The sequence below is a fragment of the Kribbella sp. CWNU-51 genome (assembly GCF_054073265.1).
This window is the reverse complement of record NZ_JBSXMZ010000022.1, coordinates 169,893-218,581: the sequence shown is the minus strand read 5'-3', so window position 1 is coordinate 218,581 and position 48,689 is coordinate 169,893. Positions and strand designations below refer to the sequence as shown.

At 69.0% G+C, this 48,689-nt stretch carries 41 protein-coding genes (1 of these 41 only partly in view); 23 read left to right on the top strand and 18 right to left on the bottom strand.

Annotated elements, in window-relative coordinates:
- Window positions 1-506: 506 nt before the first annotated feature.
- The 3 genes from ACXC9Q_RS23790 to cofD form a co-directional block, all read right to left on the bottom strand.
- Window positions 507-1,187, bottom strand: a complete 681-nt coding sequence (locus tag ACXC9Q_RS23790; RefSeq protein WP_457058849.1) for a DUF3105 domain-containing protein — start codon at window positions 1,185-1,187, stop codon at window positions 507-509.
- A gap of 125 nt (window positions 1,188-1,312) precedes the next feature.
- Window positions 1,313-2,287, bottom strand: a complete 975-nt coding sequence (locus ACXC9Q_RS23785) for a coenzyme F420-0:L-glutamate ligase (RefSeq protein ID WP_457058848.1) — start codon at window positions 2,285-2,287, stop codon at window positions 1,313-1,315.
- Window positions 2,284-3,261, bottom strand: coding sequence for a 2-phospho-L-lactate transferase (gene cofD, locus ACXC9Q_RS23780; protein WP_457058847.1), 978 nt, complete (start codon window positions 3,259-3,261; stop codon window positions 2,284-2,286). Before cofD ends, ACXC9Q_RS23785 begins: the two co-directional genes overlap by 4 nt.
- Before the next feature lie 115 nt (window positions 3,262-3,376).
- Between cofD and ACXC9Q_RS23775 the strand changes: the two genes are divergently transcribed.
- The 4 genes from ACXC9Q_RS23775 (at window position 3,377) to ACXC9Q_RS23760 (ending at window position 9,777) form a co-directional block, all read left to right on the top strand.
- Window positions 3,377-4,606: a hypothetical protein gene (locus tag ACXC9Q_RS23775; RefSeq protein WP_457058846.1), complete on the top strand. Its 1,230-nt coding sequence runs from the start codon at window positions 3,377-3,379 to the stop codon at window positions 4,604-4,606.
- Window positions 4,607-4,920: 314 nt separating this feature from the next.
- Window positions 4,921-5,172: a WhiB family transcriptional regulator gene (locus ACXC9Q_RS23770; RefSeq protein WP_020389877.1), complete on the top strand. Its 252-nt coding sequence runs from the start codon at window positions 4,921-4,923 to the stop codon at window positions 5,170-5,172.
- Between the two features lie 217 nt (window positions 5,173-5,389).
- The gene (locus tag ACXC9Q_RS23765; RefSeq protein WP_457058845.1) at window positions 5,390-8,302 is read left to right on the top strand and encodes a glycosyltransferase; all 2,913 of its coding nucleotides are present in this window, start codon (window positions 5,390-5,392) and stop codon (window positions 8,300-8,302) included.
- Window positions 8,299-9,777, top strand: coding sequence for a DUF5719 family protein (locus ACXC9Q_RS23760; RefSeq protein WP_457058844.1), 1,479 nt, complete (start codon window positions 8,299-8,301; stop codon window positions 9,775-9,777). Before ACXC9Q_RS23765 ends, ACXC9Q_RS23760 begins: the two co-directional genes overlap by 4 nt.
- Here ACXC9Q_RS23760 and ACXC9Q_RS23755 read toward each other — a convergent pair whose 3' ends face one another.
- Window positions 9,778-10,161: a DUF3499 domain-containing protein gene (locus ACXC9Q_RS23755; RefSeq protein WP_328523656.1), complete on the bottom strand. Its 384-nt coding sequence runs from the start codon at window positions 10,159-10,161 to the stop codon at window positions 9,778-9,780.
- 31 nt (window positions 10,162-10,192) lie between these two features.
- Here ACXC9Q_RS23755 and ACXC9Q_RS23750 point away from each other — a divergent pair, with 31 nt between their 5' ends.
- The 8 genes from ACXC9Q_RS23750 to ACXC9Q_RS23715 all read left to right on the top strand — a co-directional run bounded on the left by ACXC9Q_RS23750 (window position 10,193) and on the right by ACXC9Q_RS23715 (window position 17,436).
- Window positions 10,193-10,639 carry a metallopeptidase family protein gene (locus tag ACXC9Q_RS23750; RefSeq protein WP_457058843.1) on the top strand — a complete coding sequence of 149 codons (447 nt, stop codon included), beginning with the start codon at window positions 10,193-10,195 and terminating at the stop codon, window positions 10,637-10,639.
- 119 nt (window positions 10,640-10,758) lie between these two features.
- Window positions 10,759-11,847 carry a Gfo/Idh/MocA family protein gene (locus ACXC9Q_RS23745; protein ID WP_457058842.1) on the top strand — a complete coding sequence of 363 codons (1,089 nt, stop codon included), beginning with the start codon at window positions 10,759-10,761 and terminating at the stop codon, window positions 11,845-11,847.
- Window positions 11,840-12,583: a ThuA domain-containing protein gene (locus ACXC9Q_RS23740; RefSeq protein WP_405071441.1), complete on the top strand. Its 744-nt coding sequence runs from the start codon at window positions 11,840-11,842 to the stop codon at window positions 12,581-12,583. Before ACXC9Q_RS23745 ends, ACXC9Q_RS23740 begins: the two co-directional genes overlap by 8 nt.
- Before the next feature lie 37 nt (window positions 12,584-12,620).
- Entirely contained in the window at window positions 12,621-14,006 is a 1,386-nt protein-coding gene (locus ACXC9Q_RS23735) for a phosphomannomutase/phosphoglucomutase (protein WP_405071442.1), read from the top strand.
- Window positions 14,007-14,216 carry a Trm112 family protein gene (locus ACXC9Q_RS23730; protein ID WP_328523651.1) on the top strand — a complete coding sequence of 70 codons (210 nt, stop codon included), beginning with the start codon at window positions 14,007-14,009 and terminating at the stop codon, window positions 14,214-14,216.
- Complete coding sequence (locus ACXC9Q_RS23725; protein ID WP_457058841.1) at window positions 14,216-15,292, top strand: SIS domain-containing protein; 1,077 nt, start codon at window positions 14,216-14,218, stop codon at window positions 15,290-15,292. The genes ACXC9Q_RS23730 and ACXC9Q_RS23725 overlap by 1 nt, the downstream gene beginning before the upstream one ends.
- Window positions 15,286-16,452 carry a mannose-6-phosphate isomerase, class I gene (gene manA, locus ACXC9Q_RS23720; protein WP_457058840.1) on the top strand — a complete coding sequence of 389 codons (1,167 nt, stop codon included), beginning with the start codon at window positions 15,286-15,288 and terminating at the stop codon, window positions 16,450-16,452. The genes ACXC9Q_RS23725 and manA overlap by 7 nt, the downstream gene beginning before the upstream one ends.
- Before the next feature lie 24 nt (window positions 16,453-16,476).
- Window positions 16,477-17,436 (top strand): cation diffusion facilitator family transporter, encoded by a 960-nt coding sequence (locus ACXC9Q_RS23715; RefSeq protein WP_457058839.1) that lies wholly within the window; start codon window positions 16,477-16,479, stop codon window positions 17,434-17,436.
- Between the two features lie 3 nt (window positions 17,437-17,439).
- Here ACXC9Q_RS23715 and ACXC9Q_RS23710 read toward each other — a convergent pair whose 3' ends face one another.
- Together ACXC9Q_RS23710 and ACXC9Q_RS23705 are read right to left on the bottom strand one after the other, a co-directional pair.
- On the bottom strand, window positions 17,440-18,372 hold the full coding sequence (locus ACXC9Q_RS23710; RefSeq protein WP_457058837.1) for an acyl-CoA desaturase: 933 nt from the start codon (window positions 18,370-18,372) through the stop codon (window positions 17,440-17,442).
- A gap of 103 nt (window positions 18,373-18,475) precedes the next feature.
- On the bottom strand, window positions 18,476-18,835 hold the full coding sequence (locus ACXC9Q_RS23705; RefSeq protein WP_457058836.1) for a MerR family transcriptional regulator: 360 nt from the start codon (window positions 18,833-18,835) through the stop codon (window positions 18,476-18,478).
- Between the two features lie 120 nt (window positions 18,836-18,955).
- Here ACXC9Q_RS23705 and ahcY point away from each other — a divergent pair, with 120 nt between their 5' ends.
- A complete protein-coding gene (gene ahcY / locus ACXC9Q_RS23700) occupies window positions 18,956-20,392 on the top strand; it encodes an adenosylhomocysteinase (RefSeq protein WP_328523645.1) in 1,437 nt (478 codons plus the stop codon).
- 46 nt (window positions 20,393-20,438) lie between these two features.
- On the opposite strand, the gene ACXC9Q_RS23695 is transcribed toward ahcY, so the two are convergent.
- Window positions 20,439-21,383 carry an RDD family protein gene (locus ACXC9Q_RS23695; protein ID WP_457058835.1) on the bottom strand — a complete coding sequence of 315 codons (945 nt, stop codon included), beginning with the start codon at window positions 21,381-21,383 and terminating at the stop codon, window positions 20,439-20,441.
- Between the two features lie 81 nt (window positions 21,384-21,464).
- Between ACXC9Q_RS23695 and ACXC9Q_RS23690 the strand changes: the two genes are divergently transcribed.
- Together ACXC9Q_RS23690 and ACXC9Q_RS23685 are read left to right on the top strand one after the other, a co-directional pair.
- On the top strand, window positions 21,465-22,460 hold the full coding sequence (locus ACXC9Q_RS23690; RefSeq protein ID WP_457058834.1) for a stage II sporulation protein M: 996 nt from the start codon (window positions 21,465-21,467) through the stop codon (window positions 22,458-22,460).
- A 29-nt stretch (window positions 22,461-22,489) separates the two neighbouring features.
- Window positions 22,490-23,269: a DUF1206 domain-containing protein gene (locus tag ACXC9Q_RS23685; RefSeq protein ID WP_457058833.1), complete on the top strand. Its 780-nt coding sequence runs from the start codon at window positions 22,490-22,492 to the stop codon at window positions 23,267-23,269.
- On the opposite strand, the gene ACXC9Q_RS23680 is transcribed toward ACXC9Q_RS23685, so the two are convergent.
- Genes ACXC9Q_RS23680 through ACXC9Q_RS23670 form a run of 3 tightly spaced genes read right to left on the bottom strand, consistent with a single transcriptional unit; the run spans window position 23,266 to window position 26,362 of the window.
- Window positions 23,266-24,855: an ABC transporter permease gene (locus tag ACXC9Q_RS23680; protein ID WP_457058832.1), complete on the bottom strand. Its 1,590-nt coding sequence runs from the start codon at window positions 24,853-24,855 to the stop codon at window positions 23,266-23,268. The two genes, ACXC9Q_RS23685 and ACXC9Q_RS23680, sit on opposite strands and share 4 nt — an antisense overlap.
- Window positions 24,852-25,751, bottom strand: a complete 900-nt coding sequence (locus tag ACXC9Q_RS23675; RefSeq protein WP_457058831.1) for an ABC transporter ATP-binding protein — start codon at window positions 25,749-25,751, stop codon at window positions 24,852-24,854. The genes ACXC9Q_RS23680 and ACXC9Q_RS23675 overlap by 4 nt, the downstream gene beginning before the upstream one ends.
- Window positions 25,752-25,753: 2 nt before the next feature.
- Window positions 25,754-26,362, bottom strand: coding sequence for a TetR/AcrR family transcriptional regulator (locus ACXC9Q_RS23670; RefSeq protein ID WP_457058830.1), 609 nt, complete (start codon window positions 26,360-26,362; stop codon window positions 25,754-25,756).
- A gap of 242 nt (window positions 26,363-26,604) precedes the next feature.
- On the opposite strand from ACXC9Q_RS23670, the gene ACXC9Q_RS23665 reads away from it, so the two are divergent.
- On the top strand, window positions 26,605-27,279 hold the full coding sequence (locus ACXC9Q_RS23665; protein WP_457058829.1) for a response regulator transcription factor: 675 nt from the start codon (window positions 26,605-26,607) through the stop codon (window positions 27,277-27,279).
- Window positions 27,251-28,345: a sensor histidine kinase gene (locus ACXC9Q_RS23660; RefSeq protein ID WP_457058828.1), complete on the top strand. Its 1,095-nt coding sequence runs from the start codon at window positions 27,251-27,253 to the stop codon at window positions 28,343-28,345. Before ACXC9Q_RS23665 ends, ACXC9Q_RS23660 begins: the two co-directional genes overlap by 29 nt.
- Window positions 28,346-28,348: 3 nt before the next feature.
- Here the strand turns inward: ACXC9Q_RS23660 and ACXC9Q_RS23655 are convergent, their stop codons facing one another.
- The 5 genes from ACXC9Q_RS23655 to ACXC9Q_RS23635 are packed head-to-tail and all read right to left on the bottom strand — an operon-like array spanning window position 28,349 to window position 38,345.
- On the bottom strand, window positions 28,349-28,831 hold the full coding sequence (locus ACXC9Q_RS23655) for a hypothetical protein (RefSeq protein WP_457058827.1): 483 nt from the start codon (window positions 28,829-28,831) through the stop codon (window positions 28,349-28,351).
- Window positions 28,828-29,799 carry a multicopper oxidase domain-containing protein gene (locus ACXC9Q_RS23650; protein ID WP_457058826.1) on the bottom strand — a complete coding sequence of 324 codons (972 nt, stop codon included), beginning with the start codon at window positions 29,797-29,799 and terminating at the stop codon, window positions 28,828-28,830. The genes ACXC9Q_RS23655 and ACXC9Q_RS23650 overlap by 4 nt, the downstream gene beginning before the upstream one ends.
- 29 nt (window positions 29,800-29,828) lie before the next feature.
- Entirely contained in the window at window positions 29,829-31,823 is a 1,995-nt protein-coding gene (locus ACXC9Q_RS23645) for a multicopper oxidase domain-containing protein (protein ID WP_457058825.1), read from the bottom strand.
- 13 nt (window positions 31,824-31,836) lie between these two features.
- On the bottom strand, window positions 31,837-33,153 hold the full coding sequence (locus tag ACXC9Q_RS23640; RefSeq protein WP_457058824.1) for a multicopper oxidase domain-containing protein: 1,317 nt from the start codon (window positions 33,151-33,153) through the stop codon (window positions 31,837-31,839).
- Complete coding sequence (locus tag ACXC9Q_RS23635) at window positions 33,150-38,345, bottom strand: hypothetical protein (protein ID WP_457058823.1); 5,196 nt, start codon at window positions 38,343-38,345, stop codon at window positions 33,150-33,152. The genes ACXC9Q_RS23640 and ACXC9Q_RS23635 overlap by 4 nt, the downstream gene beginning before the upstream one ends.
- A 287-nt stretch (window positions 38,346-38,632) precedes the next feature.
- Between ACXC9Q_RS23635 and ACXC9Q_RS23630 the strand changes: the two genes are divergently transcribed.
- The 6 genes from ACXC9Q_RS23630 to ACXC9Q_RS23605 all read left to right on the top strand — a co-directional run bounded on the left by ACXC9Q_RS23630 (window position 38,633) and on the right by ACXC9Q_RS23605 (window position 45,017).
- On the top strand, window positions 38,633-40,231 hold the full coding sequence (locus ACXC9Q_RS23630) for a copper resistance CopC/CopD family protein (RefSeq protein ID WP_457058822.1): 1,599 nt from the start codon (window positions 38,633-38,635) through the stop codon (window positions 40,229-40,231).
- A complete protein-coding gene (locus ACXC9Q_RS23625) occupies window positions 40,228-42,414 on the top strand; it encodes a S8 family serine peptidase (RefSeq protein ID WP_457058821.1) in 2,187 nt (728 codons plus the stop codon). The genes ACXC9Q_RS23630 and ACXC9Q_RS23625 overlap by 4 nt, the downstream gene beginning before the upstream one ends.
- A 274-nt stretch (window positions 42,415-42,688) precedes the next feature.
- Window positions 42,689-43,024 (top strand): ArsR/SmtB family transcription factor, encoded by a 336-nt coding sequence (locus ACXC9Q_RS23620; RefSeq protein WP_457058820.1) that lies wholly within the window; start codon window positions 42,689-42,691, stop codon window positions 43,022-43,024.
- Complete coding sequence (locus ACXC9Q_RS23615; protein ID WP_457058819.1) at window positions 43,021-43,821, top strand: VOC family protein; 801 nt, start codon at window positions 43,021-43,023, stop codon at window positions 43,819-43,821. Before ACXC9Q_RS23620 ends, ACXC9Q_RS23615 begins: the two co-directional genes overlap by 4 nt.
- On the top strand, window positions 43,818-44,525 hold the full coding sequence (locus ACXC9Q_RS23610; protein ID WP_457058818.1) for an aminoglycoside phosphotransferase family protein: 708 nt from the start codon (window positions 43,818-43,820) through the stop codon (window positions 44,523-44,525). The genes ACXC9Q_RS23615 and ACXC9Q_RS23610 overlap by 4 nt, the downstream gene beginning before the upstream one ends.
- A 141-nt stretch (window positions 44,526-44,666) precedes the next feature.
- Window positions 44,667-45,017: a hypothetical protein gene (locus ACXC9Q_RS23605; RefSeq protein ID WP_457058817.1), complete on the top strand. Its 351-nt coding sequence runs from the start codon at window positions 44,667-44,669 to the stop codon at window positions 45,015-45,017.
- A gap of 552 nt (window positions 45,018-45,569) precedes the next feature.
- On the opposite strand, the gene ACXC9Q_RS23600 is transcribed toward ACXC9Q_RS23605, so the two are convergent.
- The 3 genes in view from ACXC9Q_RS23600 to ACXC9Q_RS23590 are tightly spaced (each overlapping or abutting the next) and all read right to left on the bottom strand, a layout consistent with a single transcriptional unit that may run on beyond the window.
- Window positions 45,570-46,862 carry a DUF58 domain-containing protein gene (locus tag ACXC9Q_RS23600; RefSeq protein WP_457058816.1) on the bottom strand — a complete coding sequence of 431 codons (1,293 nt, stop codon included), beginning with the start codon at window positions 46,860-46,862 and terminating at the stop codon, window positions 45,570-45,572.
- Window positions 46,862-47,833, bottom strand: coding sequence for an AAA family ATPase (locus ACXC9Q_RS23595; protein WP_457058815.1), 972 nt, complete (start codon window positions 47,831-47,833; stop codon window positions 46,862-46,864). The genes ACXC9Q_RS23600 and ACXC9Q_RS23595 overlap by 1 nt, the downstream gene beginning before the upstream one ends.
- Window positions 47,830-48,689: the 3' portion of a DUF4350 domain-containing protein gene (locus ACXC9Q_RS23590; RefSeq protein WP_457058814.1), read on the bottom strand. It continues 283 nt past the right edge of the window; 860 of the gene's 1,143 nt are visible here — the last part of the coding sequence; its start codon lies beyond the right edge, outside the window; its stop codon occupies window positions 47,830-47,832. The genes ACXC9Q_RS23595 and ACXC9Q_RS23590 overlap by 4 nt, the downstream gene beginning before the upstream one ends.

The window sequence follows — 48,689 nt, the reverse complement described above, 5'->3', positions numbered from 1 at the left end:
TACCACACCCCCCGCGAAATGTTCGCTACCCTCCTCATCGACGACCTACACCGCGTTGCGACCACCCCCTGATCTCGCCGTGGGGGATCCTCCCCAGCCTGACCCGGGCTCCCCGCCTACGGGATCTCGGGCTTGGCGGACGTGGGGCACTCACTAACCCGGTCCGTCAGCCGGCGAGTGCTCGCGGCCGAGCGGGGCATCGCCGGCATCGCGCCGCTTGTGAGTGGTGCAGGTCCGGTCACCGGCGCGGCTTCGCTAAACCCGCCACCGCCGCGCGGCCGGGGTATGGCGGACTTGCAGGCCATCACAATCGCCGAGACGCTGCGGTCGTCCGTCGGAGGCCTTCGTCCTCGCATCGTTGTGATGGCCTGGCGATCCGGTCGACGGCACGGGAAACACCCACGGAACCGACCGGAGTGGCGGATGTCCCCTCGAGTGGTCGTGTACGACGAACGCCCCCGCGGAAGCAGTTCCGCGGGGGCGTTCGACGTACACGAGCTGGGAAATCAGCCGCCGGCGGGCTCCTGGGCGTCGGTGGACGGGTACTTGTCCATGAACTGCTTGAGGGCGTCGCCGCTGACGGAGCCGCAGAACTGGCGGTGGCCGAAGGCCTTGTCCTGGCCCTGGGCGTTGCCGCTCCAGTGCGAGAAGGCGATGCTCTTCCCGTCCGGCCACGGCTTGCCGTCGGTCTCCCGGAACGGCGCCGCGATGAACTTGCCCGACGAGCTGTCCGGCAGCTTCGCCTTGGAGATCTTCTCGATCTGGTCGATCTGGTCCTTCGGCAGCGATTCCTTGTACCAGAGGATCGTGTACCCGTGCTCCAGGTTGTGCACCAGGTTCGGGATCGGGGGCCGGTCGTCGAGGGTGTAGAACCTCTTGTTGAACGGCGCCCAGACCGCGTAGTGCGAGCCGGACGACGGCGGCGACACCGAGTAGTTGATCACCGTGCCGTCGGGCTTGTGGTCCTGGGTGCCGCCGGCCTCATCGTTGGTCGGCGTGTCACAAGACGCCGCGGACGCGGCCACCCCGAGCTCGGTGACGGCCTGGTTCTTGGTCCGGGAGTCCTGGATCAGCGCGATCCCCGCGAAGGCGATCATGGCCAGGCCGACCACGATCGCCGCCCCCACGATGAGGATGGTCCGGTTCCGGTCCGTGCGGGCCTGGTCCCGTTGCATCTTCTCGATCATCTCGCGACGCGACTGCTTCTGCGACGACGCTTTACCCACAGTGTTGGTCTTCCCGGATCAGGGCGGCCACCGCGCCGCCGTGCGGGAGCAGTGTACGAGGTGACCCTGAGAGGTTGCCTAGAAAACTACCTGGACCGTGAGCCGAACGTGACAGTCGCCTCACTGCCCGGTCCGGTCCGGACGGTGACGCCGTACCCCTCGGCATGCAGCAGTACGGCGAGCCGCTCGGCGATCACGCCGACCGTGACCGGCTCGTCGCCGAAGACCGCGACAGCGTTGTCCAGCAGCTCGAGGTGGATGTCCTCGACCTCGTCCAGCAGCCCGGCCCACAGCGCCGGGTCGACCTCACGCGGACCGGTCGGCGCCAGACGCTCGAGCACGGCGGCCCGCGCCGCCTCACGAGTCCCGAGACTGAACATGTCCTGCTCGGCGTCCCGCACCAGCGCCCGCGCCCCGGGCCCGTGCTCCCCAGTCGGGAGTACGGCGTCCTGCAGCCCGCGCAGCACCGCGACAGGGACGCCGTCCGCCTTGCCCTTGACCAACTCGCTCGCACTGGCGATCTCGTCGGCCAGAGCCGGCTCTGTCACCGCGAGGACGTTGCCGTGGCTGTCCGTCGTACCGCGAAGGTCTTCCACCACGCGGACTCCGGCCGCACCGATGGCCAAGTCGGTCTGGCCGTTGCGCCACGGGCGGCCCAACGTGTCAGTGATCACGATGGCGACGTTGACGTCGTACCGCTGCTTCAGGGCGGTCCGCAGCTGCCGGGCCGACTCGTCGGGGTCGACCGGTAGCAGCAGGACCGTGCCGGGGGCGGTGTTGGACGTATCGGTGCCGGCCGCGGCCATGACCAGGCCGTGCCGGGTCTGGACGATCCGGGTCTCGCCGCGCTGGGCCACGACCCGCACGAGCTCGGCGTCGATCGCCTCCTGCCGGGTGCCGTGGGTCAGGCGTCCCTCGGCCTTGCTGACGATCTTGGACGTGACGGAGACGACATCGCCGTCCCGCAGGTCCGACCCGTCGCCGATCAGTGCCGCCAGGTCGTCCCCGGCCGCCACCTCGGGCAGTCCGGTCACCGGGAAGACTTCCAGGTGCTTCCTCATCGCCGTACGGCCTCCGCGAGGTTCAGCGCCGCATCGGCCATCGCGGCGGTGGTGGACTCGTCCGTCATCCACAACGGCACCGCCTGGACGTGAATTCCAGCTCCGGCGATCGAATCCGCCTGGATCGCGTCCGACGTGTCGATCAGCCAGCCGTCCAGTACGCCGCCGGACGCGCGCGAACCGTAGTACCGGGCCACGGCCGAGGCGGTCGAGGCCACGCCGACGGTGGCCAGCACCTTGTCGGCCATCCCGCGGACCGGGCCGGTGCCGATGATCGGCGACAGCCCGATGACCGGCGCGGCGGTCTCCCGGACCGCGTCCCGGATCCCCGGTACGCCGAGGATCGTGCCGACCGAGACGACGGGGTTGGACGGCGGCACGATCAGGACGTCGCAGTCCGCGATGGCCTCCAGCACACCGGGCGCGGGCTTGGCCTTCTCCTGGCCGACCGCGACGATCTGGTGCGCGGGGATCTCGGCCTGCCAGCGGACCCAGTACTCCTGGAAGTGGATCGCCTTGCGCCGCCCGGGCTGCTCCGGGTCGTCCACCACCACATGGGTCTCGACCCGGTCGTCGCTCATCGGGAGCAGCCGGACCGGGAGCTTCCAGCGTGCGCACAGCGCCTCGGTGACCGCGGTCAGGCCGTAGCCGGCGTCGAGCATCTGGGTCCGGACCAGGTGGGTCGCCACGTCCCGGTCGCCGAGGCCGAACCAGGTCGGCTCGACGCCGTACGCCGCGAGCTCCTCCTTGATCACCCAGGTCTCGTCCTCCCGGCCCCAGCCGCGTTCGGCCGAGATGCCGCCACCGAGCGTGTACATCACCGTGTCGAGGTCCGGACACACCCGCAGCCCGAACAGGGTGATGTCGTCCGCGGTGTTCCCCACCACGGTGATCTCGGCGTCCGGGCGGGCCTTCAGCAGCCCGCGCAGGAAGGTGGATCCGCCGATGCCACCGCTGAGCACTGTCAATCGCATGGGAAGAGTCTGCACGAGTCGTCAATCGGTCGGACCACCGCACGACTATGCTGCGGTGGGTCCGAACCATCCGCACAGCTCAGTTGTACGGCCCCCAACATCCCGAGGAGCCCTCGTGGTCACCGACGCAACCAAGAAGCTCAGAGAGCCGGTCGCGTACATCCTGCTCGCATTCGCCGGCCTGATCGCCCTGGCCTCGCTGATCCGGCTGTTCGTCGGCGGCGCCGGCTTCACTGCCGCCGCCGGAGGCGTGCAAGGCATTCTCACCCCGCCATCCTTCGGCGCAGTGCTGCTCCTGCTCGCGCTGGTGGGATCGGTCTGGCTGGTGAACGAGGCGGGTGAGCGGACGCCGAACGCCCGCACCGTGGCACTGGTCGCGCTGGTGATCACCGGTGTGGCCGCGCTGATCGGCCTGATCACGGCGTTCGCCGGCTTCAACGAGACCAGCAGCGCCGGCCTCAAGGTCGTCGGGTTCATCTACGCGCTCGGTGGCCTGGCTCTGTACGGCGCCGCCGGTCTCTACATCCTCAAGACCTACCGGGCCCTGCCGGCGCCGGTCCGTGCGCCGAAGCCGGGTCAGTTCGCGCCCCAGGGCCAGGCGCCGTACGGCCAGCAGCAGTACGGCCAGCAGGCGCCGTACGGCCAGCAGGGTGGCTACGGCCAGCCGCAGGGCCAGCAGGGTCAATACGGTCAGTACGACCAGAGCCAGGGCCAGTACGGCGGCTATGGCGCCGCGGCCGGTGCGGCCGGGGCTGCCGGTGGTTACGCGGCGGCTCAGGGCGAGCAGCAGCAGTGGCCGCAGGAGCAGAGCTGGAACCAGGGCGAGCAGCAGGCCTGGTCCGCCGGCGATGCCGAGGCTCAGCAGCACGGCGAGCAGCCGCAGCAGCCGGCCGAGCAGGCCTGGTCCGCCGAAGGCCAGGGCGTCGAGCCGACGCAGGCGTGGAGCGCCGAAGGCCAGCAGCAGTGGAGCGGCCAGGACCAGGGCCAGCAGTGGCCGCAGGAGCAGCAGCAGTGGAGCGGCGGCGACGCCGGTCAGCAGCAGCAGTGGAGCGGCCAGGAGTACGGCCAGCAGGGTCAGCAGGAGTGGGCCGGCCAGGGCGAGCACGCCGCCCGCGAGGAAGGCTCACCCGAACAGCCCGAGGCTCAGCAGGCGTGGCAGCAGGAGCAGGCCTGGCAGGCGGAGGAGACTCCGGCCGCCGAGCCGCAGCCGAGCGCACAGCCGGAGCAGCCCGAGCCCGAGGCCGCTGACGAGACCCGGGTCGACCCGCGCGTGACCGAGCCGGAGAAGAACGACCAGAACCAGCAGGGTCAGGGACAGCAGGGTTGGTGGTCGCAGCCTTCCTGACAAGGCAGCAAGCCTTTGCCGAAGTCGCCGCGAAACTCTTTCGCGGCACTTCGGCAGGGAGTAGATCGGTGCGAGAGGCCTGTGCACGCAGGCCTCTCGTTCTTTTGCAGCCGTGTTGCGGATAGTGCCAATAGCAGACCACGGCTTGACTTTCGTGGATTGCAGGAATGTAATTTCAACCGTGTCGTTCGTTGGACACTCGGTATCGGGGACCGTTGCAGAGCGCAGGACGGACGAGGTCAGGCATGTGGACCGCAAACCCACATGTACAGGGGAACGAACAGGGTCGAGGAGGTCGTACCGTGACAGAGCTGATGGCGATTGTCGACGGTGAAGCGATCGAGGAGGAGCCGAACTGGCAGGAACGGGCACTGTGCGCCCAGACCGACCCAGAGGCTTTCTTCCCGGAGAAAGGCGGATCCACCCGCGAGGCGAAGAAGGTGTGCCTCGGTTGTGACGTGCGGGGCGAGTGCCTCGAGTACGCACTGCAGAACGACGAACGCTTCGGAATCTGGGGCGGCCTGTCGGAGCGGGAACGCCGCAAGCTGAAGAAGAAGGCCGTCTGACGGTCAGAACCGGCACACAACTTCATCCAGGACTTTCCGCGAGGCCCCGCCGACGAACACGTCGCCGGGGCCCGCGGCTGTCCTGGGAGAGCGGAGTACGTCCTCCGCCTGTGGGTGAGTGGGTTGAGGCTCAGGGTGACGCCTGTATGGTGAGTCCTCGCCGCGACTCTGGTTGCGGTGAGAACCGTCCGTAACCATCGAGGTGTCACAGCTCCGCATGGAACAAGAAGCTCCGGCCGGCTGGGAATTCTTCGACTCCGTCGACTTCCCGACCGATCACATCGACGACCCGATGGGTCGCCCGCGGGTCCGGCATGTCGTCACCGCGGTGGTGGTCGGCCATGAAGGCGCCGCCTGGCTGCCCCGGCTGTCCGAGGCGCTGTGGGCCCTCAACCCACGGCCCGACCGGCTGATCGCGGTCGACACCGGATCCACCGACGAGACGGCCGAACTGCTGGCCGCGATGCCCGGCGTCGAACCCGTCGTCAGCGTCTCCGCCCGCACCGGTTTCGGCGTGGCCGTGGCCCGCGGTCTCGAGGCGGTCGGGTTCGCCCCGATCCCCTCGGCCGTAGGCCCGTACGGCGACGACGGCCACATGCCTGTGGTCGAGTGGTTGTGGCTGCTGCACGACGACTGCGCCCCGGCCCCGAAGGCCCTGGAGAAATTGTTGCTCCAGGCCACGATCTCGCCGGCCACCGGCGTCTGGGGCCCGAAGCTGCGGCTCTGGCCGCGGGACCGCGAACTGCTCGAGGTCGGCGTCAGCACCTCGCTCGGCGGCCGCCGCGACACCGGCATCGAGATCGGTGAGCTCGACCAGGGCCAGCACGACCAGCCGCGGAACGTCCTCGCGGTCAGCTCGGCCGGCATGCTGGTCCGCCGCGACGTCTGGGAGGCCTTGCACGGCTTCGATCCGCGGTTGCCGATGTTCCGCGACGACATCGACTTCGGCTGGCGGGCGAGCCGCGCCGGGTTCCACGTCGGCGTCGCACCGGATGCGGTCGTCTACCACGCGCAAGCCGCGGCGACCGGTGAGCGCGCACTGGCCGGCACCCGTCGGCACGCGTACCAGCTCGACCGGGCACACGCCTACTACACCGTTCTCGCGAATGCGCCCGGCAGGCTGCTGCCGCTACTGATCCTGCGCTTCCTGTTCGGCACCGTGCTGCGATCGGTGTGGTTCCTTCTCGGCAAGACACCATCCGGTGCGGTCGACGAGTGGACCGCATTGCTCGGCACGCTGCTGGCCGGCGGCTGGACCCAGGCCCGCAAGAACCGCCGCAACCTCGATCGGGTCGCGTACGACGACATCAAGGGACTCTTCTCCCGGTCGGTGAACGCACTGCGGCACAACCTGGAAGAGACGACCAGCACGATCTCCGAGCGGATCCGCGAAGCCTGGGCGGACGAGCCGGAAGAGCAGGTCGTCACGACAGCACGCCGAGCCAAGTCCACGGCCAGGGTCGCCGTCGATCAGCCGCGCTGGCGTCGTCAGCTGATCCGCCGCCCGTTCCTGGTCGCGTGGGTCGTCCTGGCAATCGGTGCGCTGGTCGCAGGCCGCAGTCTGATCGGTGGCGGCGTCCTCCGGTCCAACCTCTTGCTGCCGGCGCACGAGAGCCTCGGTGCGCTCTGGCATGCGGCCGCTTCCGCTCCGCCCGGTGTGACGCCGCCTGCCTGGCTGGCGCAGTTCTGGGCGTTCTCGACGGTGATGTTCGGCCCGTCCGGTGCGGCGAACCTGTTGTTGCTCGGCGCTGTTCCGCTGGCCGCTCTGTCGGCATGGGCGTTGCTGCGCTCGTTCGTCGTCGACCGTGTCGCGCGAGCCTGGGGTGCGGCGGCGTACGGGATCGCCGTGTTCACGAACGGCGCGATCACGCAGGGCCGGATCGGGACGTGCGTGGCCGCGATCGTGCTGCCGCTGCTCGGTGCTGCCGTGCACACCATCGCCCGGCGGCGTCGTGTGGTCATCCAAGGCAGTTGGCGGGCCGCTTGGTTCGCCGGAATCTGCCAGGCCGTGCTCTTCGCGTTCACCCCGGCACTGGGACTGCTGGTCAGCGTTCTCCTGGTCCTCGGTGCGGTGATCGGACTCGGTTGGCGCCGGCAGAGCCGCCAGCTGGTCTTCTCCGTCGTCCTGGGTCTGTTGCTCGTGTTGCCGTGGACGATCCAGCTTGTGCTGCATCCGTCGCGGCTGGGGCAGGAGGCCGGCGGGCCGCCGACCGCCGCGGTCGGTCCCGGCGACAGCCTGCCGCATCTGCTGACCGGTACGCCGATCGGAGCGCCGGCACCGTGGTGGTTCGCCCTACCGCTGATTCTGGTCGCGATGATCAGTCTGCTGCGTTCGTCGCGGCAGCGGTACGAGTTGCTCGGATGGTTCGCCGCACTGGCCGGTCTGGCCGCGACGCTGGTCGCGAGCCGGCTGGGTGGTGGCAGTGGGCCGCTGATGTTCCTGATGACGGCCGGATGGATCATCGCGGTCGCAGTCGCCTGGGACTCGGTCGGCAAGTCCACCGAGATCATCGTGCAGGGCGTGCTCGGGCTCGTGCTGGTGACGACGATCGTGACGGCCGGCTTCTGGCTTGTCCGCGGGATGGACGGTCCGCTGTGGCGCGGTCCCGCGCAGGACCTGCCGGCGTACCTGATGTCCTCGCAGGATCCGCCGGACAACGCGTCGATCCTGGTCGTGCGCAAGGCGCCCGGTGGCGAGATGCGGTTCTCGCTGGTGAAGAACGGCGGCCCGCGGATGGGGGCGCTGGAGGCCGCGCCGACCGCGGAGCAGACCAAGCCGATCGGTGACGTCCTGGCGACCCTCGGTGGCGGTGGCACCGGTGAGGAAGGGCGGCAGTTGGCCGGACTGGCGGTCGACTACGTCTACCTGCCCGCACCGTTGGATCCGACGCTGCAGTCGACCCTCGACTCGCTGCCCGGTCTGACCCGGGCCAGCGCGGAGGACGGTGACGCGTCCTGGCTGGTGGACCGGACGAAGATCGAAGGCACGTCGCCGTTGCAAGACCAGACCCACACGCTGTGGCGGCTGCTCGGCATCATCGGCTGGATCATCGCGCTGGTCTTCTGCCTGCCGACGGTTCGCCGTACTGTCGCCGTCCCGCACGGCACCCACGCGAGGAGGGACCGGTGATCCGGTTGCTGTCGGACGCGCGCGTCCGGCTCGGAGCCGTTGTGCTGGCCATGGCCGTGATCGGCGGGCTCGCGGTGGTGACGCACCCGAAGGAGCCGGTGACGAGTCCGGAGGCCGCAGTCGCCCCCGCGCCCGCGGTGGTGAACCGTACGGCGTTGTCCTGCCCGGTGCTCGCCAGCGGCGGGAAGCTGACGAGTGTGGTGAACGCGGTGTCGCCGACGCTGCCCGAAGGCACGCCGACCGCGTCCGGCACCGAGACGCCGCTGTCGATCACCCCACTGGCGGCCAAGGCCAACCCGGTCGGCTCGCTGCTGGTGCGCGGCAAGATCAGTTCGACCGCTCCGGTGACGAAGCCGGAGCCGCTGTCGATCCAGGGCACCGGGCCGCTCGCCGCCGGCACGGTCGGCACGAGTACGACGACCGCGACCGAGGGCGTGAACCAGGGCATGGCGAGCGTGCCGTGCCAGGCGCCCGGTTCGGACTTCTGGTTCGTCGGAGCGTCCGGAGCGAGTGGCCGCCGCGACGTGCTGGTGCTGACGAACCTGGACAGCGTCAACGCCGAGGTGAACGTGACCATGTATGCGCGGAACGGTCAGCAGGACCTGCCGGCTGCGCGGGGGATCGTCGTCCGGGCGCGGCAGACGACCGAGCTGTTCCTCGGTCAGGTCGCGACCAACCTGCAGGACGTCGCGCTGCACGTCGAGTCCACTGGTGGCCGGGTCTCGCCGGCGCTGCGGGACAACGCGAGCAACGGCACCAAGTCGGCCGGCGTGGACTGGCTGAACCCGTCGGCCCCGCCCGCGACCAAGGTGTTCGTGCCGGCCGTGGCGCCGGGTGCCGGAGGGCGGATCCTGTCGATCGCGAACCCCTCGGACCTGCAGGCGACGGCCAGCCTGACCGTGCACGGGCCGAACGGCCCGTTCAAGCCGGCCGGTCTGGAGACTGTGCAGGTGGACGCCGGCTCGGTGAAGACGGTCGTGCTGGGCCCGGTGCTGAATCGTGATCCCAGCGCGATCACCGTGACCTCGGACCAGCCGGTGACCGCGTCGATGCGGATGTCGGACGCGAGTGGGACGGACTTCGCTTCGCTCGGGTCGGCCGAGGCGCTCACGGGACCGGCGTACCTGGTTCTACCGGCGCATCAGCAGCCGGCCGTCCTGGAGGTCACCGCACCGGGTAAGACGGGCAGTGTGAAGTTCGAGCTGCGCGACCTGGCGGGGCGGGCGCTGCAGACCCGAGCGCTCGACATCATCGGCGGCGCGACCACCGCGATCCCGTTGCCGGCGCAGCGGCGGCCGACGTACCTGATGGTCCAGCAGACGCGGGGCACGGTCGTGGCTGGGGTCACGTTGATGCCGGCGGCCAAGGCGGACAAGGAAGACGTGGCTCAGGTCGCCGCATGGCCGCTGAGCACGTCGCTGGTGTTCCAGGCCCAGCTGGGCGCGCAGCCGGACGTGCGGGCCGCGCTGAGGTAGTCAGCCCTCGGAGGTGTTCGCGCCGGGGTCCTGGAGCATGCGCAGGTGGCGCCGGCGGGCGATCTCGACCGGTGCGCCCGGACTGCCGGCGCCGGGCTCCTGGCGGGGCAGCGGGCGAGCTGCCTCGCGGACCGCGTTGGCCAGGGCTTCCAGATCGTCCGACGACGGTCCGGCGGCGGCCGGGTCCGGAGCGAGCCGGATCACTTCCCAGCCGTTCGGTGCGGTCAGCCGGTCGGCGTGATCGGCACACAGGTCGTAGCAGTGCGGTTCGGCGTACGTCGCCAACGGGCCGAGCACACAGGTGGAGTCGGCGTACACATACGTGAGCGTCGACACCGCCGACTTATGACAGGCGGCGCGCGAACAGATCCTGGCGATGCTCACGACCAGACGTTACCCCCACTAGGCTGAGCGCGTGACCGAGGCTCGCCGTCATCGCAGGCACATCGACCGCCACGGCCGCGGAATGCTCGGGCCGATCAGCCGGCCGAGCAAGTTCGCGCCGCGCGGTCTGCCGCTGCAGCGATCGGCCGCGGCCCAGTTCGACGAGGTGGTCGCGATCGAGGTGACCCGGCTGGAGAAACGGCTGCCGCAGGTCGTCGCCCGGGTCGAGTTCGCCATCGAGGACGTGCCGAACCTGGAGTTCGACGCGACCGAGATCCCGCTCACCCACTCCACCGGCGGCACCTCGCACGAGCCGTACCGGATCGTGGTCTTCCGCCGCCCGATCGAGCTCCGCGCCGAGCGCTCCGCCACCGGCCTGGCCTGGCTGGTCCGGTCCGCGCTGGTCCTCGAGCTGGCCGACGTACTCGCGCTCTCCCCGGAGCAGATCGACCCCGACTTCGACGTCGACGACGAGTGAGTTAGGAAGCTGCCGGCGGACACGCCCGCTGCGACACTCTCCTCGCAAGTGTTCGAACGTGTTCCGTAGTGTGGGAAGGGGTTTGTGACCTTCGTTGTCATTGCGAGAGGATCGTGGGTGTGAACGATCAAAAACTGCGGATCGGGGTTGTCGGGCTGGGCTTCGCCGGGCGGACGGCGCTGGAGGCGTTCTCCGAGTTGCCGGACGTCGAGGTGGTGGCGCTGGCCGGGCTGGAGAAGGATCTCCTGACCAGCCTCGGTGAGAAGCACGGCGTACCGCATCTGTACGAGAAGTGGGAGGACCTGCTCGAGACCGAGGGACTGGAAGCGGTCAGCATCGGTACGCCGACGCAGCTGCACGCCCCGATCGCGCTGAAGGCGCTGGAGATGGGCCTGCACGTGCTGTCCGAGAAGCCGCTGGCCCGGACGGTGGCCGAGGGCGCCGCGATGGTCGAGGCCTCGAAGCAGGCCGGCCGGGTGCTCAAAGTGGTCTTCAACCACCGTGAGCGTGGCGACGTCGCGGCGCTGAAGCACCAGATCGACGAGGGCCAGCTGGGCCGGATCTACTACGCGAAGGCGCACTGGATGCGCCGCAACGGCATTCCGGGCATGGGCGGCTGGTTCACCAACCGCGAGCTGTCCGGCGGCGGCCCGCTGATCGACCTGGGTGTGCACATCCTCGATCTCGCGCTGCATCTGCTGGGCGAGCCGCAGGTGACCACGGTGTCCGCGAACACGTTCGCCGAGCTCGGTCCGCGGGGCAAGGGCAGTGTGAGCAGCCTGGAGCGGCCGACGGTCGACACGCTCGGTTCGAAGTTCGAGGTCGAGGACCTGGCCACGGCGTACCTGCGGCTGCAGGGCGGCGGGGCGCTGCAGCTGGAGACGAGCTGGGCCACCTTCCGGGCGCCGGGCGACAACTTCGGCATCGAGCTGTTCGGCACCGAGGGCGGCGCCAAGATCGAGGTGCAGAACTACACCACCGTCGACACGCTGCGGATCTTCACCGACGTCGCCGGCGTACCGGCCGAGGTGAAACCGGCCACCGGGCCGGGGCTCGGCCACCGCGCGGTGGTGCGGGAGTTCGTCAAGATCGTCCGGAGCGGCGACTGGGCCGCTCACAACGGGTCCGAGGCGCTGCTGCGGACCGAGGTCATCGACGCCTGCTACGCCTCGGCGAAGGCGGGACGAGAGGTTGTGCTGCATGACTGATCCGATTCGCGTCACCGTCTGGGGCGAGAACGTGCACGAGGGCCGCGACGAGTCCGTGCGCAAGATCTACCCCGACACGATGCACGAGACGATCGCCGCGGCGCTGCGCGCCAAGCTCGGCGAGGACGTGGCCGTCCGGACGGCCTGGCTGCAGCAGCCCGAGCACGGTCTCACCGAGGAGGTGCTCGCCGAGACCGACGTGCTCACCTGGTGGGGCCACGCGGCGCACGGCGACGTCGACGACGCGATCGTCGAGCGGGTGCAGCGGCACGTGCTGTCCGGGATGGGCCTGATCGCGCTGCACTCGGCGCACTTCAGCAAGATCTTCATCCGGCTGATGGGCACCACCTGCTCGCTGGACTGGCGGGCCGAGAACGACCGCGAGCTGATCTGGACGGTCGCGGCCGGGCACCCGATCGCGCAGGGCATCCCGCACCCGCTGGTGATCGAGCGGGAGGAGATGTACGGCGAGCTGTTCGACATCCCGCAGCCCGACGAGCTGGTGTTCGTCAGCTCGTTCACCGGTGGCGAGGTGTTCCGCTCCGGCTGCTGCTACCGCCGCGGCCAGGGCCGGGTCTTCTACTTCCGGCCGGGTGACCAGGAGTTCCCGACCTACCATCAGCCGGAGGTCCAGCAGATCATCGCCAACGCGGCCAGGTGGGCGGCCCCGAGCAGCCCGCGCCAGCTGCCCCAGGTCCACCACCGCAAGGACATCGGCTGGTTCCAGAAGGCCTGAAATACACCTTTGCGCTGGGGCCGGATAGGGTCCACGCATGGCTGACGTTGCGGCGATCTTCAAGGCGTACGACGTGCGAGGCGTCGTCCCGGACCAGTTGGACGAGTCGGTGGCCCGGGCGGCCGGCGCGGCGTTCGTCGAGGTGCTGGATGTTCTCGGTGGCCCGGGGGCGGTCGTGGTCGGCTACGACATGCGGCCGTCCAGCCCGGGACTGGCGGCCGCGTTCGCCGAAGGCGTGACCAGCACCGGCGCGGACGTGATCGACATCGGCCTTGCCTCGACCGACCTGCTGTACTTCGCCTCCGGCCGGCTCGACCTGCCCGGCGCCATGTTCACGGCCAGCCACAACCCGGCGCAGTACAACGGCATCAAGATGTGCCGGGCCGGCGCCGCGCCGGTCGGCTCGGACTCGGGCTTGCGCGACATCGCCGACCTGGTCGCCAAGACACTGACCGAGGGCCCGGCGACCGTCGCCACTCCGGGCCACGTCCGGCAGAAGGACCTGCTCACCGCGTACGCCGACCACCTGCACGACCTCGTCGACCTGAGCGGGATCCGCCCGCTCACCGTGGTCGTCGACGCCGGCAACGGCATGGGCGGCCACACCGTCCCGGCCGTGTTCGCCACTGGCCCGGTCACGATCGTCCCGCTGTACTTCGAGCTGGACGGCAACTTCCCGAACCACGAGGCCAACCCGCTGGACCCGAAGAACCTGGTCGACCTGCAGGCCAAGGTGCGTGAAGTCGGCGCCGACCTCGGCCTGGCCTTCGACGGCGACGCGGACCGCTGCTTCGTGATCGACGAGTTGGGCGACCCGATCTCGCCGAGTGCGATCACCGGCGCGGTCGCGGTTCGCGAACTGGCCAAGCACCCCGGCTCGGCCGTCATCCACAACCTGATCACCTCCAAGGCCGTGCCTGAGCTGATCACTGAGCACGGCGGGACGCCGATCCGCTCCCGGGTCGGGCACTCGTACATCAAGCAGAAGATGGCCGAGACCGACGCGGTGTTCGGCGGCGAGCACTCCGCGCACTACTACTTCCGGGACTTCTGGCGGGCCGACACCGGCATGCTGGCCGCACTGCACGTGCTGGCCGCGCTCGGTGAGCAGGACAAGCCGGCCAGCGAGCTGTTCGCCGAGTACGAGCGGTACGTCGCGTCCGGCGAGCTGAACAACAAGGTCGACGACGCCGCGGCCACGGTTGCGGCCATTGAAGATACATATGCTGATGTCGACGGCATGACCGTTGACCATCTGGACGGCCTGACCGTGTCGGCGGGACAGTGGTGGTTCAACGTCCGTGCGTCGAACACGGAACCGCTGCTGCGGCTGAACGTCGAGGCCGCGGACCGCGCCACGATGGAACGCGTCCGCGATGAAGTACTGGCCCTGATCACCGGTGCATCGGTGGAGGAGAACTGAATGGCAGTCAATCTGGACCCGGACCTGCTGAGCATCCTGGTCTGCCCGAAGTGCCGATCGGAGTTCCGCGTGGACGACGAGGCGAATGAGCTGGTCTGCACCAACACGGCCTGCGCGTTGGCTTACCCGGTCCGCGACGACATCCCGGTGCTGCTGATCGACGAGGCGCGGGACACCCGGGCAGAGCAGTCCGAGACCGCGGACAACTGATGAGCGTCTTCGACGACACGCGGCTGGACGACCCGGCCTCGCTCCGGGCGGCCGACCACCTGCTCCGCCGGCTGGCGATGGCCGGGGCGCGGGTCCGGGCCGAGCTGGAAGCGGCCGCGGACGTGCTGTCCAAGCTGGAGTCCGACGGCTTCCGCCCGCGGGCCGTCGTTGCCGCCGGCCGCGACGCCCGCCTGGTCCGGGCCGTCCTCGAGCCCGTGTGCCCGGTGCCGTTCCTCGCCTGGCCTGGTCCCGGTCTGCCCGGGTGGGCCGGTCCGCTGGACCTGGTGATCGTCCTGAGTGGCGTCTCCGAGGACTCGGACGCGGTGTCGGCCGCCGGCGAGGCAGCACGACGGGGTTGCGGCCTGATGGTGGCCACGCCCGCGGATTCGCCGGTGGCGATCGCATCGGCCGGTCTACGGCACGCCATCCGGTTGCCGTCCCAGTCCGATGACCAGTTGGCCTCGGCTGTCGCCGTACTCCAGGCCCTGCATCAGATGGACCTCGGTCCGGAGGTGGACCACAAGTCGGTCGCGGCACTGCTGGACGAGGTAGCGATCGAGTGCTCGCCCAACAACGACGTGGCGTCCAACCCGGCCAAGGACTTGGCGCTGGTGCTGGCGGACGCTTTGCCGCTGGTGTGGGGTGGCTCTGTCCTCGCCGCGCGTGCTGCCCGGCGTGTGGTCGAGGCCTTCCGGCTGGCGAGTGGCCGGCCCGCTCTGGCCGCCGACGCCGGTCACCTGCTGCCGGTGCTCAACCAGCCGCCGCGAGACCTGTTCGCGGACCCCTTCGACAAGCCGGCGGAGCTGCGGCCGGCACTGGTCATCCTGGACGACGGTGTGGACGACCCAGGCGTCGCCGAGCACCGCCGCAAGCTGGAGTCCAAGGCGGAGGCTCACGACGTGCGGGTGAACGTTGTGACCCAGGCCGACGGCACCGACATCGCCCGGTACGCCGCTCTGACCCAGCACGGCCGCTATGCCGCGGCGTACCTGGGTCTCGGCCTCGGCCGCTACGGCGCCGCCGGCGACATGGACCCTGTCGAACTGGGGAATCCCTCGGAGGACCCAGCGTGGTAGTGCGGCTGCAGAACACCATCCGGGACTACGCCTGGGGGTCGCGGACCGCGATCCCCGAGCTGACCGGGGTGGAGCCGGACGGCCGGCCCCAGGCCGAGCTGTGGATGGGTGCGCACGAGTCCGCGCCGTCCGTGCTCCCGTCCGGCGACTCCCTGTACGAGGTGGTGTCCGCCGGACCCAGCGACGTCCTGGGGGAGGAGACGGCTGAGCGGTTCGAGGGCCGGTTCCCGTTCCTCGCCAAGTTGCTGGCGGCCGCGCAGCCGTTGTCGATCCAGGCGCACCCGTCGCGGGAGCAGGCGATCGACGGGTACGCACGGGACGAGGCGGACGGGATCCCGCGGGACGCGGCCGACCGGAACTACAAGGACGCGTGGCCGAAGCCGGAGATCCTGATCGCGCTCGAGCCGTTCGACGCGCTGGTCGGGTTCCGGCCGCTCGAGACGACCGTGGCGTTGCTGGACGCGCTGCAGCCGATCGGGTTCGAGGAGCTCACCGACCTGCTCCGGGACGGCAAGCTCCGCGAGGCGTTCACGCAGTTCATGAGCAGCGACCGGGATTCCATCCGCCCACTGGTCGCGGCCCTGGCGGAGGCCTGCACGAGTTATGCGGGCGAGGCGTTCGCGATGGAGCGGGAGACGATTACGCGACTGTGCGAGGACTTCCCGGACGATCCCGGCGTACTGGCGGCCCTGCTGCTGAACCGGGTGCGCCTGGAGCGCTTCGAGGCGGTGTACCTGCCGGCCGGGAACGTGCACGCGTATCTGCGCGGACTCGGGTTCGAGGTGATGGCGAACTCGGACAACGTCCTGCGGGGTGGGCTGACCAGCAAGCACGTCGACGTACCGGAGCTGGTGTCGGTGATCGACTTCGAGCCGCTCACCGATCCGGTGCTGACCGCGACGCCGGTGGCGGACGGGGTGTCGGCGTACGAGACCGGATGTGCGTACTTCGCCGTCCACCGGGTCGATCTGGACAATGACGAGCGGACCGTCGACGGCGTCGGGCCGCGGATCATCTGCTGCGTCGCCGGGACAGTCGATGCTCTGGGCAAAGAATCCGCTGTGACGTTGTCCGCCGGTCAGTCCGCGTTCGCCACGGGACCCGAAGGGCCCTGTATCTTGCGTGGTTCCGGTACGGCGTTCGTCGTGTCCGCGCGCTGATTTCGTACGGAGGACCTGGAGAACATGGCTGGTGGCGGTAACAGGGCCGTGGTGGCGGCATTGCTGGCGAACACCGGGATCGCCGTCACCAAGTTCGCCGCCTGGGCACTGACCCAGTCGGCCTCGATGCTGGCCGAGGCGATCCACTCCCTCGCCGACGCCGGCAACCAGGTGCTGCTGCTGGTCGGCAGCAAGCGGGCCCAGCGCGAAGCCGACGACCTGCACCAGTTCGGGTTCGGCCGGGAGCGGTACGTCTACTCGTTCATCGTGGCGATCGTGCTGTTCAGCGTCGGTGGTCTGTTCGCGCTGTACGAGGGCTACCACAAGGTGCACGACCCGCACGGGATCGACAACTGGAAGTGGGTCCCGATCGCGGTGCTGCTGATCGCGATCGTGATGGAGTCGCTGTCGTTCCGGACCGCGATCACGGAATCGAACAAGCTGCGCGGTCACGTGCCCTGGATCAGGTTCGTCCGCAACGCCCGGGCGCCGGAGCTGCCGGTGATCCTGCTGGAGGACTTCGCCGCGCTCACCGGTCTGGTGCTGGCGCTGATCGGCGTCGTCCTGACCCTTGTCACCGGCAACGGTGTGTTCGACGGCCTGGGCTCGATGGCGATCGGCGCGCTGCTGGTCTGTGTGGCGATCTTCCTCGCGATCGAGATGAAGTCGCTCCTGCTCGGCGAGTCCGCGACCCGGGAGGCTCAGCAGCGGATCGTCGACGCGATCGAGAACACTGCCGGTGTGCAGCGCCTGATCCACATCAAGACCCTGCACCTCGGCCCCGAGGAGGTGCTGATCGCGGCCAAGATCGGCGTCGCGCCGACCACCGACGCGGCCGTCGTCGCCGAGACCATCGATGCGGCCGAGCGCGCCATCCGCGCCGCCGAACCGATGTCGGTGCACATCTACCTCGAGCCGGACGTCTACCACGAGAACTACGTCGCCGACGAGCGCCCCGCGGTCCCCGAGGCGCCCTCGCACTGACCCTCAGCCCGAGAGCTTCTTCGCCAGGCGTGCCTGGTCCGGCCACCTGACGTCGTACGCCCAGCCGAACCGCTCGAACCACTTGATCAGCCAGGCGTTGATGTCGACCTGGCCTCTGAGAACGCCGTGGCGTGCGCACGTGGGGTCGGCGTGGTGGAGGTTGTGCCAGGACTCGCCCTGGCTCAGGATGGCGAGCCACCAGACGTTCCCCGACCTGTCACGGGCCTCGAAGGGCTTCTTGCCGGTGACATGGCAGATCGAGTTGATCGAGAACGTGACGTGGTGCATCAGGGCGATGCGGACCAGGGTGGCCCAGAAGAACGCGGTCGCGGCGCCGTGCCACGACCTGTCCCACAGCCCGCCGATGAGCGCGGGCGCCAGCAGGGAGATCGCCGCCAGTCCACGGAAGTGCCGCGAGATCGATGCCATGTCGCGGTCCTTCATCAGGTCTGGCGCGTACTGCTTGGGGTCGGCGCGATCCTCGCCCCAGAGCACCCACCCGGCGTGGGCGAACACGAACCCCTTGGTCACCGCCCAAGCGGTGGTGCCGTAGCGCCAGGGCGAGTGCGGATCTCCCTCGCGGTCGGAGAACTTGTGGTGTTTGCGGTGGTCGGCCACCCAGCGGATGACCGGTCCCTCGAGCGCCAGGCTGCCGGCGATCGCGAGTCCGATCTTGAGGCCACGCTTGCTCTTGAAGGAGCCGTGGGTGAACCCGCGGTGGTAGCCGGCGCCGATGCCGGTGGTCGTGATCACGTAGAACAGCACCAGGAGGACGATGTCGCGCCAGCTGACCCAGCCGCCCCAGGCGAAGAAGATCCCCGGCAGGAGCGCGAGGGTGGGCACGACGATGAACACCCAGATCATCCCGCGCTCGAGCCTGCCGCCAACGGCCTGGAATTCGCCTGGGGGCGAGTCGGAATCTGGTGCTGCGGTCATGGTCGACATCCCGGATGTTCACCGTTGGAGTGCGCCAGGGACTGGGGAGCACCGCTCACGAATCAGTGGAGCGTAGTCCGAACGATACCGCCGATGCGAGCGGTCAGCGCGGTTTCGGTGGGAGGACGCCGGAGCGGCCCAGCCAGCGCAACGCTCGGTCGCGGTCGATCTGGGACTGCGTGGGCGGTGCGGTGAGGCGGCCGGTGCGGTAGCCGAGGTTGCGGATGTCGGCGGCGACGGACGGTTCGGCCAGGGCTCTGAGTGCGAACGCCAGCGCGGCCGGCGTCACGTCGTACCGGCGTTCGAGGTCCAGGGCGAGCTGGACGGCGGCCAGGTCGCGGTCGTCGTACTGGCGTTGTGCGGTCTGCCCGGCGCGTGAGCGCGGCAGCAGGCCGAGGGCCTCCCGGTAGCGCAGCATGCGCGGGGTGGTGCCCAGTCGGCGCGCGGCCTCGGTGATGCGCATAGGGCAATCTTGACATTTCAGTGTCAAAATCACCTCCCCCGCGATCAAACCGCCTGGCTCGGCCCTCTAGGCTCTGGCAAGCAGGAAGCAATCACAGTCTTCAGGGGAGCGGGAACCGGTATGACGTTCGACTACAAGGTGGCGGACCTCGGCCTGGCCGAGTTCGGGCGCAAGGAGATCCGGCTGGCCGAGCACGAGATGCCCGGCCTGATGGCGATGCGGGCCCAGTACGGCGAGAGCAAGCCGCTGGCGGGCGCGAAGATCATGGGCTCGCTGCATATGACGATCCAGACCGCGGTGCTGATCGAGACGCTGGTGGCGCTCGGGGCCGACGTGCGCTGGGTGTCCTGCAACATCTTCTCCACCCAGGACCACGCCGCCGCCGCGGTCGTCGTCGGCCCGAACGGGTCGGCCGAGAACCCCGCCGGGGTGCCGGTCTTCGCCTGGAAGGGCGAGACGCTGGACGAGTACTGGTGGTGCACCGAGCAGGCGCTCAAGTGGCCTGGTGCCGACGGCCCGAACATGATCCTCGACGACGGTGGTGACGCCACCATGCTCGTCCACAAGGGCACCGAGTTCGAGAAGGCCGGTGTCGTGCCGGACCCGTCGACCGCGGACTCCGAGGAGTACGGCGTCGTCCTGAAGCTGCTGACCCGCACGCTGCGGGAGGACCCGCAGCTGTGGACGACCATCGGCCAGGGCATCAAGGGTGTCACCGAGGAGACCACGACCGGCGTGCACCGGCTGTACGAGATGCACAAGGCCGGCGCGCTGCTGTTCCCGGCGATCAACGTGAACGACTCGGTGACCAAGTCGAAGTTCGACAACAAGTACGGCTGCCGGCACTCGCTGATCGACGGCATCAACCGGGCCACCGACGTACTGATCGGCGGCAAGGTCGCGGTCGTCTGCGGGTACGGCGACGTCGGCAAGGGCTGCGCGGAGTCGCTGCGGGGCCAGGGCGCGCGGGTGATCGTGACCGAGATCGACCCGATCTGCGCGCTGCAGGCCGCGATGGACGGCTACCAGGTGACCACGCTCGACGACGTGGTCGGGATCGCCGACATCTTCGTCACCACGACCGGCAACAAGGACGTCATCACCTCCGACCACATGGCGGCGATGAAGCACCAGGCGATCGTCGGCAACATCGGCCACTTCGACAACGAGATCGACATGGCCGGGCTGTACAAGGTCCCGGGCATCGAGCGGGTCAACATCAAGCCGCAGGTCGACGAGTTCCGGTTCGCCGACGGGCACACGATCATCATCCTGTCCGAGGGCCGCCTGCTGAACCTGGGCAACGCGACCGGGCACCCGTCGTTCGTGATGTCGAACTCCTTCACCAACCAGGTGCTCGCCCAGATCGAGCTCTTCGTGAAGACGGCCGACTACCCGACCGACGTGTACGTCCTGCCCAAGCACCTCGACGAGATGGTCGCCCGCCTGCACCTGGACGCCCTGGGCGTGAAGCTGACCGAGCTCAGCAAAGAACAGGCCGCCTACCTCGGCGTCCCCGTCGAAGGCCCCTACAAGGCCGAGCACTACCGCTACTGATCCCCCCACAGCAAGCGCCCCACCGTTCTCGGTGGGGCGCTTCGCTTTACAGCTCGTTGCTGCCTGGGGCGGCCCAGCCTTGGGGATTGAGGATGGCGGGACGTGGGTCGACGTACGGCGGTGGTGCGGTGAACGGTCCTGGGACCGGGACGGCGGGCGCTGGGAGAGCGCCGTACGGGGTGGGTGGGGCGAAGGGGCCTGGGGAGATGGCGTAGGACGGGGCGTGGAGCGGGCGTTGCGTGGCCAGGCGGTTCAGTTCTCGGCGGCGGCGTTCGGCCAGTACGGCGGAGAGGTAGGCCGGCGCGATCAGGGGGACCGGCGGGGCGGGCGCGGTGACGACAGCCATGCGGGAGGCCAGGGCGTCACCCAGGGCAGTCCGGGCGTCGGGCTGGAGTTCGGTGTAGCGGGCGAGGTAGTCGCGGGAGGCGTTGGCGAGGTCGTCGGACAGACGGGACAGTTCCAGGGACTGGGCCCACTGGATCAGGTGGCCGGGGACGAAGAGCGGGGGTGACGCCATCGGCTGGTGGCGTTCGCGGATGACGACGGTGCCGGAGACCATGTCGCCGAAGCGCTTGCCCTGCTTGTTCATCAGGCTCGCCACGATGCCCGGGCAGGCCGCGAACCAGGGCGCGAAGTCGACGAAGAACCACAGCAGCGACCGCACCAAGGCCTGCCGGAACCGGATCGAACTGCCGTCGTCGCGGACCACCTTCAGGCCGAGCACCATCTTGCCCAGCGTGCGGCCGCGGGTCAGCGTCTCCATCACCACGCGGTAGCCGATCACGACGAGCAGGACGACGATGAAGATCAAGGCGGCCGCGAGCGCCTCACTCGCCTGCCCGCCGATCAGGAATCCGGCCAGCAACGAGATCAGGACGACCAGCACGATGCCCTGCAGCACCACGTCGATCGCGCACGCCAGCGCCCGCGTCGGCATCCGGGCGATCCGCACCTGGAGAACAACGGCTTCTCCGGTAACCAGCTGAGACACTCTGTCGCCCCCCTCCAGGCCAGACACTGTGTCCGGCTAGTCTGCCAGCGCAAGGAGCCAGTCAGGGGAGGAGGTGCGGCTGTGGACGTCGAGGCGTTCGTGTCGGTGCACCAGCCGCAGTGGGACCGGCTGGCCTACCTGACCCGCCGCCAGCGCCGCCTGTCCGGTGCCGAGGCGGAAGAGCTCGTCACGCTCTACCAGCGTGTCGGGACCCACCTGGCCGCGCTCAGAGCCGCAGGTGCGGACCCGGTCTCCACCGGACGCCTCTCCGGCCTCATCGCCGACGCACGTGGTGCCGTGACCGGTGCACAGGCCCCCGTCTGGCGTGACATCTCGAAGTACTTCCTGGTGAGCTTCCCAGCCGCCCTCTACGCGTCCAGACGCTGGTGGCTCACCATCGGACTGCTGTTCTACCTGGTCGCGGCCTGGGCGGCCTGGCGGATCCTCGTCCACCCAGAGGTGGCGGACTCGATCGCAACGCCGGCCCAGATCCAGCAACTGGTCGATCACGACTTCCAGTCCTACTACTCGGAGAACCCGGCCCAGGACTTCGCCCTCCGGGTGTGGATCAACAACGCCACGCTGAGTGCCGCCGTACTCGCGCTCGGCATCCTGCTGATCCCGTCGATCTTCATCCTCTGGGACAACGCGCTCAACCTGGGCGTCAGCGCCGGACTCATGATCAGCCACGACAAGGGCGGCCTGTTCTTCAGCCTGATCACGCCGCACGGCCTGCTCGAGCTGACCGCGGTGTTCGTCGCGACCGCGGCCGGGCTCCGGCTCGGCTGGGCCTGGGTCGTGCCCGGCGCGCGCACCCGGATGCAGGCCCTCGCCCAGACCGGCCGCGCCACGGTCGGTATGGCGATCGGCCTGGCCGCCGTACTCCTGGTCACTGGCCTGATCGAAGCGTTTGTCACGCCGTTCCTGCCCGGTCCGGTCCGGATCGCGATCGGCATCCTGGCCGAGGTCGCGTTCTTCGTCTACGTCTGGACCCTCGGCCGCCGCGCCGCCCGCGCCGGTGAGTACGGCGACATCGACCCGGCCGACCGGGAAGCCACCGCCCCCGTCTCCGCTTAGCGTGTTTCGGCGCTGGGCACTGGATCGGAGTGAGGACCCATAGCAGTACCGCCAGTGAGGTCAGACAGAGTCGTTGGTACGGCGTAGCGATCACTGTCGGGCTGATCGCGTACGGCGTCGTCTACCTGCTGATCGCCTGGATCGCCCTGCAACTCGCCTGGGGCAAGTCGTCGCAGGAGGCATCGCAACAAGGCGCTCTCCAGGAACTGGCCAGTAAGCCGTTCGGGGACGTCCTGCTCTGGATCGTCGCGATCGGGCTGTTCGCGCTGGTGATCTGGCGCGCCGTCGAGCTCGCCTACGGTCACCTGGACCTGGAGAAGAAGGTGTCGTCGGTGGGGCGTGGGGTGGTCTACCTCGTCCTGGGCATCAGCGCGGTGAAGGTCGCCCTCGGGTCCGGTGGTTCGAGCGCCAGTCAGCAGGAGTCATTCACCGCGAAGCTGATGGCGCACGGAGGGGGCCGGGTGCTGGTCGTCGTGATCGGTCTGGTCATCATCGCCGTCGGCGTCCGCGAGATCTACAAGGCGATCACCAAGAAGTTCCTCGAGGATCTGACCGGAGGCGTCTCCGAAACGACCATCCTGCTCGGCCGGATCGGCTACGCCGCGAAGGGGGTCGCGTTCATCGTCGTCGGCGCCCTCTTCAGCTGGGCGGCGATCACCTACGACCCGAAGAAGGCCGGCGGCCTGGACACCGCGCTCCGCACGGTCAAGGACCAGCCCTTCGGTTCCGTCCTGCTCACCATCCTCGCCCTCGGCATCGCCGCCTTCGGCGTCTACGCCTTCGTCTGGTCCCGCAACGCCCGCCGCTAACCCACCGGCATGTCCCGCCGGCGCAGCCCAACGAGCCCGGCGGCTCCGAGTACGGCGGCGATCGCGAGGAGCGCGATCAGCGGACCCGCTGACGTGGACCCGCCCGGGAGTTGCGGCAGGTGGCTGAACGGCGAGATACCCCGCACCCAGTCGTCCAACTGCACGCCGCCACTGACGAGTCCGATCAGTAGGCAGATCGCCGGCCCTGCCCACGCGACCGGTGACAGGCGTGGCAATAGCCCGAAGAGGGCGATAGCGACCGCGGCAAGCACCCACACGGCCGGCAGTTGCGCCAGTGACGCACCGATCAACCGCGGAAGTTGTCCGCCCACATCGCCGATCGCCAAGCCGTAAGTGATGCCCTCGGCCACACCTGCGGCGAGCAGAGCCAGCGCCGGACCCAGCAAGCTGAAGGCCAGGTGGCTCCCGGCCCACCGCAGCCGGCTCGTGGCGGTCGCGAGTACTGGCTCGGCCCGCCCACTCGCCTCCTCGGTGCGCAACCGCAGCGTCGCCTGCACCGCGTACGCCGCCGCGATCAGCCCAACGATCGTCATCACTCCGGCGAAGTACGAATCGATCAGCCCGGCCGCGCCACCGAGCCGCTGGAATACCTCCCGCACCGAGGGATCGTCGCGCATCATGTCGCCCACGCCCTTGGCCACGCCGCCGAACAGCAAGCCCAGCAACGCGAATCCGACTGTCCACGCCGCCAGCAGCCCGCGATGCAGCCGCCACGCGAGTGCCAGCGGCGATCCGAGCTGCCCCTCCGCCGGACCGGGCCTGGCCGGCAACAGTCCCGCGCCGACATCCCGCCGGACCGACAGATAGACGGCAAGGGCAACGAGTACGGCGGTTGCCGCGAGCACCAGAATTGCGAGCCACCACCGATTGGCGCCGTACGGATGGATCCGTTGGGCCCAGGCGATCGGGGAGAGCCAGGCCAGCCAGGCCAGCGGTCCGTCCGTGTGCGCGCTGGTGTCACCGGCCGCCCGCAGGACGTACGCCGCACCGAGCACGCTGATCGCGATACCCCGCGCGGTCCCGGCGCTCGCGGTCAGCTGGGCGGCCACCGCGCCGACCGCGGCGAACATCCACCCGGTGCCGGCAAATTCGATGCCGATGGCAATAGATCCGGCCATCGGCAGATCCTGACTGTGCATGCCGAAGGCAAGCAGTACACCGAGCACCAGATTCGCGCCGAACGTCGCCAGCAGCGCCGCGGCCAACTGCGCGTGCCGGCCGACGACACTCGCCCCGAGCAGCTCGCTCCGCCCCGTCTCCTCCTCGACCCGGGTGTGCCGGATCACCGTGAGCAGGCTGATCAGCCCGATCATCACTGGGACGAAGCCCAGTCGCCAGGTGACGAACTCACCCAGGCTGGTCCCGGACAGTTCGCCGTACAAGGTGATGAAGCCGGCGTTGCTCGCGTACTTCAGTCTCGACTCCGGCGTCGGGAACAGATCGCCGTACGTCTGCACGTAGCTGATCGAGATCGCACACAGCAGCACGATCCACAGCGGCAGCACGATCCGGTCGCGGCGCAGGATCAGCCTGATCAACCCACCGGTCCCCGCAAGAGTCTTCATCGCGAAACCGCCTCCGGCTCGTACAGCCGCAAGAACAGCTCCTCGAGTGACGGCGGCTGACTGACCAGACTCCGTACGCCGATCTCCGTCAGCCGGCGAAGCACCGGGTTGAGCTCGTCCGTGTCGACGTCGAACCGCACCCGCCCGTCGTCCACCCGCAGATCGTGTACGCCGTCCAGCTGAGCCAGACCGTCCATCGTCCCGACCAGCTCGGCCTGGATCGACGTACGGGTCAGGTGCCGCAGCTCGGACAGCGTGCCGCTCTCGACGGCCCGGCCGGCGCGGATGATCGTGACGCGGTCGCAGAGCGCCTCGACCTCGGACAGGATGTGGCTGGACAGCAGGACGGTCCGCCCGTCGCGCTCGCTCACGTCCTGGACGACCTCGCGGAAGACCTCCTCCATCAACGGGTCCAGCCCCGAAGTGGGCTCGTCGAGGAGCAGCAGTTCGACGTCGGAGGCCAGCGCGGCGACCAGCGCCACCTTCTGCCGGTTGCCCTTGGAGTAGGCGCGGGCCTTCTTGCGCGGATCGAGATCGAAGCGGTCGAGCAGGTCGGCCTTGCGCTTCTTGTCCACGCCGCCGCGCATCCGGCCGAGCAGGTCGATCGCCTCGCCACCGGACAGGTTCGGCCACAGCGTCACGTCGCCGGGCACGTAGGCGAGCCGGCGGTGCAGGTCGGTCGCATCGGACCACGGATCCCCGTCCAGCACGCGTGCGGTGCCCGCTGTCGCCCGGGTCATCCCGAGCAGAATGCGGATCGTGGTGGTCTTTCCCGCGCCGTTCGGGCCGAGGAATCCGTGCACCTCCCCGGTCTGCACCATGAGGTCGAGACCGTCCAGGGCGCGCGTCCGCCCGAACGTTTTGATCAGACCCTCCGTGCTGATCGCAGCCGGCATGATCACTTCTCCTCAGAGCGTTTGCGTAGTTGTTCTGCCTGTTCCGGCGTGACCAGCGGGATGGTGAAGACCTCCATCAGCCCCTGGCCGATCCGGGCATACCCCGCCGGTGAGGTGATGTCCTCGCCCAGCGCCTTCGAGACCTGGTCGCGGAACACGAAGACGCTGAGCTTGATCGCGGCCAGCGCGGCCGCGTAGGCCCGCCGGTCGCTGGGCTCGATGCCGTAGCTGGTGCTCCACTGCTCGACCGCGTCGACGGCGTCGAGGAACAGTGCGGTCGCAGTCTCCGAGCCGTCCATCATCGAGCGGACCAGGTAGAGCTGCAGCGGGAAGACGCGCGGGTGCAGCGCCGCCGGGTCGAGGCCGGCCACTCCGTCCTGATCGGTGAGCTCCGCACCGATCTCGGTCATCCGCTCCCGCGCGTACTCGTCGCAGGCGTCCCGCAAGGCCTCCTTGGAACCGAAGTGGTGCCTGACCAGCCCGGACGAAACGCCGGCCTCGGCGGCGATGTCGCGGATCGACGCGCCCTCGATGCCGCGCTCGCCGAACAGCCTGATCGCCGCGTCCCGGATCCGCGCCCGCGCGGTCAGGTCGTCGACCGGTCGATCCATCATCAGCTCCTCTCGCTACACACAAGAGCAAACTACTACACGATCGTGTAGTCAAGTCTGTTCCGGGGGCGAACCGCACTTTCACCAAGCCGCCGCCGGAAGGCGCTGACCTCTTCCGTCCGGTCCGCGGCAGTCAGACAATGACAACGGACACGGATCGGTGGGGGTCCCGGGCCGGAGCTGTGGGGTGCAGCAGCCGGAAGGCCGTGCCCGGGGAGGCCGTACGGCCTAGAGGGGGTTCGATGACCAGGATTCTCGTTGTCGACGACGAACCCGATCTGCTGGGCTTCGTCCGCAGCGCGCTGGAAGCCGAAGGCTTCCACGTGATCACGGCCACGGACGGGACGGAAGGCCTCCGGCTCGCTCTGACCGCCAAGCCCGACCTGGTGATCCTGGACCTGTTGATGCCCGGACTCGATGGTCAGGCGGTACTGACCGCCTTGCTGACGCACGACCGGTCCACCCGGATCCTGGTGCTGTCCGCAACGGAGGACCGGCAGGTCCGGGTCACCTGCCTCGAACAGGGCGCGGTCGACTTCCTGGCCAAGCCGTTCGTGGTCCGGGAACTGCTTGCCCGGGTGCGGTCGCGGCTGCTGTCGCCGGCCGCGGCCGGCGCGGCCTGGCTGCCGGAGGTCCTGCGGGTCGGCGAGATCGTGCTCGACACCCGGACCCGGCGGCTGCAGGTCGGTGAGCGCTCCGCCGAACTGCCGCAGCGGGAGTTCCTGCTGCTGCAGCACTTGATGCGCAACCCCGACACCGTGTGCTCCCGGCAGGAGCTGCTGTCCGAGGTCTGGGGCTACGACTTCGACCCGGCGACCAACCTGGTCGACGTGTGTATCGCCCGGCTCCGCTCCAAGCTCCGCAACGACGTGATCCGGACGGTGCGCAATGTCGGCTATCAGCTACAAACAGCGTGACGCCGCGGCCGGAGTGCTGACCGGCCCCACCGCACGCCGCGCCCGGCTGAGCAACGGGCTGACCACCGACTGCCTCCTGGCTGCCTTCATGCTGGCCATGCTCGTGCTGATGATCCGCATGCCTGGTGAGGAGACGATTCCGTACCACTTCCTCTTCCTCAGCCTCACCATCGTGTACGGGTTCCGGGTTTGGCCACTGTGGCCGACCCTGCTGGTGGCGCTGGTCGTGACCGGGGCGACCGGCTGGGTTCTCGCCGACCGGGTGCTGGACGGCGTCATCGACCACGCTGAGCTCGCCGAGGTGCCGCTGATGCCGGCGCTGTTCGTCGCGATGGTGTGGCACGCCCGCCGGCGGATCGCGGCGCTGCGGCAGGTGGAGCACATGGCCGACCAGCGCCGCGCCAGCCTGGACCGGGAGCGCGGATTCCTCCGGGACACCTCGCACGCGATCCGGACCCCGATCACGATCGCCCGCGGTCACCTCGAACTGGCCGGCACAGTGCCGTCGACCGATGTGGCCAGACCGCACGTCGAGGTAGCGCTTCGGCAACTGGACCGGATGTCCGCATTGTCGAACCGCTTGCTCGCACTGGCGCGCCTGGACGCCGGCGAGGAATTGGACCTCAGGCCGACCGACGTGACCACGCTCGTCGGCGAGATCGGCCAGAACTGGACCGCGAACCCCGACCGGACCTGGCTCGTCGAGTGCCGGCCGACCGGACTGCTCCGCGTCGATCCGGACTGGCTGGAGCTCGCACTCGATGCGTTGGTGGAGAACGCTGTACATTTCACCGCGTCCGGTGACACGATCCGGCTCGGCTGTACGTCGTTTCCCGAGCACGCCGCGATCACCGTCGACGACTCGGGGCCGGGGATCAAGCCCGACGACCTGTCGTTCGTGTTCGACCGGTTCTGGCACCGCCGGCCGGAGCACGCGCCGATGGGCAGCGGTCTGGGCCTGCCAATGGCGCGTGCGGTCGCGGAGGCCCACGGCGGCACGTTGCTGGCCATGGCCAGTCCCGACGGTGGCGCCCGCTTCGTCCTGAGCATCCCGCGCACCGGGTGATGCTCAACGGACGACGACGTGTGCCACCTGCGCCTGGCCCAGCAGCACCGTGACGTTGGCGCCCCGGCGGATCCAGTTGCCCGGGTTCTCGAACACGAGGTAGTAGGTCTCGCCCGCGGTGTACTTGCCTGTGTGCGCGTGGCTCATCAGCAGGTCGCGCACCACGAGTCCGGTGTCCTCGTCGATCACCGCCGGTGGCGTCGCGGCGTCGTGCAGGCTGTTCGCCCGATTGGGGTCCAGCACCTGGAACCTCAGGTCGAGCAGGCCGCCGCCCCCGGTCACGGCCACGCGAGTGATGCGTACGCCGCTGCGTTGGGCGAGACCGTCCGCGTCCACCGGCGTACGCCCCCAGGCGATCTGTGCGACCGGTGCCGGTGTAGCCGCGGACTGGTCGCTCCGGACGCTGTAGAGCAACCAGCCTGTCAGTGCACCGGCGACCAGAGCGATTCCGGTCAGGACGCCGAGAATCTTGGGTTTGCGGCTCATGGCTGGATGAAGACCAGCATGCCGCCACCGGTCAGCGGTGTCGGCGACGTACTGGTTTGAGGTCCGCTGGTCAGGTGGAGTTGGCGGTTGAACAGTGGGAAGCCGTGGCTGCTGGGCGGACTCCCCGCGGGCACGACCACCACGGTGTCCTCGGTGGCGCCTGCCGGGATCGTCTCCGTGCTGGCGCTGAACGGGTTCGTCAGCAACCTCGCGTCGCGGGCGACGACCTGCTGGTGTGCGCCGAGCAGTGTCATCGAGGTGTTGTCGTAGCCGGCGTTGAGGTAGCGCAGCAGCACCCGTTGACCCGCGGCGGCCGTGATCGCCGGAACCGCCGGATACGCGTTCCCGTTGACAAGCCAATACGTCGCTCTGAAGTTCTGGAGGTCGAAGGTCTCCGGTGCGGCGTTGAACGCTGGATCGACCGCCATGAGGACCAGCACGGCCTCCACGTCGTACGCCGTAGTCGCGGAAGCGTAGGCCTGGTTGGCAGTGGTCGTGCGCACCAGCAATGCACCGGACAACCCCATCGCCTCCTGCCGGCCGGCGTCGCCGCCGCTCTGGTACAGGTAGGTGCCCGGCTGGGCCGTGAAGGTCCGGCTGACCGCGGTCCCGGGGGCCGCATCGGTCGGTCCGGGGTTGAACGTCACCCCGGGGATCTCGAACGACACCACATGTCCGGCGGGCAAGGCGTTCCGGACCGTGATCGTGACCAGGTCGCCCTGGGTCACCTCGAGCCGCGGCCCGGGCAGGGTCGCGGATGCCGTCGCGCAGTTGCCGGGGGTCGTCGGCGTACCGAAGCCCCAGATCGGAACCGTGCCGCCGCCGGGCAGCGGAGCAGTCCCGGGTACGGCGCACAGCTCGATCGCGACCGTCGCCGCCGAGGCCGCGCCACCCACACAGGTCAGGCCGAACACGGCCAGCACGAACACCAGCAGGACCCGGGCCCCGCGGTGGACGGATGTACGCATCGCCGCTCTCCTTTGCCACTCGTGCCCGGTCATGGCGCGTCGTACACGATCTTCATCAGGTCGCCCCAGGTCGAGAACGTCGTCGGGGCGGGGGCCGTGTACCGCTGGGTGTGGACGAGCACCCGGAGCTGGCCCGCGTACGAACCCGTGCCGATGTAGGCGCTCGCCGGTCCTGGCAGCGTCCACGTGGAGCTGACGTCCGTAGAGCCGACCGCCTGTGGCTGCGTCGGCGGTGCGGGGAGCGTCGTCCAACCGGCGGACGTGGCAGTGCTGCAGCCCGTCGCGCCCGCGATCGTCCAGTTGCAGATCTTGACGGTCTGCTGCGGCAGGTTGGTGGTGACCGCCGGACAGGTCGTCAGGGTCGTGACGCCGCAGTTGCGGCCCTCGTAGATCACCTTGAGGTTCGTGCTTCCGGCCGGTACGCCGCCGAACGCGGCGTACCAGTCGGTCGCGAGGGCGGTCACTACCGCGCCGCTCAGGTGACTCGCGGCGGCGGTTCCGAGTTGACCACGGCTGACTGTCCAGGTGGTCGTGCCCTGGCCGCCGGTGACCAGCAGGATCTCGTTGTCGATCCGTACGTAGTACTGGCCGGTCGAGGGGAAACCGGCGGCCGAGGCGACTGTGACGGACGACTGTCCCGCGGTGGTCGCGGTCGGCCGGGTGGTCGTCTTGGGGTTGAGCTGGTAGTAGACGTCGTCGGATTGCCCGAGTGCGGCGACCGAGCCGGACTTCAGCGTGCCACCGATCAACGAGGACGAGGTCGGTGACCCGAAGCAGCCGCCCGCCGGGTCGACACGCAGCAGCGTGCCCATGCCGCCGAACCCCTGGTCGAAGTTGGTGAACTCGTTCAGCGCGTGGCTGTGCAGGGGGAAGTACCACTCACCGCAGGCGTTCTGCGAGGTGGTGCCGACCGGGAGCGTGCCCTTGTAGCCGAGGTACGGCGATCCGCTGTACCAGGTGTTGCCGTCCTTGAAGAACAGATTGCGGTAGTTCGGTTGCGCCACCGGTAGCGGGTTCGTAGTGGGATTCCAGTTGTCCGCGTCGTCCCAGCGGAGCAGGAAGTCCTCGGTCTGCCCGGAGCCGATGGTCTCGCCGAAGTGCTCGGTGGACGCGACCAGCCGGCCGTCCTGGGCGATCTGCCGGGTGTGGTTGCCGTGCGGGTGGAACGGGTGGTTGACCGCGCCGACGTTGATCATCCGGATCAGCGCGGGCCGGTTGTCCGTGGCGGTGTTCGGCTGCAGCCGGACCAGCGCGCCGTACGGCTGGTTCGGCAGCAGGGCCGAGCCGTTGTCCTGGATCGTGTCGGGGAACTCGCGGCCGTTGATCGCGAAGTACCGGTTCCGCAACGTGTTCACGTCGTACGTGCCGCCGACCTCGACCGCGTGGTGCAGATCGGGGTCGATGTCGCTGAGCAGCAGCACGTACTCACGGCCGGGCGCGAACTGGGTACCGGCGTTGCTGTACGCGAAGTCGTCACCGAGCGTCGGCCGTACGACCAGTGCGCCGGCCAGGCCCATCTCGACCTGCTTGGCGACGTCCGATCCGCTCTCGTACAGGTAGGTGCCGGGTTGGCCGGCCGTGAACGAGTAGCTGATGTCGCCGCCCGGGGCCACCTCGGTGGTCAGCAGGCCGGGGCTGCCGGCGCTTGCTGTGACCGTGCCGTCCTGGGCCGGGAAGATGATGGACGTTGCCTCAGGCAAGTTGTTGTGCAGATTCACGACCACGGTCTGGCCCTGGGTCGCGCACAGCACCGGGCCGGGGCTCTGGAAGTGCCCACCGGCCGGCGAGTAGCTCCACATGAAGACGCTGTTGCCGTCCGGGGTGTCGATGGTGCCCGCGGACGCGACCAGGTCGAAGGTCCTGGTGGTGCCGGTCACCGTGCCCGGCGTACAGATCATGCCGATCGGGGGGACGGCCTCCGGCTGGGCGCCGGCGGTCAGGGCCGCGGCCGGGACGAGCAGGCCGGCGGCGAGGGCCACACCGGCCAGTGACCGGCGGATCCGTGGCAAGGTGCTGCGTGTCATCGTCGCCTCCTGCTCAGACATAGGTCTGGCTCACGACGGTCTGCGCGGGCAACGGGGTCTGGTACACCCGTACCTCGGTCATCATTCCGCTCGGGCCGGGTGCGCCGAGGCTGGACAACCTGCGCCAGTCCCGGTTCTTGAAGTAGTAGACGTTGTAGCTGCCGCGCCCGTCGGCGCCGGACGGCTTGAGCGCGGAGTACGTCGGTGCGTCGAACAGCACGTCCCGCGCCTCACCGGGCCCGATGTACAGCGTGTTGGTCCAGTACGACGTGTCCGTGCTGCCGTTGCGCAGTAACGACGCGTCCTGCCCGATCACGTGCATCGGGATCCCGGGCAGTTGCATCGCATGCTGCTGATAGCCCAGGTTCGCCAGCCGGAGCAGGACGCGGTCGCCGGGGTTGACCTGGACGAGGGCGGAGTTCGGCAGGCTGTAGTCGAGCGCGTCGTCGTAGTTCGGGTTCGGCGTGGCGATCCGCAGCGTCGCCGGCAACGAGGGATCGTCGTTCGGCAGCGTGGTCTGCGGATAACACCGTCCGTTCAGGACGAACCACTGCGGCTCGTAGTCGGTCGCGATCGACTCCTGGATGTCCCGGTCGCCGTCGTGGAAGTTCTTCCAGTACTCGTTCAGCAGGATCGCGAAATGCCGGTGGTAGCCGGTCGAACCGTCCCCGTCGTTGTATGCGAACCGGGAGAACCCGGCGATCGTCGTACCATCCTGCAGCGGGCGGACGAAGACGATGCCGGTCATTCCCATCTGCACGTGCTCGACATCCTCGAAGTGGCAGTGGTACATGTACGTGCCCTCGCGGTGCGGGCGATAGAAGTACGTCAGTTGCTTGCCGATCGGCACCGCGACCGAGACCTCGGGGACGCCGTCGTTCAGCGGCGACGGTACGTCGAAGCCGTGCCAGTGCACGGTGTGCGAGTCGGTCAGATCCGGCCGCTGGACCAGGCCCAGGTTGGTCAGGGTGATCTTGACGTCGTCGTTCTGCTTGACGTCGATGGTCGGCGCGCTGGTCTGGGCATGGCCCTTGTACTGCGTGACGAGCTGGTCGACCGTGGCCGTCGGGCTGACCGGGATGAACCCGAAGATGTACAGCGGGTCGCCCGCCCGGCCCGGCACGCTGACGTAGCCGTCCGTGGCGGCCAGCGCCAGCGTGGTCGTGGCCGCCGCGGCGGCGCCGGTGCCGCGGATCACTCCGGCGCCGATCCCGCCGACGGCGAGGGCGCCGAGGGCACCCAAGCCGGTGGCCTTCAGGAAGTCCCGGCGTCCGACGCCGGTCGGGTGCGAGTCCATCGCGTCCTCCTGCCGAGGCTGATAGGTGCTCATGGCAACGGCACCGGAATGCCGGGCAGCAGCTCGTCCGCGCCGAGGTCCCACGGAGTGCGGACCCGGATCGTGCGCAGCAGCGGACGGTACTGGCTGTCGTAGTCGCCCAACTGCCCCGCGCCGAGCGACGGCATCCCGCTCGGAGCCTGCACGGCGCCCGCTGAACACGGGTTGAGCGCGGTGGCCGGCGCCGGCGACGCCGTGTTGGAGCAGCGGACCCCGCGATCCACCACCGGACTCGTCTGCATCAGGTGGTAGTCCCCGGTCAGCCCGACCGGCGGATCGGCGCCGGTGATGGTGACCGCAGCGGTCTGCGGATCCAGCCGGGATCCGGACACCGTCAGCTCCAGCGTGAACGGAGTGACGAACGCCGGGTTGGAACCGATGATGTTGCCCTGCCCGGCGGGCACTGCGTGCTGTAGGCCGTTCGGTCCGAGGATCTGGCCGTTGGTGAGGTCGGAGTACCGCGGGATGAACGTGTCGGCGTTGTTCGTCGTCCCGTGCACCTCGAAGTCGATGAACCCCTGGTTCACCAGCGTGGCGCCCGGGCCGAAGCCGGTCAGGGTGAACGCGTTGTTGTTCCAGAAGATGTCGTTGAACTGGGCCACCGGGCGGGAGAAGTCCGGCCGGGTCGCCGCGTTCGGGTACTGAGCGACGTAGCGGGCATCGGTCTGCCACAGCGGATCATTGCCTTCGGAGGCGAGGCCGGCCGAGTGCGGTTCGCCGATCGCCGAGTTCTCCGACGACGCCGTGGCCACGTTGTTCGCGACGGTGTTGTTGATGATCCGCACGTTGGACGAGTCGTCCAGCATCATCGCGCCGCCGATGTCCGCCGACCCGTTGTCGACGATCTGGTTGTCGCGGATGTTGATCACGCCGTTGAGCGCGTCGAGCACGAACACGCCGCCGCCGTCGTCACCGGAGTAGTTGCTCTGGATCAGGTTCTTGTCCAGCGACACCTGGCCGGTGCCGTCACCGAGTGATCCGCCGCCGACCGGCAGCTCGGACTCGATCGCGACGCCCGCGCCGGAATCGACCGAGTCGTTGTAGTAGATCTGGTTCTCGTGAATGTTCCCGTTCGGGCTCAGCCCGATGTGGGAGATGCCGGCGCCGTAGTTGACGCTGAAGTTCGAGCAGACGATGTTGCCGGTCACCTCGTAGTTGTTCGAGCCGTAGAAGATGCCGAGACCACCGGCCTGGGTCAGGCCGCCGTTGCCGAGCAGCCGGTTGTTCGCGACCTTGACGTCGAAGTTGTGGCTGGCGTGGTCGTACGGCTGCCCGATCCCGATGCCACCGACGACAACGCCGGCGTTGTTCTCGAGCACGTTGTTGGTGAGTCGCTCGTTGTTGATCGAGGCCTGCAGCTGGATGCCGCCGGCGCCTTCACCGGATCCGCCGGTCATCAGGGCGACTCCGTCGACCCGGGACCGGTTGAACGCGGTCTGGTTGACGGCGGTCGTCGTACCGGTCAGGTCGTACGCCGTCGCCGTCTTGGCGACCACGGTGACGTCAGCACCCCGCAGTACGGGATGGGCCGTGTCGACGTACGGAGCGTTCGCCGTGATGGTGGCGTCGTACGCGGTCGCGTTCTGCTGGAAGTAGCGGCCGTCGATGACCGAGCCGAGGACGTGGAACCGCGGGTCCTCCGGGTCACGGGCCTGGAACTCGTGCGCGCCGATGATGCCACCCGGGCCGACGCCCTGGATCTTCAGCGGCTTCCAGACCAGCACGTTCTCGTTGTAGGTGCCGGGTTGCAGCACCAGCAGGCTGCGCGCCGGTGCGGCGTCGATCGCGGCCTGGAGTTGGTGACCGGTGAGCGTCGGGGCGGCGACAGGCACGACGTTCGGGTTGTAGTTGATCCCGCCGGAGGAGCCGGTGACGTGCACGGTCAGGCCGTTCACGGTCGGCACACCGCCGTTGGCGTTCGAGGTGATCAGGGTCAGCTGCTTCGGGCCTGGTGTGAAGAGCGCACTGAAGGCCGGGATCCGGATCTGCACCCGATCGGGTACGCCGGTGGTCCCCGACGTACCGGGAGTCCAGCTGACGATGCCGCCGTTGGCCCGGGTCAGCGTGAACGTCGATCCGGTGCGGTCGTCGGTCAGGGTCGCGCGGACGCCGGTGGCGCCGGTGACGGTGCCCTGCGCACCGATGAAGTCGGCCTGGATCGTCATCAGCTGTCCGGCCGTCCGGACCGGGTTGTCGACCTGCAGCAGCTCGGGCCGCGCCGGGACGGCGGGGTCCTCACAGCCGGTGCCGGAGATCGGGTCCAGCGGGAGGTCGAGCTGGGTGGTCAGACCCGGCCAGGCGTCGGCCGGAGTCGTTGCCGTGAGCAAGTTCGGGTTGTAGGTCGGGTTCGGCGCCGTCTTGGAGCCGGGGTCGTCGACCTTGATCAGGTACATGCCGGGGCACGGACCTTGCGGAATCGGGCAGTTCAGCGTCTCGGTCGACGGGACCAGGGCCTCGAAGGAGCCGTCCGGGCTGGTCTTCACCGTGGTGAGGAGCCGCCAGTTGTTCGCGTCGTACGGCGCGTTGACATTGCCGCCGGGTCCGGCGGTGTCGACGCGGGCGTAGATGCCGACCGGGATATTGCCGATCGGGCGGGGTTCGCCGTACCACGGCGAGTTCGGGTCGCGCTCGAAGTAGATGTCGTTGAAGACCTGGCCGACCAGCCGGCCGGGCTCGGCGACGTCACCGGTGCGGGTGTCGGCCGGGTCCTCGCCGTTGGGGTCGGTGCGGAAGTTGGTCATCAGGTTGAAGTCGGCGTTGGCGTTCTGGCTGTTCTGCAGGACGACGAGCCGCTTGTCGCACAACGGTGCGTGGGCGTCGGGGACGTTGAAGTAGTTGCTGCGCGGGGTCAGCGTGGACTTGTCGATCACGTGGTCGTCGCCGGTGCACGGCGGCGGTGGGATGGCCGGGGTGAACTTGTTGCCCAGGTCAACGTTCACGTCCTCCTCGCGGACCGGGCGGTAGAGGCAGCCGCTGCCGTCGCCGGGAAGCGATCCCTTGGCGTGGCTGACGCGCTGCGAAGCACCCGCCGGGTTGCACAGCCGGTCGTCGGTGGTGTCGGTCGGCATCACGACGTGCGTGATGTAGGTGCCGGCGACCAGTGCCGTCGGCTGCGTGCTGCCGGTGCAGGAGCCGTCGTCGGCGGTCAGGTCGTAGCCGTTCGGGCAGTAGTCCGCGAACGCGTAGCCGCCGTCGAACGCGCCGTCCTTGGTCTGCGCACCGGTGATCGGGACCTCGAGGCAGTTCGGCCCGATGGCCGGGTTCAGCTGGGAACTGATGTCCGCGCCGGTCGCGTCACGGACCGCACAGCCCGGTGCGTACGTCGCGGGACTGGTCGGCGGTGTGCCGCTGGGCTGGACCCAGTGGTCGGTCACGTACTTGTTCACGACCACGTCGTCGGCCGTGTTCGGAAGTCCGTCCGCGCCGAGCGTCTCCAGGTAGACGGTGACGTCGGGGATGGCCGGCTCGTAGTCCTCGTGGGCCTGGAAGCGGGCGTCGAACTCGTTCCGGGTGGTCGAGAAGTACGTGATGCCGACGATCTGGCCCGGCGTACCGGCCGGGTAGTCGGTCTTGCCCCAGTCGACGGTGGAACGGTGACCCTCGGTCAGCAGTTGATTGGTGAGCAGTGCGCCACCGAGGTCGGTCGGGATGGGGGTCACGATGCTCGGGTCGTACTCGTCGTGCTGGGCAGCACCGCTGACCCCGAAGCGGGCGAAGCCCTGCTCGTTGACGATCCAACGGCCGAGCGCCCCGCCCTCGGCGGTCGGGTACTGGTAGTAGCCCGTCGGATCGGTGAAGGTGCCTTCCTTGATCGAGCCGTCGCGCCAGCGCTGGTCCATGTCGGTGTTCGCGATGCCGGGTTCACCGGGATCCCTGATCTGGTTGCTGTTCAGGTCCTTGTAGACATGACCGTCCAGCCAGCCGAACCACCGGGACACCCCGACACCGTGCTCGTCCGGTCGGACCGGATCCGGATCCTCGACGGCGACCGTCCCACCGGCGGCGACAGTGACCGGGAGAATCCGCATGATGTAGCTCAGTTGCTCGTCCCAGATGGCCAGGTTGTAGCTGCCGGCCGGGACGTTCTGGATGTCGAAGTTGCCGTCGCCGTCACCCTGGCCGATGAACACGGTCCGGTCGGTGGTGCTGTCGCTCAGGGCGACGAACGGGTTCGCGACCGGCTCGCCGAGCGTCAGCTGGTCGAACGGAGGCCAGCCTTGCCAGTTGCGCGCCGTACCGGTGATCTCGCCGGTGCCCGCTGCCGCGAACGGCTGCGGTGCGCAGACGAAGCCGAACCAGTAGGCGGTCCGGGCCGTTGGCGGCTCCCACAACTGCTCGCCGGGCGCACCGGTGCCGTCGGCACCCTCTTCGGTCGGCGCCTGCAGCTGCAGGCCGCCGTCGATCGTGGTGGTCTGGTACCAGCGGCTGTTCGGGTCGCTGTTGCACGGCCGGTCCGGCGGATGAACGTCGATGAAGTACGTCGCGGGACCGAGGTTGTCGATCAGGTTGAAGCCGTCGCCGTTGGTCAGGCACAGCCCGCCGCACAGCGGCTGGTTGTTGTAGTCGACGGTGACCGCACTGTGCGTCTGCTCCTCGAGGCCGACCTGGAAGCCGCTCAGGCCGCCTTCCTCGGTGTCGGGCGCGCCGTTGGTCCAGGCGTTGTCCTCGAACACGAAGACGCGGATCTTCCCCAGTGGCAGCGGGTGCGCGTCGCTCTGGACGGTCAGGTCGACGCGGGCGGTCAGAGTGCCGTTCGCGGCGGCGTCGGCGGGCAGGTTGATGTACTTGCCCCACATCTTGTGGTCGAGCGCGCGGACCGAGATCAGGTACCGTCCGGCCGGCAGGGTGACCGTATTGCGGGTCTGGTCGCCCTCACGGACGATCGGGCTGTTGCTCTCGGTGTTCAGCGCCTTCGGGTCGCTCGGCAGCTTGGTGTTGTCCAGGTTGATGATGTAGTTGAAGTTCGCCAGCGGCGTCCCGGTCGGGAAGTCGCGCGCGTCGATGGTGACCGAGCAACCGGCCGCGGGACAGGCGGCAGCCGCTTGCGCCTTGGGCGCGGACCTGCTCAGCGCCAGCCCGGAGAGACTGGCGGCGATCAGGCCGAGCACCGCGACCCGGGCCACCACCGCCCGGGTACGGCGCACCATCCGGAACGAGCGACCGTGACGGTTGGTCGAAGCAGACATCGGAACCACCCTCCCGGCGGCATGACCTGGGTAGGCCACCGCCTGGTGCCTGGACATCTGTGGGTGATCATCCGGCCGTCCGGCGGATCCCGTGGGCTGCATGACCGCTCTGTCATCCGCGGGTCATCCGGCGGTCATCTGGGCGTGCTGGGCGGATGACGATCCGGTCATGAAGTGACCGTCCTGTCATGAAGCGCGTCCTGCTTCCGATCCGGTTCCTATCGTCAAGGCTGTCGGCCGGGGTGTCCCAGGATCAAACACACAGCGCCGGCAGGGAGGGGGAGCCCGTGTGGCGCCGCTGTCTGCTGCTGCTCGCCGGCGTGCTCCTGCTCTGCGCGCTGCCGGCGGTCGCGGCTGCCCACACCGAACTGGTCCGGGCGGACCCGGCCGACGGTGCCGTGCTCGCGGAGTCCCCTGGTCTGGCCCAGCTCTGGTTCAGCGGGGACATCGCGGCATCCCGTAGTACGGCGCGACTTGTCAACGACCGCGGTGACACCGTGCCGGGAACCCAACTGGTGCGAGGATCCGGCGATCCACGGGCGATCGCAGTGGAACTGCCGAGCCTCGCCGATGGTTCCTACGGGTTGCTGTGGGAAGCCGTGTCCGCCCGCGACGGCCACACCAGCAGTGGGACCGTCACCTTCTCGATCGGCCACTCCGGAACGTTGTTGCCGACAACTACCTCCGGCGGCTCGGGTGGGCTGGTGCAACGGTGGATCTGGCTGCTGGCACTCGCGGGCGTGGTCGGACCGCTCGCGCTGGTGGTGTTCGTCCTTCGTGCGCCGTCTGATCCGATCGCTCTGGCCGCACGCCGCCGACTGCTGATCGCCTCGCTCGTATCCGCAGTCGTTGCTATGGGCATACATCACTCGGGTCTCCGGCTGTTCACGCTGGCCGCGCTGTGCGTGCTGGTGGGGCTCGTGCTGGCTGGGCGCGTCGTGTCAGCGGTTCTCTTGGTGCCGCTCGGCGTACTCATGTGGCTCGAGGCTCTCGGCAGTCATGCGGCGGCGCTGCCGTCGGGGCGACTCTTCGCGCTTGTAGCCGATGCGGTCCACGCCTTCGCCGGACTGCTCTGGCTGGGGGCGGTGCCTGCGCTGCTCGTCCTCTTCTGGCGCGGACCGCGAGGGGAACTGGTGAAGAGCTGCCGAGGGCCCTTCTCCGTCTTGGCAGCCGGCAGCGTTCTGCTTGTCGTGGTGTCAGGGCTGTACGGCGCCGGCGTCGAGGTGGCCACCCCTCAGAGCCTCGTCGCCGCGCCGTACGGACGCTTGCTGCTGCTGAAGACCGGGCTGCTCGCTGCGATGGGCGTGCTGGGGTTGCTCAACGCCTGGCGGCTGCGTCGGCGATCGGTGCCGCGCAAGACGATCGCTCTCGAAGGAGCTGTCGGCGCGGTGCTGCTGGTCGCAGTCGCAGCGCTGGTCGGGCAGGCGCCGGTTGTGAGTACGCCGTCCGAGGTCGCACCCGCGGTGACGCGGAGCGGTCTCGTGGCGGATCTCGTCGTCACGGTCTCGGCGACACCGAACCAGCCGGGAGTGAACTGGCTGACAGTTCTCGCCGACAGCACTCGTCGACCCGCACCGGCGCCGCTCGACGGTGTTGACCTGCGCATCGGTGACCAGACCGTCGTCCTGCAGCAGTTGACCCCCACTCGCTACTTCGCCACGTACCGGGCCGGCTCGGCGGGTCCCGTACCAATGGTCGCCGTACTGCGCCGAGCAGATCGTGACTATGCCGTACCGATCGACTGGCAGGTGTCGGCGCCGGCTGTGCGATCGGCGCCCGGGCGGAGTCTGGCGCCGTACGTCGATGGGGCGGCGTTGCTCCTGCTGGAACTCGGGGTCGTGGTTTGTGCCTGGTGGCTGGTTCGAGGTCCGGGAGGTTCACGATGAGGTCTTTTGCGGTCGGACTGGTTGCGTCACTCGCGCTGTCCGGACAGTCCCTGGCCGTCCCGGCTGCGGACCCGTTCGTCGACGTCATCGTGGTGATGAAGTCGCAGATGGCTCCCACGGTCGTGACTCCGGATCGGCGGGAGCGGATTCGTCAACTGGAGAAGGCGTTGCGGGATCACGCCGACGCGACGCAGCGCGGTGCCCGTGACCTTCTCGCCGTACGGCGCAAGCAGGGCCGGGTGACGTCAATCGTCCCACTTTGGATCACCAACGCGATCGGCGCGCGGGTCCGGTCCAGTGTGGCGGCGGAGCTGGCGGGACGGCCGGATGTCCGCGAGGTGCGGCCGAGTACGACGATCCAGGCGCCGCCCGCCGCCGTTGCGATGGCTGCTGAGCCGAACGTGGCGCAGGTGAACGCACCGGCGTTGTGGGATCTCGGCTACCGCGGTCAGGGCATGGTCGTGGCGTCGATGGACACCGGCGTCGACATCAGCCACCCCGAGCTGGCGGCACGCTGGCGTGGTGGCGGCAACAGCTGGTACGACCCGAACGGCCAGCATCCGGCCACGCCGATCGACCTGGCCGGCCACGGTACGCAGACGATGGGGGTGATGGTCGGGGGCGACGGCGGCGGTTCGTCGATCGGGGTCGCGCCGGACGCCCGGTGGATCGCGGTGAAGATCTTCAACGACCGCGGCCAGGCTACGTCGACCGCCATCCATCTCGGCTATCAGTGGCTGCTCGACCCCGACGGGAACCCGGCGACCGCGGACGCGCCGAACGTGGTCGACAACTCGTGGACGATGACCGCGGGCAGCTGCAGCCTCGAGTTCCAGCCGGACCTGCGCAATCTCCGCACCGCCGGCATCCTGCCGGTCTTTGCTGCCGGCAACTACGGGCCGACGGCGGGGACGTCGGCCAGCCCGGCGAACAATCCGGAGGCGCTCGCGGTCGGCTCGGTCGACGGCGACGGACTGGTCGATCCCTACAGCAGCCGCGGGCCATCCGCGTGTACCCAGGGGACCTATCCACAACTGGTTGCGCCCGGCACGGACATCCGCACGACCGACCTGTACGGCGGCTATCTGGACGTGTCGGGGACCTCACTGGCCGCGCCGCATGTCGCCGGCGCGTTGGCTCTGCTCCTCCAGGCGTCCCCCGGGCTATCGGCTGATGGTCAACAGGCAGCACTGCAGGCCGGTGCGGTCGATCTGGGGCCTGCGGGTGCCGACAACGACTACGGCGCCGGCCGACTCGATGTGTTGGCGTCGTACAACTGGTTGCGTAGTACGCCGGACTTCAGTGTGACCGTCACGCCGGCAGCGGTCAGCGTCCTGCCGGGTGGGACTGCGACGTACGCCGTGACTGTCACCAGCAGTGGTGGATTCACAGGCGATGTTGCGCTCTCACTCAGCGGTCTGGCCGGGAGCTTCAATCCGCCGGTTGTAGTGGGAGGTGTCGGCACTGCTGCGCTCACAGTGGTCGCGCCTTCGGCTCTGGGGACCACTGGGCTCGTCGTCACTGGTACTAGCGGGGTTCTCAGCCATAGCGCGTCGGCGTCGCTGACCGTCGTACCGCCTCCGGACTACAGTCTGCTTGCGACTCCGGGCACGCGGACGGTGAACGCCGGCGCGGCTACGGCGTACACGGTGTCTGTCAGCCCGGCCAACGGCTTTGCCGGAGATGTGACGCTGTCCGTCGCCGGTTTGCCGGCCACCGTGGGCACGGTGGCGGTCAGTCCGGCTGTTGTGCATGGCAACGGTACGGCGCAACTCGCTGTCAGCACCGTGGCGACGGCACCCGCCGGTACCTACACGCTGACGGTGTCGAGCTCCAGCGGTGCACTCAGTCATTCGGTGACGGTGAAGCTGATCGTCAACAGGCCGGACTTCGCCGTGACGATGAGTCCGTCGTCGGTGACGGTCACGCGGGGGCAGACCGCGACGTACACGGTCAATGTGTCGTCGATCAGTGGGTTTGCGGGCTCGGTCAGTCTGAAGGCGTCGGGGCTGCCCGCGAACGCGTCGGCGACCTGGACCGGCAATCCGGTCGCCGCTGCGGGAACGGCCACGCTGAAGGTGAAGACGACATCCAGCACGACCCGGGGCACTTTCACCCTCAAGGTCACCGCGACCAGCGGATCCCTGAGCCACCAATCAACAGCAACGCTAACGGTCCGCTAGCCACCTCCGCCCCGCCCCGCTGCCACCCCGCCCGCGGCCCACCGCCCCCGCCCCGCCCGCGGCCCACCGCCCTCGCTCAGCCGGCATCCTCCGCATTCGGGGTTGACCCCTCAGGTGGTGGGTTGCCTCCTCAGAATCTGACGGAGCAACCCACCAGTTCATGGGTCAACCTCCGAACTGCGGGCGTGCGGAGGGAGGCGTGCTTCGGGGATTTCCGGCGAGCCGGTTCTTGCGGGGATTGACAATAGTTAACGAGATGTAGAACTATTGCCGCATGGTGGAAGATCAGGTGGATCGGTTCTTCGAGGTGCTGGCTGATCCGACCCGGCGGCAGGTGGTGAAGCTGCTGGGTGAAGGGCCGCGGCGTGCCGGGCAACTGGCGGCCGCGACTGGAGCGTCGTCACCGGCGATGAGCCGGCATCTGCGGATCCTGCTGGCGGCCGGGCTGGTCGCCGACGAGCGGGTCCCGGACGACGCCCGGGTCCGGGTCTTCCGGCTCAACCCCGAGCCCGTGGTCGCGGTGCAGGCCTGGCTCGACCAGGTGCAGGCGCACTGGCGCGAGCAGCTGGGCTCGTTCAAACGGCACGTCGAGCAGAAGGAGTCGTCATGACCGAACGATCCGCCACGGCATCCGTCGAGGTCGCCTCCGATCCAGCCACCGCGTTCCAGGTGTTCACCGAGGAGATCGACCTGTGGTGGGTGCGGAACCCGATCAACTTCTGGGACTCCGGCCGGGTGACCGCGATGCGGATCGAGCCCGGCGTCGGCGGCCGGGTCCTCGAGGTGTACTCCGGTGACGACGCCCTCGAGCTCGCGACGATCACCGAGTGGGAGCCCGGCGCCCGGCTCGGCTACCGCAGTTCGGTCGACGACACCGAGACCCGGATCGACTTCGCCGCCGTCGACGGCGGTACGCGCGTCACCGTCGTACAGGCCCTGGTCCGCGACGACGGCAAGGCGTTCTACTTCTGGCCGCGCGTGATCCGGTGGATCCCGGCCTGGGTCGCCCGCCGCTCCACCGCGCCGCGCACCCCGCGCGAGCTCGACCGCCTCACGATCGCCTTGTCGTACGACGATCCGCCCGCCGCGGCCCGCTGGCTGCACACCGTCTTCGGCCTCGACTCCTGGGACGCCATCCCCGCCGAAGGCGAGAACCCTTCGTGGATCGAGCTCAACGTCGGCTCAGCCGCCGTACTCCTCGTCAAGCGCACCGACCCACGCCCCACCACGACCGACCACAACGTCTGGGTGTACGTCGACGACCTCGCTGCCCACTTCGCCCAAGCCCAGGCGGGCGGCGCCAAGATCCTCACCGAGATCCACCACTACGGCTACACCAGCTACGAAGCCGAGGACCTCGAAGGCCACCACTGGACCTTCGCCCAAGCCCGCCCCACGATGGCGTGATCGAACACCCTCTGACCGGCGGCCGCATCACCCAAGGCGTCGTCCGGGTCGGCGACACGGTGCGCCGCCCGACCTCCAAGAAATCTGCCTTCACGCGCGACGTGCTGCAACTGCTGCATCGGCGAGGCTTCGAAGCAGCGCCGCGCTACCTGGGTCGGGACGACGAGAGCCGAGACATCCTCACCTACCTCGACGGGTGGGTCCCGGCGAAGTTCCAGCGCTGGGCCGACAACCAGGTGGCAGCGGTCGGCGTACTACTCCGAGCCTTCCACGACGCCACCCATGGAACCCCGCTCGCCGCCCACCACGACGTGGTCTGCCACCACGATCCCAGCCCGACCAACGTCGTCTTCCGCGATGACATCCCCGCGGCCCTCATCGACTTCGACACGGCCGAGCCCGGGAGCCGCTTGGAAGACATCGGGTACGCCGCCTGGACCTGGTGCATCGCCTCGAAGTACGACGACGCCGACCGGCAGGCCGAGCAGGTCCGAATCCTCGTAGACGCCTACGGTCTCCTCGGACCGCAGCGGCACGCGGTTGTCGACGCCACGCTGGAACAGCAGACCCGCAACGCCCGGTTCTGGACCGAGGCGGCCGTAGAGGTGTCAGACCAGCACCGAGCCGACCGCATCACCTGGTCGAGGCGTGAGCACGCCTTCACGACGGCCAACCGGGAGGTGTTCGAGCGAGCGCTGGATTAGAGGATCCGCGCGTCGGTTTACCGGCGGCCGGCTTTCGAGGGATGGGTAGGCGGGGCGATCTGGTCGGGGTTTGGTCGATGATCTGACTGGCCCCGCGGTCGGCTACGTTGTCCCCGGCAACGATCTGGGGAGATGCAGCTGATGAGGACCAAGGCACCACCCATCGCACTGGCGATCGGCCTGATCGGTCTGGTCGTGATGACATGGTTGCTCTTCAACCATCCCTCGCACACCGCGGAGTCCGCCGACGTGACCACGCACTGCATTGCGGTGGTCGGCACCAACCCGGGAGTCGAGCCGTCACCGGAACCCAAGATCGGTGCGCACTGGGACAAGCCCGAGAAGCCGATCGACACCGAGTGCCAACTGCAGCGCAACCGCAGGGTCGGGTACGCCGTACTGATCGGAGTCCTGTCCGGCACAACACTCGCCACCGCCGCGCCGTACACCTTCCGCCCAAGGCGTGAGCCGGTGGACGAAGCCGTCGGCTGACCGGCGGCAGACTCACCCAGGGCGTCGTCGGCATCGGAGACACGATCCAGACACAACCAACGTCGTCTTCCGCGACGGCGCCTGGCTCGTCTGACAGATGTGTTGGTTTGAGGTGGCCTGCTGGGCGTCGACGAGCGGGATCGCCGGAGCCGCGGACAGGGATTCGGGATCGCGGACCTGACATCGGGTGTCCGGGGTCTCCAGGTGGTGTCCAAGGTTGCGAGTCGTACGCCGGCGTGATCACCGACAGCCGCATCAGTCCAGTCTTTGGTATTCCCCGGCCGTCGGGTGCAGGTGGGGACGGGTAGTGGTGCAGTTGGACAGGAGGTGTCGGCTCGGGTCCGGTCCTGCCGGCCGGCTTCACGCCTGAGCGCGCCAGCGGGCCATCGCCGGTGGACAGACACCTCCTGTCCAGCTGCACGCAACAGAGGCCCGCGAAACTCCCAACCACACAACCCAACCCGCCGGCCCAGGCAGACAGGCCACCCACGGCAACCCCGTGCCCATCAGGCCGGCTCAAACTACCCATACACCAGTCACAAGAGCCCCCCGCTAAAGGCGGCCGGCTTTCTTGAGGGATAGGTAGGTGTCGGCGAGGGCGGGGGCGATCTGGTCGGGGTTTTCGTCGACGACGGTGGCGCCGGCTCGGGTGAGGATGGCGGTGACGCGTTCGCGGTCGAGGCGGGTGCGGGCGGCTGAGGCGGCGGCGTAGACCTCGGGGAGATCGGTGCGGGTGGACTCGAGTTCGGTGAGGCGGGGGTCGGCGACCGACGCGAGGACTACGACGTGGCGACGCAACAGCGGGCCGATCACCGGCAACAACGACTCCTCGATGACGGCCGGGTCGAGGCCGGTGAGGAGGACGACGAGGGACCGTTGGCCCAGGCGCTCGAGGACCTGGGAGACGACGATGCGGAAGTCCGTCTGGACGAGTTCGGCCTCGACGTTCGCCAGTGCGTTCACGAACGACGGCAGGACGTCTTGAGGAGCAGGACGTCGTACGTCGGCCCGCACCGCGGAATCGCAAGCCAGTAAGGAAACCCGGTCACCCGCCCGCGTCGCCAACGCAGCCAGCAACAACGCCGCGTCCATCGCATGGTCCAACCGCGGCGCATCCCCGACGCGCCCCGCGGACATCCGCCCGGAGTCGATCACGATGGCAACCTGCCGATCGCGCTCGGGCCGCCACGTCCGCAGTACGACGTTGCCGCGCCGGGCCGTCGCCCGCCAGTCGATGCTGCGTACGTCGTCCCCCGGCACATAGTCACGCAACGAGTCGAACTCCGTGCCCTGCCCCCGCACCAGCAACGCCGTACGCCCGTCCAGCTCCCGCAGCCGCGCCAACCGCGACGGCAAGTGCTTGCGACTCTTGAACGGTGGCAGCGCCCGCACAGTCCACGGCACCCGATGCGACCCCTGCCGACCGGCGAACCCGAGCGGACCGATCGCCCGGATCGTCACCCGCTCCGCGTGCCGGTCACCACGCCGCGTCGGCACCAGATGCGTCACCAGCCGCCGCCGCTCACCAGCAGGCAGGTCCAGCTTGTGCGGCGGATCCAGTACGCCGGCCGACGGCGGCCACGCGTCCCGCAACAACCCACGCACCCGCCGACCCGGATTCGCGACGAGCAACCGAACCACCGCCTGCTCACCGAGCCGTACGGCGTTGTCGCCCTCGCGACTCAACTGCAGCCGTCGCGGCGACCCGGCCAGCAGTATGTCGACCACACACACCACCAACACGACCGCGACGACCACACCGACGCCACTCCAGCTAGGCATTACCAGAGCGACGAAGATGACACCGGCGGCGGCCAACAGACCGGCCCGGCCTGTGAGAACCATCAGCGTGGTACCGGGACCGTGGCGAGGACGCTCTCCAGCACCGCATCGGCACTGACGCCCTCGAGCTCGGCTTCGGGCCGCACCTGCACTCGATGCCGAAGGCAAGGACGTGCCATCGCCTTCACATCGTCCGGGATCACGTAGTCACGGCCCGACAACCACGCCCATGCCCGGGACACCGCCAGCAACGCGGTCGCGCCACGCGGCGACACCCCGAGCTGCAACGACGGAGACTGCCGCGTCGCCCGGCAGAGGTCCACCACGTACGCCAACACGTCCTCCCGCACGGCGACCCGTCGTACGGCGTTCTGTCCGGCCAGCAGATCCTCCGGCCCGGCCACCGGCAGCAGCCCAGCCGCCTCCAGGTCCCGCGGGTCGAAACCCTGGGCATGCCGAGCCAGTACGGCGATCTCCGCATCGCGCGGCGGGATGTCGAGCGTCACCTTCAGCAGGAAGCGGTCGAGCTGGGCCTCCGGCAACGGATACGTGCCTTCGTACTCGATCGGGTTCTGCGTAGCGGCCACCACGAACGGCACCGGCAGTTTGCGCGGTTCGCCGTCCACGGTGACCTGTCGCTCCTCCATCGCCTCCAGCAACGCCGCCTGGGTCTTCGGGGGAGTCCGGTTGATCTCGTCGGCCAGCAGGATGTTCGTGAACACGGGGCCCGGCCGGAACTCGAACTCGCTGGTCTTCGCGTCGTACACGAGCGATCCGGTGACGTCACCCGGCATCAGGTCTGGTGTGAACTGCACGCGCTTGGTGTTCAGCCGCATGGCCGTCGACAACGCCCGCACCATCAGGGTCTTCGCCGTACCGGGCACGCCCTCCAGGAGCACGTGGCCGCGGCAGAGCAGGGCGAGCACCAGCGCGGTCACCGCCGTGTCCTGACCGACCACCGCCTTGCCGATCTCGGTCCGCAGCGCGACCAGCGCCTGCCTGGCCTGATCGGAGCTGACCTCGGTAGTCGTCACGGGTGTCGTACCTCCTGCGTCAGTACGTCGAGTTCATAGGTCATGGACATCAGAGCGGCGTCACCGGTTGGCGGAAGGCCGTAGAGCAGTTCGTACAGCATGGCCGGGTCTCGACCGGTGCGCGCAGCCACGGTGGCCACAACCGCCGCAGGATCGGCCCGCCGGGGGATGCCGTGAGCCTTGTGCAGCTTGCCGAGCGCGGACTCGCGCAATGCCGCCGCGGCACGGTCCCGAGCACGCGAGCGCCGGTAGAGCCGCGCCCTGCCCTCGGTGGTCTCCGCGGCGTGCACGATGACCGGCAGCCGTTCCGCAATGACCGGACCGAGCCGACGCCCGCGCCAGATCGCGACGACCAGTACGGCGAACGCCAGCGCCCAGCCGATGTAGCGGACATCCGGCGGAACCAGCGGGGGACCGCCCGAGTCCTCGTCGTCGAAGCCACTGGACTCCCACTGCGGCAGATACCAGGTCAGGTCCTGGTGCGTGCCGAGCAGATTGAGCGCCAGCGCGGCATTGCCGTCGTCAGCGAGCTCCGCGTTGGTGAAGGTGCGCGGAGTGCCCACGACATCGACGATCCGGTTGTCCGACTCCAGCCGGATCACCGTGTTGTTCATGCCATCGCCGTAGCACCTCTGCGCAGCGTCGGGAGCGGAGTACGTCGACCCGCTGACAGTCGCCGTACCCGCCTTCACCGCGGCCGGCAGATCGCAGTCCGGCCGACGACTGCTCGACGACAGGACCTGACCGGTGTCCAGGACACCCGGTGCGAGGATTTCCAAGGCCCGTGTACCAGGGCGGATCAGGATGAGGTGACTCCACCGCGCATCCGCGATCCGTTGCCAGTCAGAGCGATCCA

Coding starts and splice junctions, on each gene's coding strand:
- ACXC9Q_RS23790 (WP_457058849.1), bottom strand. CDS start 1,187: ATGATCGAGAAGATGCAACGGGACCAGGCCCGCACGGACCGGAACCGG.
- ACXC9Q_RS23785 (WP_457058848.1), bottom strand. CDS start 2,287: ATGAGGAAGCACCTGGAAGTCTTCCCGGTGACCGGACTGCCCGAGGTG.
- cofD (WP_457058847.1), bottom strand. CDS start 3,261: ATGCGATTGACAGTGCTCAGCGGTGGCATCGGCGGATCCACCTTCCTG.
- ACXC9Q_RS23770 (WP_020389877.1), top strand. CDS start 4,921: ATGGCGATTGTCGACGGTGAAGCGATCGAGGAGGAGCCGAACTGGCAG.
- ACXC9Q_RS23765 (WP_457058845.1), top strand. CDS start 5,390: ATGGAACAAGAAGCTCCGGCCGGCTGGGAATTCTTCGACTCCGTCGAC.
- ACXC9Q_RS23740 (WP_405071441.1), top strand. CDS start 11,840: ATGACTGATCCGATTCGCGTCACCGTCTGGGGCGAGAACGTGCACGAG.
- ACXC9Q_RS23735 (WP_405071442.1), top strand. CDS start 12,621: ATGGCTGACGTTGCGGCGATCTTCAAGGCGTACGACGTGCGAGGCGTC.
- ACXC9Q_RS23730 (WP_328523651.1), top strand. CDS start 14,007: ATGGCAGTCAATCTGGACCCGGACCTGCTGAGCATCCTGGTCTGCCCG.
- ACXC9Q_RS23725 (WP_457058841.1), top strand. CDS start 14,216: ATGAGCGTCTTCGACGACACGCGGCTGGACGACCCGGCCTCGCTCCGG.
- ACXC9Q_RS23715 (WP_457058839.1), top strand. CDS start 16,477: ATGGCTGGTGGCGGTAACAGGGCCGTGGTGGCGGCATTGCTGGCGAAC.
- ACXC9Q_RS23710 (WP_457058837.1), bottom strand. CDS start 18,372: ATGACCGCAGCACCAGATTCCGACTCGCCCCCAGGCGAATTCCAGGCC.
- ACXC9Q_RS23705 (WP_457058836.1), bottom strand. CDS start 18,835: ATGCGCATCACCGAGGCCGCGCGCCGACTGGGCACCACCCCGCGCATG.
- ahcY (WP_328523645.1), top strand. CDS start 18,956: ATGACGTTCGACTACAAGGTGGCGGACCTCGGCCTGGCCGAGTTCGGG.
- ACXC9Q_RS23680 (WP_457058832.1), bottom strand. CDS start 24,855: ATGAAGACTCTTGCGGGGACCGGTGGGTTGATCAGGCTGATCCTGCGC.
- ACXC9Q_RS23675 (WP_457058831.1), bottom strand. CDS start 25,751: ATGCCGGCTGCGATCAGCACGGAGGGTCTGATCAAAACGTTCGGGCGG.
- ACXC9Q_RS23670 (WP_457058830.1), bottom strand. CDS start 26,362: ATGGATCGACCGGTCGACGACCTGACCGCGCGGGCGCGGATCCGGGAC.
- ACXC9Q_RS23665 (WP_457058829.1), top strand. CDS start 26,605: ATGACCAGGATTCTCGTTGTCGACGACGAACCCGATCTGCTGGGCTTC.
- ACXC9Q_RS23660 (WP_457058828.1), top strand. CDS start 27,251: ATGTCGGCTATCAGCTACAAACAGCGTGACGCCGCGGCCGGAGTGCTG.
- ACXC9Q_RS23655 (WP_457058827.1), bottom strand. CDS start 28,831: ATGAGCCGCAAACCCAAGATTCTCGGCGTCCTGACCGGAATCGCTCTG.
- ACXC9Q_RS23650 (WP_457058826.1), bottom strand. CDS start 29,799: ATGCGTACATCCGTCCACCGCGGGGCCCGGGTCCTGCTGGTGTTCGTG.
- ACXC9Q_RS23645 (WP_457058825.1), bottom strand. CDS start 31,823: ATGACACGCAGCACCTTGCCACGGATCCGCCGGTCACTGGCCGGTGTG.
- ACXC9Q_RS23640 (WP_457058824.1), bottom strand. CDS start 33,153: ATGAGCACCTATCAGCCTCGGCAGGAGGACGCGATGGACTCGCACCCG.
- ACXC9Q_RS23635 (WP_457058823.1), bottom strand. CDS start 38,345: ATGTCTGCTTCGACCAACCGTCACGGTCGCTCGTTCCGGATGGTGCGC.
- ACXC9Q_RS23625 (WP_457058821.1), top strand. CDS start 40,228: ATGAGGTCTTTTGCGGTCGGACTGGTTGCGTCACTCGCGCTGTCCGGA.
- ACXC9Q_RS23620 (WP_457058820.1), top strand. CDS start 42,689: ATGGTGGAAGATCAGGTGGATCGGTTCTTCGAGGTGCTGGCTGATCCG.
- ACXC9Q_RS23615 (WP_457058819.1), top strand. CDS start 43,021: ATGACCGAACGATCCGCCACGGCATCCGTCGAGGTCGCCTCCGATCCA.
- ACXC9Q_RS23605 (WP_457058817.1), top strand. CDS start 44,667: ATGAGGACCAAGGCACCACCCATCGCACTGGCGATCGGCCTGATCGGT.
- ACXC9Q_RS23600 (WP_457058816.1), bottom strand. CDS start 46,862: ATGGTTCTCACAGGCCGGGCCGGTCTGTTGGCCGCCGCCGGTGTCATC.